The following is a 55571-nucleotide window of genomic DNA, read 5'->3' as shown; positions in this document are numbered from 1 at the left end:
GACAGGACCCGGAAGTCGACGGCCGACGCCGCGAATCCGGAGGACTTGCGGGCGCGGGTCCGCATCTGGGCGTAGAGCCGCGCGTGCGAGGTGAGCATGGCGGCGACCTCCTGGACCGTCCAGTACTCGACGTCCACCCCGAGCAGGCTGTGGGGCAGGTAGTCGAAGCTCGCCTTCACCCGGTCGCCGCTGGTGTAGTACCGCATGTGCTGCTCGCGGGGGAAGGTGTCGCGGTGGAACCTCTCGTCCTTCGTCCGGGCGATGACGCAGAAGTCGAAGTCCGAGGACGGGGTGCCGGAGCCGTCCACGAGCGAACCGGACAGCATCAGGATGTCGTCGGCGGCGAGGTGGATCTTCGCGAGGACGGCCTCCTCGTCGAAGTCGTCCATGCCGGGGACCGCGGCGACGTGTGTACGGAAGGAGAGCACGGCTGCCCTGCCCCTCTCTGTCGGGGTGCGATGGCCCGGCCGGTGGCCGGCCGGGTGGAAACGGGGCGCGTCCCGGCCCTCACCCCTGCGGGGAGCGTGCCGGGGCCGGCACCCGGGCGCGGAGGTGGTCGGTGAGCCGTGCCACCTCCCGGCTCACGTCCTCGAACGCGTACCGGAAGCGGAAGGTGGGCAGCGCCGCGAGGGCGTCACGGGTCCGGTGGGCGGTGGCGTCGTCCGGTGCGTGGCCGAAGATGTTGAGGTGTTTGTTGGGCACGCCCAGGACGTGTCGTTCCAGCAGTCCGGCGCGCTCGGCCCGCGGTACGTCCGACACGCCGGTCTCCGACGGATCGTCGGCGAGGCTGAGGTGGACGATCGCGTCGACGGCGGCCGACCGGCCGATGCGGGTGTCCAGCAGGGTCGCGTACTCCCAGGGGTAGATCAGGGCCGTTCCGTGCTCCTCGACGCCCGACTCGCGCAGGCTCCCCAGCGTCTGGTTGGCGGGGTGCGTCAGGGAGGACCGTGCCGCCCGCGCCGCCTGCCGCCCGAACAACAGGTCCAGGGTGTCCAGTCGTACCGAGACGGACCGCGGCCATCCGACGCCGAGGACCCCGCTCCCGTCCGGTTCCGCCGTGAGGCTCACGTCGTCGTTGCACACCATGACGCCCGCGCCGTGCAGCACGCTCGCCATGACGAAGGTGGTCTTGCCGGCGCGGCTGCCGCCGACGAGGGCGACGCCCAGCCCGTCCAGTTCCACGAGGCCGGCGTGCAGGAAGAGCATGCCCTGCCGGCTCGCCGCCGAGCGGTGGATCGCCCGGGTCGCCCGCAGGAGGGACTGGGTCACCCAGGCCTCGCCCCGGGGGGCCAGGTGGTGGAGGATCCGCCGCGGGCCGTCGACGGCGTAGTGGATGCTCGTCTCACCCTGCGCGGTGACCGTTTCCGGTCGGGCGCCCGCCGGTGGCTCGGTGTCGGCGACGACCTCCCAGGCCCCGGGCGGGCAGGGGCCCGGTTCGAGGGACAGGTAGGGACGTGCGAGGCGGTCGATGTGTCGCGCCACGGACGGGGAGCACGTCAGGCCGGTGCTCTCGACGTGGGAACGGACGGTGTACCGGTGCGTGGGTGCGCTCGATGTCATGCCGCTTGTCACCCCCGTGTCTGGGTGGGGGCCCGCGTCGTGCCGGGTCCCGGTCTTCACGGCCGATCATGACAAGGACGGCCGGGCCTGTCCCGGGCGATTCCGCAGAGCGGAACGGACATGGGATTCAGTCGGGTTCCGACACCATGGGCCCGCGGGTGTCCCAGCCCAGTTCGTCGAGCCCCCGGAAGAACCTGCCGTTGGACCGTGCGGCGGGCTCGCCCAGCAGTCGCACCAGGTCGTCGGCGGCCGGAGCGGGCTCGTTCGGGGCGTCGGGCGTCCCCATGTCGGTACGGATCCAGCCCGGGCAGTACGCGAAGGAGGCCAGGTCACCGGGGGCCGCGGCGAAGTGCCGGGCCACCGAGAGGACCAGGGAGTTGGCCGCCAGCTTGGACGACCGGTAGGCGAAGGAGGCGCCGTCCGCGTCCTGGAGGCGTCCCATGCCCGAGGAGACGCAGACGATCCGGCCCGAGCCCCGCGCGAGCATCCGGGGGGCGTAGCGCAGGACCAGTCGCGCGGTGCCGAACAGGTTGACCTCGAAGGTGTCCCGCAGGTCGTCGAGGGTGAGCGAGAGGAGGTCGCCGTACCCGATCCGGGGGTCGTCCAGGTAGACGCCCGCGTTGGCGACCAGCACGTCCACGTCCTCGGCGGCGAAGAGGTCGTCGGCGAGCGGCTCGCGCAGGTCGAGGACCCGGTAGTCGTCGACGTGGTCGCCACCCGGCGAGGGCGACAGGCCCACGCCCAGGACGCGGTAGCCGGCCGCCCGCAGTGCGCGGCACAGGTGGACCCCCAGGCCCCGGGAGACACCGGACACGAGTGCATTCGGCATGGCGGCGAGCGTAGCCGCCGCGCGGGGTCTTGTCCGCACCGCGCGGCGCGGGTCCGCGCCGGCGCGACGGGGACGCGTCTTCCCGTGCGCCGTGTCGCGGGGCGGGTCGGCCGGTTAGTCTGGTGCGCCCGGTCAGGGGACACCCGAGGGAAGGGGGAGGCGTCGGATGCACACGCACCGACTGCTCGTCACGGGGCCGAGCGGGGCGGGCAGTACCACTCTCGGCCGCGCGCTCGCGACCCTGTGGGCGGCGGCTCACGCGGACGTGGACGACTACCTGTGGCTGCCGACCAATCCGCCCTACACCCACAAGCGACCCGTCGAGGAACGTCTGGCGCTGATGGACGCGCTGTTCGTGCCGCGCGCCGCCTGGGTGCTGTCGGGGACGCTGCGGGGCTGGGGTGACGGCGTCATCGCGCGGGCCGACGGCGTGGTGTTCCTGACCATCGACCCACAGGTCCGGATGGACCGGCTGATGCGCCGCGAGGTCGTCCGGTACGGGGACGAGATCGGCACCGGCGGGGCGCTGGAGACGGCCCACCACGACTTCATGGACTGGGCGAGGGGCTACGAGGACACCGACGTGCCGGGCCGCCGGTCCAGGGACGAGCGCTGGCTGGCGGGACTCACCTGCCCGGTGCTGCGGCTGGACAGCACCCTGCCGCTGGACAAGCTGGTCGCTGCGGTGACCGACTGGTTCGAGGGCGGTGCGGCGGGCCGGCCCTCGTGAGGGGAGCCGGGCCGCCCACCGTCGCCGGGGTCGTGGAACTCGTCACCGCGGGGCGGGCCGAGCCCCTCGACGGCCGGGGCCTCAACTCCTCCTACCGGGTGGCCTGGGGCCGCCGGGCGCTGTCGGTGAAGGTGCACTGCGCGGAGCGCTCCTCCGTCGCGGAGTTCCGGCGCATCGGCCGCGTCGATTCCGCCCTGCGGGGCACGCCCTGGTACCCGCCGATCCTCGATCTGGGTTTCCACGAGGGGGCGGAGCGGCCCCGGCTGGTGGTGGTGCGTCCGTACGCGCCCGGAACGCCGGCGGACGACGCGCGGCGGCACATCACGGGGGTCGTCGACGTCCTCGCCGACCTGGCCGCGCGCGGGGACGGAGTGCGGGCCGAGGACGCGCTGGTCGGGGACTACGCCTCACCGTGGCTGGACGGGGCCCGGTCGGAGCGGTCGCTCGTGGACCCGCTCCTGACCGGGCAGTGGCGGGCCCTGGGCCGCGCCATGGACGCGCACCTCGACGAACTGCGGTGCGGCGCGGCGCGGTTGACGGGCGTGGACGACCTGCTGGTGCACCACGGCGACCTGCACGGCCGCAACCTGATAGCGGACGGTCCCGGCCGCCTGACGGTGATCGACTGGGACGAGGCGGGCTTCTCCCGTCGGCCCGCCGACGCGGGCAAGGCGCTGTGGCTCTCCTGCCGCCTCGGGCGGGGTGACTTCGCGCTGGACCCGGACGCGACGGGCCTCTTCCTCGGCCGGCTGCACGCCCGTCTGGGCATGCCGTACTCGGGCGCCCTCGACCTGGCTCGCCTCGGCGCGCTGTGGTTCCTGCCCAGGCACGGCCACGTCACCCTGCTGGGGCGGCGTGACGCGAGTCTGGGCCCTTGGTACCTGGGCTGGGTCCAGCGCTTCTGGACGCGCTTTCGCCGGAATCTGGACCTGGTCGCCGAGGCCGCCGCGAAGCTGGAGGCGGCCGCGCCCCCGGGCGGCCCGTGATCCGTGGTCCGGCGGGCGCGCGCTCATCTGCGTACGCGGTCCTCGAAGTCGGCCGCGAGCCTCGCCACGTCGGCCGCGCTGCCCACGGAGCAGCGCAACACGGGCAGTTTCGCCAGGTGTTCCAGGAAGGCGTCGATCGAGGGGGGCGCCGCCCGTCGTCGGACGGGGACGTCCAGCCAGTCCTCGCCGTACAGGTTGTCGTCGAGGGAGAAGCAGTTCCGGGTGATCACCTCGGCGGCGTGGGCGGCACTCGCGGGGGCGAGGGAGTAGCCCGCCTCGCGGTCCACGCGGGGCAGGATCACGCCCGCCAGCGGTGCGTTCGGCACGACCCGGACGCCGAGGTACCGGCCGACTTCCCGCGAGCTCAGCTTCAGCTTGTCCTCGCCCTGGAACCGGTCCCAGTCCGATCCGGCCGGCGGGAAGCCCGCCCGCACGGACCAGGATTCGAAGTCGGTGACGCCCATGACGTCGAGCGAGCCCTTGTTGACGGCGAGCGGCAGCGGACAGGCCGTCACCTGGTAGCCCGGTCCGCGCAGGTCGAGGTGCATGCGGTCGTTGCCCATCCAGCCGGCCGAGGGCAGCAGCCGGGCCAGTGCGATGGCCGTCGTCGACTTGCCGGCCCCGGAGTCACCGATCACCAGGTAGGCGCCGTCCTCGTGCGCGAAGGCGGAGGAGTGAAGGACCAGGGAGCCCTCGGCCTTGGCGATCCTGGTGGCCACGTCGCGGATGATCCGGGTGAGCCACCGGTCCCCCAGCCCGGACCGGGGGCGCACGAGCGTCATGCGTCCCTCGGTGCGGATCAGGGCGGCCACCTCGTCGGAGTTCTGGTCGCGGAGCACGAAGACGGTGTGGCCCTCGCCGTCGAAGCGCGGCTGCCGGTAGTGGCGCGTGAGTTCGTACTCGCCCCGTACGGCCGTCTCGCCCGACCACTGGAGCAACTCGGCCACCGCGGAGGGATCCCGGGCCACGTCGGCGATCACGAGGTCCGGTTCCTCCCGCCGGTCGCTCTCGACGACGCCGAGCATGCCCGGCGGGCAGAAGGTCTCCGAGACCAGGCCGTCGGCCTCGGGCGAATTGGTGACGATCTTCAACGTCTGGTCCCGGACGCGCAGGAACCGGGTGGTCGCCCCGTCCGGGTCACGGGATACGAGGTCACTGACGAGCATGGGGACTCCACGGGGAACGGTCGGGGACTTCCTGCGGGGTGTCGCGGTGGCGGCCGGAGCGGACGCCGGTCGGCAGCCGCGGCGGTCAGAACAGCGGGCGGGTCACGGGGGCGCCGCGGCGGAACACGGTCCAGGTCCGGAAACCGATCTCCCCGAGCACCTTGGCCACCTCCGGGTACTGGTCGGCCACCCGTTCGGGGACGTGCGCGTCGGAGCCGAAGGTGATCGGGACCCGGAAGTGGTGGGCCCGTTCGAGCAGGTCGAACTCGGGGTACCAGCCGCCGCACATCTTGGTGCCGCCGGAGGTGTTGACCTCCATCACGGCGCCGGAGTCCCGGATCGCGCGGAGCATCTCGTCGGAGGCGGCGGGCGCGGGAGCGGCGCCCAGCCGCGGGTGGTTGCCCTTCAGCGCGTCCACGTGGCCCATGACGTGGAACAGGCCGGACCGGGCGCAGGCGGCGATCTCCCGGAAGTAGCGCGCTTTGACGGCGCCGAGGTCGTCCTCCTCGACGGTCTCCCAGCGGGTGACGTCGAAGATGTCCCGGCCCTCGAACATGTGGACCGAACCGATGACGTAGTCCAGGGGGTACGCGTTCAGCGCCTTCGTGTAGGCGTCCATCCGGCCGCGGAAGAAGTCGGCTTCGGTGGAGACGAGGATCTCGATGCTGCCCGCGAACTCCTCCTTCAGGGCGAGCGCCTCGGCGATGTAGGAGGGGAACCGTGACTTCGGCATCGCCACGCGGGGCAGCGCCTGGTCCTCCTCCTCCGCGAACATCGGGGTGTGGTCGGAGAGTCCGAGGACCTTGACGCCCCGGTCGAGCGCCGCCGTGACGTAGTCCCGCAGCGATCCCGTGGCGTGACCGCAGCGCTCGTGGTGGGTGTGCAGATCGATCACCGTTCACACCGCCAGGTATCCGCCGTCGACCGGCAGGTCGGTGCCGGTGATGAAGCCGGCCTCGGCGGACAGCAGGAACGCGATCGGCGCCGCGATCTCCTGCGGGTCGGCGAACCGTCCCAGCAGGAACTTCCCGCCGTGTTCCGGGGCGGCCTCCGCCGATGCCCGGTCGAGACCGAGGGCCTCGCGGTGGTAGCGCTCGTTGTTGGCGTTCCACACCGTCCCGGGACTCACCGAGTTGACCCGGACGCCGCGGGGGGCCAGCTCCTGGGCCGCGCAGCGGGTGAATCCCAGCACCGCCGACTTGCCGGTGTTGTAGGTCAGGTATCCGCTCTGCGCGATGTGCGCCGAGATGGAGGCCATGTTCACGATCGCGGCGCCGGCAGCGTCCCGCGGCAGTCCGGCGACGAACTCCCGGGTGACCAGGGACAGTCCGACGATGGTGGGGTCGAGTGCGGCGCGCCACTCCTGCGGGGTGGCGTCCAGGCCCTTGAAGACGAAGCCCGCGGCGAGGTTCACCAGCAGGGTGGGCGCCGCCCAGCCGGCCGGGAGACCGGAGAAGGCCGCCCGTACCGCCTCCTCGTCGACCACGTCGGCCACCGCCAGGCTGACCTCGTGACCGTGCTCGCGCCACTCCTTCACGGCGGCGCGGCCGTGCTCGGCGCTCTTGTCGAGGACCAGGACACGGCATCCCTCCGCGCACAGTCTGGCGACCACCGCGGCGCCGATGCCCTGCGCGCCGCCGGTCACCACCGCGGTGCGCCCCGCGAGCCCCCGTTCGAGGGTGTTCATGTCGTCCCCAGCCCCTTTCCGGTGGCCCATGCGCGTACCCGGTCGAGCGCGTCCTCGCGGCGCAGTCCTTCGGTGGCGCCGTGTGGCGAGATGGTCTCCCCGGAGTCCTCGGTGAGGTTGCGGTCGGCGGCGAGCTCCGCCACCGACGTCACCGGTACGCCCCGCTCGGCCAGGCTCGCGCCGAAGGCGGTGCTTTCGATGCCCCGTCCGTCGGCCGCCGCGAAGTACCGCCAGGCCTGGAACATGCCCTCCAGGTGGCCCGCCGACAGGTGGACGGCGTTGCGGCCTTCGGAGACCGCGATGCCCCGACTCCGTGCCAGGGCTCCCAGAGCGCCCCGCAGGGAACCCGGGGCCGCCCGCGCCGGATGGAGCGCTCCCAGGACCTCCCCGCGCAAGGCGTCGATCTCGCGGTGGCTGTGGCATTCCAGGAGTCCGACGGACGCTGCGGCACCGCCCCCGGTGTAGCCCTCGGCGAGGGCCGGCAGGAAGCCGTTCAGGACGATCACCGGGCCGCCGGCCGGCTCGGTCACCGAGGCGTACGAACCGGAGTCCAGCTTGTGGATGCCCGCGTCCCGGCAGCGCTCGTCCAGGGCCTGCGGGGTGAGGCCGGCCTCCCGGGTCATCGCCGCGTAGGCCCCGAGGACGTCGCCGGTCCCCGTCGAGGCCGTCAGCGAGCGCAGTTCCCGCCGGGCACCGGAGGTGAGTACCGCGGGCCCGTCCGCTGCCAGCCGGTGCAGGCGCGGGTAGTGCAGGAGCAGGTACCCGCGCCGCGCGAACTCCCCCGCCGGGACGACGGCCGCCCGGCGCACGTCCACCTCCGCCTCGCCGAGCACCCGTACCGCTTCCGCCACCGCCTCGGGCGCCGCGGACGGGGTCATGACCTCCGGCTTGACCAGGACCACGAAGTGGCTGCCGGTCGCGGGCGGGGCGGCCGGGGACGGGCCGGTGTCCGAGCGCGGCCCGCCGGCGCGCGCCCGCGTGACGAGATCGCGCGCCTGCCGGGCGGTCACCACAGCGTGATGCCCTTCTCTATCAGCTCGACCGTCAGGTCGGCGGAGCTCGCGACGGTGGTCTCCACCAGGGCCCGCAGGGCCGGTTCGTCCGCGTCGGGGGTGGTCACGACGACCTCGTCGGGGTGCTCCAGCGGGGCTTCCTTGGAGGTGAAGATGTGGACCTGCGCCGGCCCGCCGAACTCCTCGTGGACCTGCCGGGCCAGCCGCATGGCCATGACGTTGTAGATCTTCCCGGTGTGGTCGAGGGGGTTCTTGCCGGCGGGCGCCTCGATGCTCATGGGGCGCATGGGGGTGATGAGGCCGTTGACCCGGTTGCCCCGGCCGACGACGCCCACGTCGCCCGTGTCGGCCACGGACCCGAGCGCGGTGAGGTAGGGGCGGCCGTTGCGGTCGGTGGCGTTCACCAGGAGCCGGACGTCGTGGATGCCCAGGGAGGCGATGTACTTCTCCAACTCCTCCCGTACGACGGCCTTGCGGGCCAGGTAGTCGTCCATCGATTCGATGTGGGCCGCCAGGAAGGGCATGTTGACCACGAGGCTGAAGGCGTCCCGGCGCCTGCTGCCGAACACCTTGACGTCCCAGCCGGAGTCCGGGTGCCGCTGTTTGAAGGAGGCGCCGTTGACGAGGTGTTCCAGCCCGAGCACCACGCTCTCCAGTCGGGACAGCGGGGCGTACCCGTGGAGCAGGTTGGTGTCGTTGGACACCAGCCCGCCGGAGCGCAGGGGTACGAGGTCCTGCGGCGAGGCGGGCTGGTATCGGGAGCGGCCGCGGCCCGAGCCCTGGTGGTCGACGACGCCGAGTTCGACGACCAGGTGGCGGTCGGCGTCGAAGCCGGTGGTGACCTCCGCCAGGACGTCCGCCGCCGCGCGGAACACGAGCTCTTGGACGGGGATCTCGACGGCCCCCACCCGGAAGGCGGCCTTTCCGAAGACCATCACCCGGTACGGCGAGGTGAGTTCGCCCCGCCCGTAGTCGGTGTCCGCCCCGCCGCCGTAGAGCGTGACCTTGTCGAACCAGTGGTGGGCGACGCCGCCGAACTCCTTGAGGCAGTGGAGTGAGTAGTAGCGGGACATGCGCTCCGCGATGGCGTCGCACATGGTGTCCGGGTGGCCCACTCCCTTGCGCTCGACCAGTTCGTAGGGCAGGTCCTCGACCGAGCGGGAGTCCCGTTGTATGGACAGCATTGACCGTCTCTCTGTTCGGTGACCGGGGGGGCGACTCAGGAGGCGAAGTCCAGGAACGCGGTCCTGGCCGCGGATTCGGGCAGACCGTGCGGGGGGCTCTTGAAGAGCAGCGGGGAGGGGCCGTCCACCGCGCCGGACAGACCCCGGTCGCCGGCGGTCTTCGCGGCGCGTACGGCGTTGGCGATGACGCCGGCGGCATTCGGGCTGTCCTCCACCTGGAGTTTGATGTCGATGCGCACCTGCGAGCCGAGCACGGACCTCGCCGTGACGTTGGCGAAGCACAGTTTCGTGTCGGCGAGGTGCCCGATGAACCCGGAGGGGCCCGCGACCCCGTCGACGTCGGTCATTCCGGCCGCGCGCAGCGCGTTGGCCTTCGAGGTGAACTTGGAGGCGGAGCGGGTGGTGTCCGCGAGGTTCAGGAAGTCCGTGTTCCCGCCGACGTTGAGCTGGTAGGTGCTCTCCAGTTCCAGTCCGCGGCTCAGGAGCAGTTCGATGAGGGCGGTGTGCAGGCAGGTGGCTCCGAGATGGCTGCGCAGGTCGTCGCCGAGCAGGACGACCCCCGCGTCCGCGAACCTGCGGCTGACGCTCTCGTCCCGGGCCAGCTCCTCCGGGGTGCAGTTGACGACGGCGGTGCCGGCGGCGAGCGCGGCCTGGGCGAACATTCGGATGGCCTGGGAGGCGCCCGTGGGCAGGGCGATGACCAGGACGTCGACCTCGTGCTCGACGAGGGCTTTGGCCACGTCCTCGGGGGTGGCGTCCCGTGCGGCGGTGGCGATCGGGATGACCGCCCCGAGCGGGCCCGTGAGGCCGTCGAGCACGGGCGCGGGGAGGACCGGGGCGTCGCGGTCGGCGCCGAGCGCGGTGAAGCCCGTGGCGGAGATGGCGGGAGCGGTGAACGCCTGCGCGAGGGGCAGTCCGACCTTCGCCGCGTCCACGTCGAACGCAGCGACGATCCGCACGTCGGCGAGCCGGTAGCCGCCCAGGGTGTGACACATCAGTCCCGGCAGCCTGGTGTCCGGGTCGGCCTGGGCCAGGGCGACGAACTGGGCGAAGCTCCATGCGCAGTTGCCTGCGCCGGCGAGCGCGACACGTATGTTCTTCATGGCGGGTTCTTCCTTCCTGGGCGAACGGCGACACTCCGGCCCCGGTGGACCGGCCTGTACCTACGGACGGTTCCCCGCGGCGCCGTGTCCGCGGTGGGTACCGATCAGGTCCGCCACGGCCGGGGGATCCGGCGGGCGGCGCTCGCGTGGGTCTGCGCCCAGCGGCGTATGGAGCGGTGGAGCACGAGGGCGGTGTCGGGCACCCGGTGGGTGACCTCGAACGGTTCCGTGAGCGACAGGTAGCCCTGGTAGGCGCGGAAGGCGGTGACCCGGAGCAGTTGCGCCCGGTCCAGGTGTTCCTCGGCGAACGGCAGGTAGAAGCGGTTCCACTGTTCGGGCGTCATGGACGGGAGGCGCTCCAGCGGGGGAACGCCGTGCGCGGCGCGCCAGGTGTTGAGGGCGGCCCGGACCGTCTCGAAGACCTCGGCCACCGGCTGGGCCCGGTCGCCGCGGCCCAGGACCGACAGTCGCGTGCCCGCCGGGGGGCCGTCGCCGACGAGCCGTGTGACGTGTTCGGCCACGTCGTCGGTGCTGACGATGTCCAGCAGGGCCTTCTCCTCGGCCACCATCGCCGGGACGGCGCCGCTGCACAGGGACGTGGGCAGCCAGAAGAAGCCGCTGTACCGGTCCAGGAGTCCGTCGGCGCGGGCGCCCATCACCACGGGGAAGCGGACGATGTCGGCGGACTCCCGTTCGGCGTGGACCAGCCGTTCGGTCGCGGCCTTGGACCACTCGTACGAGTTGCGGTACGCCTCCGGGGAGGGCGAGGTGGTGTCCCCGGCGAGGCCGGTGGCGTAGGAGGAGGACAGGTGGACGAGGTGGGTCTTGGGGGTGGTCAGGTCCAGCACCGCCCGCAGCGGGGCGACGTTGGCCTGCTCCGCGTCTTCGGGGGGCAGGTTCCAGCGGGTGTCGGCGGCGCAGTGCACCACCGTGTCCCACGGGCCGCGCAGTGCGGGCGGCGGAGCCTCCCGGCCGGCCTGCCAGACGTGTTGGCGGGGCCCGGCTCCCCCGCGGCGGCTGACGCCGTGGGGCCGGTGACCGGCCGCGGTGAGCGCGCGCATCACGGCGCCGCCGACGGCGCCGGTGGCACCGGTCACCAGGACGCGTGCGGAGCCGGTCACGAGACCGTGATCCGCCGCTCGATGGCGCGCAGCATGTGTTCGGAGTTCTCGCGCAGCGCCTTGGCGGCGACCGGGTTCAGCATGTCGGCCAGCAGGGGTATGCCGATTTCGAAGTCGACCGAGAAGACGACCACCGAGGTGCCGTCGCCCCGGTCGTCGACGCGCCAGTATCCGGTGAACTCGTCGAGGTCGCCGGACACCTGGGAGAACGACATCACGCGGTTGGCCTCGTCGAGTTCGTCCTCCTCGACCCATTCGAGTACGGAGCCCTTCAGCAGCACCGACCACTCACTGGTGCGGGTGCCGCTGTCCGACGCGCCGAGCACGGTGACCGATTCGACGTTCTCCATGTAGTCGGCGTAGTCCTCCAGTCGGGTGACGGCACGCCAGGCGTCGACCGCCGGGGCCTTGATGGGCAGGTTGACCTCGACGTGGGGCATGGCTGCGTGTCTCCTTCGGGCAGGGGTCCGGACGGTTCAGACGGCCGGATCGAAGTTGATCTCACGTCCCGTACAGAAGGCGCCGACCACGTCGTCGCACGTCAGCAGGGACGGCGGATGGTGGTGGACGGCGAGCGAGTCGACGAGGAGGGACGCGGCCGCCTGCCCCTTTCCGTACAGGCGGCTGCCGATGACGGGTGTCACCGCGGCCAGCACCCGGTCACGGGTGTCACTGAGCGAGGCCCGCAGGCCGACGGCCGCGGCCAGCGCGGCCCGCCCCGCGACCGCGCCGCAGGCGACGTCCGCGGCGAGTTGGCGGCAGGCTCCGCCGAGGGTCAGCAGTTCCCGGGTGGCGCGGCCGAGGAGGGCGGTCCTCGGGCCGTGGGTGCGGGCCCGGACCACCTGGCGGTACGCCACGTCCAGCAGCCCGCTGAGGACGCCGTGGTACGTGGCGCTCAGCAGGACCGCGAACCAGACCATCCCGGAGATCACGTTGTCGTCGATGACGTCGGCGGGGCCCCGGTGGAAGACGAGCCGGTCGTCCAGTTCCACGTCGCGCAGGACCAGCCCGGCCGTGTCCGAGTCGGTCATGCCGAGCGAGGACCACTCCCCCTCGACGGTGAGGCCCGGGGACGAGCGGGGGCACAGGGCGAGGATCGTGTCGTCGGTCCCGGTGACCCGGGCCGTCAGGCACACGAGGGTGGCCGTGGTGGCGAGGGAGCAGGGGAACTTCGTCCCGGAGACCCGGTACCCCTTGGCGGTGGGGACCGCCTCGGAGCGGCTGCTCATGAAGTTGGGGCTGCCTCCGGGCTCGGCGAACGCGGACGCGACGAGGGCGCCGGTCCGGGCGATCCCCTCCAGCAGCATCCAGCTGGAGTCCCGGTGGCGCTGCCAGTAGTCGGCCATCAACCCGACGGTGAAGGCGTGCATGTTGAGCGCGATCGCGGCCGACGGGTCGACCATGCCCAACGCGCGTTGGGCGGCGGCCACTTCGACGAGGCTCGCGCCCGCGCCGCCGAACTCCCGGGGGATCGGAAGGGCCGCGTAGCCGTGCGCGGTGAGGTCCCGGATGCGGTCGGCGCCGCAGGCGCCCTCGCGGGGCGGGGCCGGCGTCCAGGCCGTGCTCCAACCGGCGTTCAGGAGGGACAGGTGGGGGGCTTCGGTGTGGCCGGCCCGCTCCGTCGCATCCGCGGCGGCATCGCTCATGCCTCTCCCCTCGGGTTCGGTTCCGTACGGATCGTCGATCGGTACGGGATGAACACAATCAGACGGCGGCCGTCTTATCAGCAAGTGTTTCTTTGTGCGGAACACGAACCGGGACGCGAAACAGGACACGAAACGGGACACGAGCCGGGACGCGTATTCCCCGACGGCGGAAGAATCGTTTCTCAAAGTTTCAGGAGGGCCAGGAGCGGAGCCGGATCCGGGTGTGCGGGATTCACGCGCACCGTGTCCCAGCCGAGTGCGCGGGCGGGCTCGATGTCGAGTTCCGGGGAATCACCGACCATCACGCGCCGTTCGAACACGCCTTCCCCGATGAGCCGGAATGCGCGGGGGTCCGGCTTCTTCGGACCGCCGTCCGCCGTGAACAGGGCCCGGTCGTACACCGCGGGCACCTTCAGGCCGTGCAGGAGCCTTCGCATGAGGGGGCCCGGAAGGTAGCAGTTGGACATGAGGCGGACGGTGTGGCCGGCGGCGGCGGCGCGGGACATGGCGTCCGCCATCGGCGCGCACAAGGTGTACTGGTCGGGGTCGGCGCAACCGAGCGCCTGCCACAGAGCCTCCTCCAGATCGGCGGCCTCCCGCGGTTCGCCGCGCTCCCGCAGGGCGGTGTCCAGCAGGTCCAGGGTGGGCGGCTGGGGGGCGCGGGGGTCGGTCATCGCCGTGAGGACGGCGTCGAAGACCGTCCTTACGACCGCCTCCGCCCGCCGCGGGTCCAGGGCGAGCACGTCGGCGAGGCAGGCGGTGAAGTGCTCCGCGTCCGGCAGCGGGCGGGACAGGACGACGGTGTCGAAACAGTCGAAGACCACGACGGCGGGCATGGCGTTCCTCTCGGATGGCGCGCGGGGGTGGCGGCTTCGGCGGCACGGCCTCACGACCACGAGAGCTTGCGGTGGTGGACCCGGAAGAAGAGCAGGGTCACGACGGTCAGGCCGGCCGCGAACGCGCACAGGACGCCGGCCGGGAGCAGTACGGCGCGCACGCCGCCGCCGTCGATGATGACGGTGGAGAAGCCGCGCATCGCCCAGTAGCTGGGCACGCCCGGGGCGAGCGGGCGCGCCCACTGCGGCAGCGCGGACAGCGGGGTCAGCGCGCCGCCGAGGCCGGCGAAGAGCAGGGCGAGGAGGTTGGCGAGAACGCTGAGCTGCGCGATGGTGCGGCAGAGCGCCACCAGCGCCATGCCGGCCAGGACCACGCACAGCGCGAGGGGCACCCCCACCACGACGAGTGCGCTCCAGGAGCCCCGCACCCGCAGCCCGAACAGCAGGCCGCCCGCCGCGAAGACCACGGCCAGTTGGCCGACGGCGACCGTCAGGGGTACGACGATCCGTCCCGCGACCAGCTCGAACGGTCTGGCGGGACCCGCCCGGAGCCGGTCCCAGGTGTTCCAGCCGTGCTCGCGGAACATCGCGAAGCCCATGACGGTGACGAGGAAGAAGAGGAACATCACCGCCATGCCGGGCACGGCCTGTTCGGCACCGGTGGCGTCCTTGACGTCGCCGGCCCGCAGTGCCGCGCGGAACAGCGGCTGCATGAAGCCCATGATCAGCAGTGGCATGACCGTACGGACGACGAGCGGCGTCGGGTCGCGCAGGAGGAGTCTGACGTCCTGCCGGACCAGTGCGGCGATCCGCCCCGGGGACCCGTCACCCATGGCGCCCCACCTCCACGGCCCGGCCCGCCGGCGGCTTCGGGTCGGCCCCGCCGCCCCCGCTCCCCCCGCCGGACTGAGGGCCTGGCGCGGTGGTCCCGGCCCGCTCCCCCGTCAGGGCCAGGAAGACGGTCTCCAGGCTGGGCCGGAGCACCCGCAGGTTGACCAGCCGGGGAAGCGAGTCGCCGAGCGCCGCGAGCACTTCGGGGGCCGCGAGGTGCGGCTCCCGGGCGTGCACGCGCACCATGTCGTCGGTGCGGGTCACCGGCCAGGGGACGCGCAGGGGCGGCGGGGTGCCGGAGAAGGTGAGTTCCACCGCCCCGTCGCCGTGGTCGCGCACCAGGTCGGTGAGGGTTCCGCGGGCGACCAGCCGGCCGTGGTCGAGCACGGCCACACTCGCCTGGAGGTCCTCGACCTCCCCGAGGTAGTGGGTGGAGTAACAGACGGCGGTACCGGCGGCGGCCAACTCGCGTACGTACGCGATGAGTCGGGCCCGCGTCTCCACGTCCACCCCGGCCGTCGGTTCGTCGAGCAGGAGCAGTTTGGGCCGGTGCAGCAGGGCCATCGCGGTGTGCACGCGCCGCTGTTCGCCTCCCGAGAGCCCGCCGACGCGGCGTTCGAGCAGGCCGGCGAGGCCCAGTGGTTCGGCGGCCTCCTCGATGCGGAGATCCGCCTCCCGGCGGCGCAGCCCCGCGAGTTCCGCGAAGAAGCGGAGGTTCTGCTCCACGGTCAGCGGCGGGTACACGCCGAGTTCCTGGGGGGCCAGGCCGAGCCGCAGGCGCGCCCGGCGCGGTTCGCGGGCCGTGGAGACGCCCAGTACCTCGATCTCCCCCGCGTCGGGCCGCAGCAGCCCGGCCACCAGGGACATCAGTGTGGTCTTGCCCGCGCCGTTGTGTCCGAGCAGGCCGACGATCTCGCCTTCGGCGATGTCCAGGCGGACGTCGTCCAGGGCGGTCACGGAGCCGTACCGCTTGCAGACGCCGCGCAGGGCCAGCGGCGGGGGCGCGCCGCCCGGGGCGGTCGCGGGCGGCGGATCAGTCGACACGGCGCGTCCACGCTTCCGGCAGGAGGTCGGGCAGGCCGACGCGCTGGAGGTGGGGCTGCCAGGTACGGGCCAGCTTGAAGCCCTTCATGAGGCCGCTGCCGGAGCGGACGTCGGGCAGCGGTTCGCGGTACCCGAGCAGGGCCTCGGTGTCCCTCAGGTGGTCCCGGAGCCGGTCCAGCCATTCCTCGCCCCGCACGGGGTCGCCGGTCGCGGCCTCCCGGCCCCGCGCGGCGAGCAGCAGCCCCTCCTCGACCTCGTCGGCCGGGACGCCGGCGAAGGGGTCGGAGGCGGCCTCGTCGCGTCCGTGGCTCAGTTCGCCCTCGGTGCGCAGGCCCCGTACGGACAGCGACAGTTGTACGAGTTCGTAGGCCATGAGCACGGCGACCTCGGTCTGGCCGGCGGCGGTGGCGCCCTCGATGTCCTCCATGCGGGCACGACAGCCGAGCAGCAGCCGGGCGGCGCCGTGGGCCCGGAACGCGAGGAGCCGGCGCAGGTCGGTCGGGACGGTTTCGCCCGGCTGCGGGCCGGACGGGACGGTGGTGCCGGGGGGTGTCACGCGGGTACCTCCGGGCCGGGGTGGGCCACTCCCAGCCACAGCATGTCGCCTGCGAACAGGGGCAGCAGGTCGTCGGGGAGCGCGGAGCCGACGGGGCCCGACCAGAGCACCGCGTCGCTCCCCTCGGGCGGCAGGTCCGACCGGAGCACCTCCAGCGCGCGCAACTGCCATCGGTCCACGACCGTACGGTCGTCCAGGACGGTCGTTCCGACGCCGGTGGACCAGCGCAGTACCGCGTGGAGCGGGGCGGGTTCGCCGGCCAGGCGGTCGACGAGGCCGAGGCAGTGCGGGATCCGCTCGCGGGGGTCGAGGGGCGGGGCCAGCGCATCGCCGAGGACGGCCAGGCCCTCGGTGTCGTCGAGCGCCTTGAGCTTCTCCCCCACCCATTTGGCGGGGAAGTAGACCTGCCCGCCGGCCGCCGCCCGCGCGTTGAGCGCGGCGACCACCGACTCCCGCGCGCGGGCGGCCGCCGCCATGGGCTTGGCGCGGCGCAGCCAGCGGGCGGCCTGGGCGAGCCGGTGCGCCTCCACCGTCCACCACTGTTCCACCACGTCGGCGAGCCAGGGGTCGCGCAGGGCGGCGTGCCAGGCGTCCCAGGGCGGCGTGGCGACGAGCGGCAGCCCGAGGCCGAGCCGGTTCGCGGTGTTGATGGCGCGCCGCCGGTGGTTCCAGCCGGATTCCCCGACCGAGGCGAACCGCGGCCAGGGCCGGGCCCGCAGGTCGGCCGTCGTCTCCCGGACGGCGCCGGCCCGGCGGATGTTGACGTCGATCAGCGTGCCGTGCTCGTGGGACTGGATGGGGAAGCGGGTGAGTCGGTCGTTCTCCACCAGGACGAAGAGGTCGAGGTCGCTGCGGTGGTTGCCGAAGCCCGCCAGTACGGATCCGGCGGCGACCGCGAGCGCCGGGCTGCCCATGCCCTGGTCCGTCTCCCGTCGTACCGCGTCGCGGGTGATTCCGCGCTCGTCCAAGAAGGCGGCCAGGCGTTTCTCCAGCATTCCCGGATCGGGAAATGCGTCGGCACGTGCCGAAGTGGTCTCCATGGAGTTCGGTGCACCTTTCCGATGCGGCTGCCGGCGGGGCGTCGGGATGTCTCCAGGACTTCCCCCCGGAAGCAATTCGGAGGGTGTCACCGGATTTCCGGGTCACGTCGGGTACGGAATCGGAACTCCCTCGGCCGCCCCCAGCCTTTCAGGGGCCCGCGGTCCCGGCAACGAACGTTCCGGCAGCCGGAACGCGACTTCTCAGCGGCGGGGCGGAGCGATAGAACCGTCCCTGGACGGATTCCCATCACGCCCGCGTCGGATCGCCGGGGCCGGGCGAGGAGAGGACGGAACCGATGACCGCGAGCGACGGACACGGGACCGCCCGGGGGGCGCTGGACTCGACGCGCAGCCACCAATCCCCCCAACTGGCCCTGATGTACGGGATGAACGGCTCCGGGGCGATCGAGATGCGCGGCGAAGGTGCCCGCCTGCTGCTCTCCGACGGCCGCGGGGCCCTGGACTTCGGGAGCTACGCCGTGACCCTGCTCGGGCAGCGCCACCCGGCCGTCCTGGCCGCCGTGCGCCGCGAGCTGGACGCGATGCCGGTGTCGACCCGAGTCCTGGCCAACCGGACGACCGCCGAACTGGCCCGCCGGCTGGCGGCCTGGGGCGATCCGGGACGACTGACCAAGGTGTGGCTGGGGCTCAACGGCTGCGACGCGGTCGAGGCGGCCCTCAAGCTGGCCCGTCTCGCCACGGGCCGTACCCGGGTGATCGCGATCGAGGGCGCCTACCACGGCAAGTCCCTCGGGGCGCTCGCCGCGACCTGGAACGCACGCTACCGGCGTGATCTGGAACCCCTGCTGGGCGGCGTGACCCACATCGCGGCCGATCCGGAGGCGATACCGGCGGCCTTCGCGGAGGGCGGGGTGGCGGCCGTCCTCGTCGAACCGGTCCAGGGCGAGGGCGGGGTACGGCCGTTGGAGCCCGGTTTCCTGCGGGCGCTCGCCGACGCCGCGCACGCGCACGGCGCCTTCGTGATCGCCGATGAGATCCAGACGGGGCTGCGGAGGTGCGGACCGCGGCTGGTCAGTACCGAGGCCGGGGTGCGTCCCGACGCGGTGCTCCTGGGCAAGGCCCTCGGCGGCGGCGTGCAGCCGCTGTCCGCCGTGCTGGCCACCCCGGAGCTGTACGCCCCGCTGACGGCCGACCCGTTCGCCCACACCACGACCTTCTCCGGCCATCCGCTCGGTGCGGCCGCCGGCCTCGCGGCCCTCACGGCCGTCGAAGAACTCGCCCCGCGCGGAGCCGTCCTGGAGCGTCTGCTGGCCGACGGCTTGGCGCGGATCGCCGATCGACACCCCGGACTGGTGACGCGGGTACGGGGCCGGGGGCTCATGTGGGGCGTGGAGTTCGCCACTCCCGCGGCGGCCGGGGACGTGCTGATGGAGCTCGGCCGCAAAGGGCTCGTGGTCTCGCCGTGCCTGGGCCGTCCGGAGGTGCTCCGGCTGCTGCCGCCGCTGGTCGCCTCGGACGACGAGGCCGAGGAGGCGCTGGCGATCCTGGACTCCGTCTGCGCCGCCGTACCCGCCGAGTTCCGGCCCCCGGAGCAGCACGGGTAGGCCCTGTGCCCGTGGGCCCGACAAGCCACGAAGGAGACGGCCCGGGCGCAGTGCCGCGCCGTGCCGGAAAGCCGGTGCCCGCCGGCCGGACCGCGGCCGGGAACGCATCCCCGTCGCCCCGCGCGGCGAGCACCGTACGAACCCACAGAGGAGCGTCACCATGGCGGACACCGGCCCGCACACCGCGGGGCCCGACACCGGACCGGGGCCCGGCCCCGCCCCGGGAGCGACGGCCGGAGCCGGCTCGCCGGCCGGACAGCGGGGGGCCCAGCTCCGCTACCACCGGGAGTTGTTCCCCGCGCTGCACGACTGGGAGCGCACCGAACGTTCCATCGTCGAGTTCAGCGGCGAGGAGGGCCCCGCAGGACTGCTGGGCCTCGATCAGATGGGCCACTTCGGGCCGCAGGGCTGCGACTTGGTCGCCGAAGCGGTGATCGCCCACGGTGGAGCGGGCCCGCTGGACGTGTGCGAGCTGGGCAGTGGCTTCGGCGGAGCGCTCCGGTACACCGTGGACAAGATCACCGCCGGCGGGCTGTCCGTACGGCGCGCCCACGGCGTGGACCTGGTTCCCGAGCACTGCGCGGTCAGCCGGAGCATCAACCGCGCGCAGGGGCGCGCCGGGGTGATGGACATCTGCGCGTCCGCCACCGCCGTCCCCCTTCCCGAGTCCTCCCTGGACGTGGTGTGGGTCACGGGATCGATGCCGCACTTCCCGGCGCCCGGTGAGATGCTGCGCGAGGCCGGGCGGCTGCTGCGTCCCGGCGGCCTGCTCGTCCTGACCGAGGAGGTGAGCCTGACGCCCGGGGGTGAGGAGCCCTCCGAGGCGTTCCGTGTCACTCACCCGCGCGGGGTGTTCTTCACGACCCCGCTCGACGGCCGGTTGCGGGACCTGGCGGGCGCGGGCTTCGTGGACGTGGTCCACGGCGACCTGACGCGGTGGGCGGTGGCGCTGCTCACCGACCGCCTGAAGGTCGTGCGCATCTTCCGGGGCAGCGTGGCCGGGATCTACGGGGCCGGTTCGGCCGATCTCATCCGCGACACCCTGGAGGCGGCCCGCGCGGAGTTCCTGGCGGCCCGTCTGACGCCGGCGCTGATCACGGCCCGGCGGGCCTGACGTGACCTCCCGACGCCCGCCACGGTGTCCGGGGCGATGCGGTGGCGACTTTCCGGTGGCGACTTTCCGGCGGCGGTGCGGGGCGTGCGTGCGAGGGCGGCGGTCCGGGACGGCGGTCCGGCGGTCCGGGGCGGCCACCGCGCCGGCCTCCCGTACCCGTGCGACGAGGGGGCCCGCACGGGTACGACAGGGCTCGCCTCGGCGGGCCTCCGGTGGCCTTCAGTGGGCGGGCGCCATGTCGGGGGTCCGTTGGAGCGCGCGGGAGACGGCCGCGCACGCCGCCCTCAAGTGCGAGACCGCGCCGACGACTTGGAGTCGCCCCTGCGGACCCGTGACGGCCAGGGCGCCCACCGCCGTACTCGACGCCGTGAGCACGGGAGCCGCGATGCCGACGGCGCCGCCCGCTCCCCGCACGGCCACGAACCCCTGGTGCCGCACCCTTCCGGCCTCCCCTTCCGCCTCCTCCCACCCGGCCGACACCCGCAGGGGCGGACCGGCCGCGAACGCCTGGAAGATCCGGGTCGCGGCCTGCACCGACGCCCGGGCCTCGTCCTCGACTCCGATCTCGGCGCCCACACCGTGGGCGCGGCGTACCGCGTCCACCAGCGCCGCGTCCGAGCCGGACGCGTCGGAAATGAAAATGAAAGCGCTCCCACGAGTGACATGATGAAGCTGTTCCGCATACGGAAAAGCCAGACTGCGGAGCGTGAGCTGCCGGGGAACCCGCGCGCCCAGAGCAAAAAGGGCGACACCCAGCCGTAAACCCCTCTCGCCTCGCTCCAGCATTCCCTCCTCCACGAGTTCCGAGATGATCCGATGGGCCGTCGCCTTGGGCATTTCGGCTCTGCGCGCTATTTCAGACAGCTGAAGTTCCGGTTCGCCCGGCCGAAAGCAACGCAGAACGCTCAGGCCGCGCGCGAGCATCGAACGATTGTGCTGAACGGACAAGGACACCTCCCGTGAGGGCCTGGCAGAAGGGGCGAAAGACGCGCCGGCTCGTGCGCCGGCGGGCGCGCGAACTCCCCGGTCTCACCTATTGCGCGTACAGGGACATCGAATAAGGAAGCCGCTCCCCGGCGATGGAAGTGCCACACGGCACGCGAAAGCCGACCCGCCCCCGGAAACACGGCCCCCTTTCGCCACCTTCCGTATCATCACGAGCAGCGCCCGAGCCGGGAGCCGAAAGATGTACGGGAAGAAAACTGTAGCAGTGCGGGAATAGTCACCATGACTTTGCCGCAACGATCCGGTCATTCTGCACGCGTTTATGGGGAGGGGTTTGGGGGTGCGGCGCGCACTGTTGACGCAGGGAAAGGCACGTGGGGTCCATGCGGCGGGGACGGACTTCCCGGGCCGCCCACAGCGGACAAATGACGGGAACCAGTCATCCCGTCGCACATCACCGCGCACCTCGCCGCGCGGTGCGGTCGGCGTTTCCCGAGCGGCGCGGCGACCCGGTGCGTCAGGGGCGCCGGCGGTGCGGTGACGTTCCTCCGGCGAACGCCGCACCCTTGCGACCGTCGGCCGCAGCGATGGAGCCCGGGCCTGGCCCTGCCGATCGACGCCGCACCGGCTACCGCCGTACAGGGAGCGCCTGGACGGGGACACACGGACGGGGCCGTCACCCCTCCCCCGGGATGACGACCCCGACCCTTCCACCTCAGGCGGCGGAAGTGACCTGTTCGGCAACGGACTTGGCCGTCGCCACCGCTTCCGTGAGCGCCTTCGCGCGCGAGGCCTGTGCGAGGGGGATCAGTTCCGCCATCGCCGGGTTGGAGGCCGCCAGGGTCAGTTCGGGCACGATGAAAGTGACCTCGGCGCCGAACATGGCGGTCAGCAGGGCCTCCAGGTAGTTCTGTACGTACTCGAAGCCCTCACGCGGCGTGCCCGGCGCGTACGAGCCGCCCCGGCTGGCGACGACGGTGATGGGAAGGCCCTTGAGAGGCAGTTCGGGGCCGGCGGTGCGGCCCATGAGGATCACTTGATCCAGCCACGCCTTCAGGGTCGAGGGGATGGAGAAGTTGTACATCGGGGCGCCGATCAGCACGGCGTCCGCCTGCTCCAGCTCGGTGACCAACCGCAGCCGTGCGGCGAAGGCCGCGGCCTGCTCGGGGCTGTGGGTCGACGGATCGGCGAAACCTGCGGACGCGGCGAGGCCGTCGAGGTGGGGCACGGGGTCGGCCGACAGGTCTCGGTAGATGACCGTGCCCTGCGGGTGCTGCTCCTCCCAGGCCGCGCGGAAGGCCTCCGTCACGGCGCGGGAAGCAGACGCGGAAGCAGGGAGCAGCGACGAGTCGAGGTGCAGAAGAGTGGCCATGAGGACCTCCATCACGGGGTGCATTTTCGTACGTCACTATTGATAACACAGGAGCTTACTTTTTTTCATCCCCGTACGGAATGGCGGGTACCCTGAGGGCATGGCGGACGAGGGAACACACGTGAGCACCGAGGCGTGCAGCCGGGTGGGCGACGGCATCACGCAGGTCTTCGGACTGCTGGGGAAGCGCTGGACGGGCATGATCGTGGCCGCCCTGTTGCAGCACCCGGTGTACTTCGCCGACCTGCGCCGGGCCGTCCCCGGCATCAGTGAGCGGATGCTTTCGGACCGGCTCACCGAACTCGCCGAAGCGGGCCTCGTCGTCCGCGAAGTGGACGAGGGGCCTCCGCTGCGGGTGTCGTACCGGCTGACGGAATCGGGCGCCGCACTGGAGCCGGCGCTCAACGCACTGGGCAGGTGGGCCGAGAAGTATCTGCTGCCGGGCAACGGCCGCTGCTGAGGCTGGGGGCCTGACGGCACGGAGACACCGGACCGGCATGCGCCGGGCGGCGCCGCCCCTGTCAGCGGACGGCTGCCCATGTCGCGACCGGTCCTGGCGGTGAGTCAGGGCCGCCGACGCCTGTCCCCGCCAGCGTCAGGCTGCACGGTCCCGACGCGACCCGTACTCGGGTCCATGAACGGAACAGCGCGACTCGGGGGTCTCCTGCGGCCGCGGCGCTTCCCGCTGCGGCCCGAGCACCTCGGAGCGCCCGCCCACGGGGCGCGGCGGCATGTGCCGGCGCGCGGGGTTGGCGCAGCCGGCGGCTGTGAGCGCCCGTGTCTGGCGGCGGCCGGAACCGGACGACACCGCCCCGCACGCGCCGGTGTCTGAACCGAGCGCGAAGACGCACGGACTTCGCCGTCGCGGTGGCCCACTCCCCCGGGCGAGCTGTCCAACACCGTCGTGTCAGCAGCCGTACTGGCTGCGGCCGCCGTCACCACGGCCGGCCCCGCCGTGGCGTCGACCGTCTCCGCCCGGCTGAGCTGCGCGCACATCACCGCGCACTTCGACCGCGCCCGGCGCCGGACGCCCGAGAACATCGCCCTGGCGCCCGACGGCAGCGCGGACGTCACCTTCGCCGCCGCCCGTCAGCTCGCCCGTACCACCGCTGAAGGGGCCGCCCGGACCCTGGCCACGCTGCCGCCCCCCGCCGACGGCGGCGTACACACACCGGTGCCGGGCTTCACCCTGACCACCGGCATCGTGCGCGCGCACGACGGCGCCCTGCACTTCCTGTACGCCACCGGCACCGGCACCCCCGACCTGACCTGCCTGTGGCGCCTGCGCCCCGGCGGCGAACCACAGCGCACCGCCGCGCTGCCCGCAGCCGGCCTGCCCGACGGCCTGGCCCTGGATCCGCGCACCCACACCCGCTACGCCACCGACTCCGTCCTCGGCACCATCGTGAACGTGCCCACCACCGGCGGTACCCCCGCGTCTGCCACGGCGCCGTGCGCCACCAACCTCGCCCGGGGCACCGTCCTGCGCCATCCCCATCCGGTGGGACGGGCGCGCGGACGAGGCTCAGACTCGGGCCACGGTATGGCCGGGACGGGTCGTCCCCCCTGACGCGGGCGGGACGACCGCGGCCCCCGCGGCCGAGCCTCAGCTCTTGGGGTCGGTCGGTTTGTGGCCCGGGTAGACGTGGTCCGGGGCCACGATCGAGGTGACCGCCTCGCCGAAGAGGGTGCTCGGTTCCTGGCCGCCGACCGAAGCGTCCGTGTTCAGCTCGATGACCATCGTGGCGTCGGCGTCGGGCAGGTAGACCGTCAGCGTCTCGTACCCGGGGATCGAACCGTTGTGGCCGATCCAGCCCTGGACGTCGAAGATGCCCAGGCCGTAGGCGGCTCCCGGGATGAGCCCGGTGGGCTGGGTCTTGAGGCGTTCGGCCTGGGTCGCGGGCTTCAACAGGGTTCCCGTGGCGACGGTCTTCGCCCAACTGCGCAGGTCCTGGAGGTCGGAGATCATCGCCCCGGCGGCCCAGGCCCAGGACGGGTCCCAGTTGGTGGAGTTCACGACCTTTCCCGACAGGCTCTGGTTCGTGTAGCCCTGCGGGTGCGGGTCGGGGAACTCCGCTCCGGTCGGGAAGAGGGTGCCGCCCAGGTTGGCCGGCACGAGCACGTCCTGGTTGATGACGTCGCGCAGCGGGCGGCCGGTGATCTTCTCGATGACCAGGCCGAGCAGGATCAGGTTGGTGTTGGAGTACTCGAACTTGGCGTTCGGCGCGAAGTTCACCGGGTGCTTGAAGGAGTACGCCAGCAACTCCTCGGGGGTGAAAATGCGGTTGGGGTTCGTCAGGAGCGCCTTGTCGAAGCCGGGGTCCTCGCTGTAGTTGAAGAGCCCGCTGCGCATGCCCGCCAGCTCGCGCAAGGTGATCTTGTCGCCGTTCGGGACGCCGGAGATGTGCGTGCCGATGGGGTCGTCCAGGCCGATCTTCCCCTGGTCGACGAGCTGGAGCAGGGCGGTGACCGTGAAGGTCTTCGTCTCGCTGCCGATGCGGAAGTTCATGTCGGTCTTCATCGGGGCGCCGGTCGCCTTGTCGGCCACGCCGAAGGTCTTCACGTAGCTGCCCTTGCCGGGAGCCCACAGGCCCACGATCGCGCCCGGGACCTTCGTCTCGCGCAGGGTCTTGGCGATGGCCGCGTCCAGTTTCGCCTTGACGGCCGGGGTCAGGGCGACGAAGGCGTCATCCGCGGACGGTGAGGGGGCAGCCGCACCGTGCGCGGAGGTGGTCGCGCCCAGCGGGGCGATGAGGAGTGTGGTCGCCGCGCCGGCCACACAGGCCCGGCGCAGCCGTATGAGGGTTGGGTTCACCGCACAGCCTCCTGTCGTCCGGGGGAGCCGGAAGGCAATCTCAGGCTAGGGCCGAGCGGGTGAGCGCGCGCGGCGGGCGACCGCGGCCGGGGACAGCCCCCGCCAGGCCCCGGCGATCGACCCGTGACCTGGCGTTTCGCTGTGCGATGAATCGAATGCACAGGGTGACGAAGGACGCCCGCAGGAGGTACACCAAGGAAGCACCCCCTGCGGAGGAAGTTTCAGAACGTCACAGGATCTCGATGGAGTTGACCTTGGGCGGGCGGTTCGGGAAGGTGATCTCCGTCCAGCGGTTGATCCTCACGGAGTCGCCGTTGTCGTCGTAGTAGATCAAGTCGTTGTTGCCGGTGGAGATCTTGTCGACCCACCAGCCTCCGAACCCGGTCCGCCCCTTGTTCGCGTAGCAGTCCACGCTCTGCCGGCCGCCGTCGTGGGACCAGATCTTCAGGAAGTTCTCGCCGCCTCGGCACTCGACGTGATCGATGGCGAACGCGTTGCCGGGGATGGTCAAGGTCAGTGCCGCCGCCGCGGCGAACGCCACGGCAGCCGATCGAAGCAACCTCTTCGGCTTCATGAGCACGATCTCTCCTTCACGGGAATCGAGCGAAAAGGGCGCCCCGCGCCCATGGGCACGTCGGTCACCCGCACCGCGACAGGCCGACAAACGACCTTCGCGGTTGCACATCAAGGCTCTCCTGTGGTCTGTGCCCATTGCAATCAACTCGGCTGTGCACGGCTGAAATTCGCACCGGACTGTCCCAATTGAGACCTCTGGTGCGTAGTTGAAACGTTTGAGCACCTTGACGCCCTCGCTCGCACGTCCCGGCGGGGGTGGAGAAGATCGGCCGGTCTCCGCCGGCACGGCCGGCGTCCCGGACTCCCACGAACGACTCCGGGGCTCCTCGGCGGCCCCTTACGCTGCCAACAGGGTCGCTACGGCCGACTCGTCGGCGGCGAGCGCCCGGGCTCCCGGCGGCGCGGGCAGGTCGGCTGGGCCGGGGCCCGCTGCGGGGCTGACGCCGATGACGGCGAGTGGAAACCGGCCGGGCAGGGCTACCGCGCCCACGAGACTTCCCGGTCACCAGGGCCGAGGGCGGGCCGGTGTGGATACGTTCCGGCCATCGCGAAGGCGAAGCCTGGGATCACCTGCGTGGCGCCGGCTGCGCACGTCGCCCCGTCCAGACCTGATGCCGGGACGGAGCGACGGGGCTTACGGACGGGGCTTACAGGGCTGGGCGTACGGGGGCGGGGCTCAGCGGGTGCTTGCGCGCCGGCGCCGGAGGAGGAGGGCGGCTCCGCCCGCGAGGGCGAGTGCCGTGCTGGAACCGCCGGCGAGGAGCAGGGTGGAGGGCGAGGCGTCGCCCTCCGTGGGTTCGAGGCTGTAGCCGCTGGAGTAGCCCTGGGTGTCGTACTCCGAACCGGGCAGCTTGTCGGCGTACCGGGCCTTGACCAGCTTCTGGTAGTCGCTGAGCGATACCGACGCCTGGCCGCCCAGTCCTTGCCGGGCCTGCTCGTTGAGTGGTTCGACGGTGAGCAGCCTCAGCTGGTACCAGCCGCGGATCTGCGGCTCGGTGAAGACCAGCGTGCCCGCGGTTGCCCTGCCGGCGTACGAGGCGTCGCCGTCGCCGTCGCGCACTGCCGCCAAATGCCAGCCGCCGCCTTGGGTGGGGGCGAGCATGACGGTGGCATTGCGGCCGTTGACGGTGGCGCTCAGCGAGGAGACCAACTGCGTCATCTTGACCGCCTTGGCGGGCAGCGGCTGGTCGGTGCCCGCGACGAACCCGGGGGTGATCTCGTTCAGTGCCACCGGGTCCTTGATCGTGAAGACCGGGAGGCCCTGGCACGGCTCGGCCGTGTCGGGGATCGGTTGTACCGGCCCGTCGGCGGCGCCGGTGGGTACCGGAGTGCGCAGGAAGCGGCAGACGGTGTCGCGCACGTCGGTGGACCTCACCGCGTCGAGAGCCGCCTGGTAGTCGGGGATGTCGGCCGGGAGCGGGTCCTTGGCCGGGGCCGCGTGGGCCGGGCCGACGACGGACAGCAGTGCGGACGCGCTCAGTGCGATGACGATGGACAGTCGGGAGGAGCGAGGGTTCGCCCGCTTGTTGGACATTACGGTGCCGCTGGTGTCGCGCATGTCGCCTGCCTTAGCGGGAGATACCGATGCGGGAGTGGGTCCACTTGGACGTGCTGTTGCTCACGTAGTCGTTGTAGTTCCACCACGTGTACGTGGTGGTGTCCGGCCACGGGTCGGCCACGGCGATGGTGGTGTTCGACGTGTCGAAGCCGTAGACCACGTTCATGTGGCCGCCACCGGACGTCCATCCGATGCGGGCGCCGATCGGACGGGCCGCCTTGACGTCGGTGTACACCTGGTTGAACGTGGCGGCGCTGTTCAGGCCCGAGCCGGTGTGGGTCATGCCGAGGCTGTTCCAGCCCTTCGCCATGTCGTCGAGCGTGGCGGGCTGGTTGTTGCAACCGTAGTAGGGCTGGGCCCGGTTGCAGAAGTCCGTCTGTGTGGAGCCGAAGCCCTGGAACTTGGCGATGGTCAGCCCGGAGGCGACCCAGCACCACTGGGACTTCTCCTGTTTCAGCATGCCGATGTTGTCCTGACCGGCTTCCGCGTGGGCCGTGCCTCCCGCTGCCGCGAGCGATCCCAAGGCGGCCAGCGCGATGGCCGCCGCCGTGGATCCGTACCTGAACCTGCCCATTTTCCTGCCTTCCCCTGATGGGTACAACGAGATGAACGGGGCAATCTGGCAGGAATATGACAGCGCATCATGACGAGGGCACATAGGGGCCAGGCGGGAAGTTCCCCCCTACTGATGATTTGTCGGGTCATCATGCGGGGCGTTGTGCCAGGCCGGATGGCGGTGGTGCCCCACCGACGGTGCTACTCAGGTCCAGGGTCGGTCGAGCGGCCGTCCGTGCTCCCGGGCGCGGGCGACGTCGGCGGCCGGCGCAGGGTGACCATCAGGTACGCCGCGGCCGTGAGGAGCGGCCCCACGAAGGTAGCCGCCAGACCCAGCGCTTTGACGCTCCGCCATGTCGTATTCACGGTGGGGCGGCAGACCCGGTCGCAGTGCCACTCGGTCGCCCAACCCGTCCTCGCGGCAGCCAGAACGGCGCACCCGATGAGGAAGAGCGCGATCCCCGACCAGAACATCCTGCGAGCGGCGCTCTCATAGCCGCGCGAGTGGCTGTCCACCATGTCAACACAGTGCCACCGATGACGCTTCGCCGGCAACGCCCACGGCGACGGCACCGCGCCCCCGCCGGCCTCGCTCAATCCCCGTCCACCAGGGACCATGAAGTGCCCGGGTGCCCGCGCCGTGGAGATTGTCACGCTGCAGTATCGTTTGCCGCCCTGCCGCCCCGTCGCCTTGCCGCCTTGCCGATGCGCGTCGCAGTCCCGCCCGGTTCGCGCGTGTCCGCCGCTGGGGGGCGCGCACCACCGCAGTCCCCCACGACGTCGTTCCGCTGGACCGGCCGGCCCAACTGGCCGAGGGGTACGCGCTGTCGCCGACCTCCACCGTGACGTGATCCACGTCCACGCGCAGGGCGTCGGCGGCGATCCGGGCCAGGACCGTGCGCGCACCGGTACCGATGTCGACCGCCGCGGTGCGCACGGTGTAGTGGCCGGGGCCGTCGGTACGCGCGCTCGCCCGAGAGGGGAACCGGTACTGCGGAATGTTCCAGGGCGGCGGCCCCGGCCCGCGCCTGCGGGCGGACTCTCGCCTGTCTCCGCGGTTCCACGCTACGCCCCTACTGGATCGTTCGCCCGACGAGCCGAACCGTCCCGCGAGGCCATGGACCGATCCGCGCGCCAGTGGTCGGGGCCGCGCGTCTCACGAGGATGTCCGATTCCTCACGTGGCCGCAGAATGGGAGCCATACGCCCTTCATCCCGGATTGGAATGAAGCATGACGGATCTCAAGTTCGAGCAGAAGCGCTCACTGTCACGCCTCGAGGCGGCTGACCAGCTCACGGCGCTCGCGGCCATGCTGAGGAAAGGCGGGGATGCCGAATTGGAACTCGGCCCCGGCACGCTGAGCCTGCGGATCCCCGACGATCTCCGCAGCGAGATCGAGGTCGAGGTCGGCGACGGGCAGATCGAGCTGGAGATCGAGTTCAAATGGCCGACCTCGACGAGCCGCCCCGCCACCGCGCAGCCGGCCGCGGGCACGGAGAAGGCTCCGAGGCGGAAGACCGTTCCTGCCGCCAAGCCCGGCCGGGGCAACGCGAGCTCCGGCAGGAGCAAGGGCGTCAAGCCATCCGCCGCGGAGACACCCTGAGCGAGCCGACACGATGACCCGCCTGCTCCGCGACTACGCGCGCGCACTGGCGGCGTGAGCAGCACGTCCGCCTTCAAGGTCGCCGCCGGGGCCGCCACCGCCGAGGACCTCCCCCTGCTCTGGGCCGCCCACCGGATCGGGCGTCCGGCTGTCGCTGGGGCGCGGGGCGGCCGTGGTCCTGCCCGATCCGACTCCCTCGACGTACGTGGTGGCCGGCATCACCCTCCCGCCGCTCCGCGCAGGTCAGGGCGCAGCCGGGTCCGTACGATCAGGACGATCGCGGAGGCGATGAACAGGGCGGCGGTGATGAGGAGCCAGCGGGCGAGGAAGCCGTCGGCGGACAGGGCGGTGTAGGCCGTGTAGTGCCCGCCCTGCTGCAGGATCAGCGGCCACCAGACGAGGAACAGGACCCCGGCGATGAAGAGGGGGACGCGGAGGTGGTTCACGCTCGGACGCGGCCCGGGCCCGGACTCGGCGGTCCGGCCACGGAAGAGGCGCTGGACGGCGCGGTCGGTGAGCGAGTAGGCGGGGAGCAGGACCAGGTCGTGGAGGAGTGCGGCGCCGACGAACCAGATCGCGACGCCGACGGTGTCGCCTTCGAGGAGGCGGATGCCGGCGTAGAGGGCGAGGGCGAAGCAGGCCAGGGTGAGCAGGAGATGGAGCGGGGAGGCGCCGTAGCGGGCTCGGAACGTGCTCCGGTTCATGCGGGTTCTCCGAAGGTGAGGCGGGTGACCCATTTCGTGTTGTGGACGCCCGGGGCGGCCGGGATGATCACACGGGCCGGGTAGCCGTGGTCCGGCGACAGATCCGCCCCGTTCACGCGCAGGGCGAGGAGCGAACGGTCGTCGCGGGCCTGGTTGGGGGCCAGGACGACCGAGGAGAACGACCCGCCGCGTTGGACGGACTCCACCAGGACCTGCGGGGTGGCCGTGCCGAGTCCGACGAGCGCCGCGAGGTCGGTGAGGCGTACCCCGGCCCACTGCTGGTCGGGGGTCGACCAGCCCTCCACGCACGCGATCGGCAGCGCCGCCTCGCGCTGGGGCATCGCGAGCAGCGCCTCCCGGGTCAACACCTCCTCGCGGCCCGCGCCGCGTACCGTGAGCCGCCAGGCGGGTCCGATGTCGCCGGGCCGGATCCCGCTGGAGGCCGCCGTCTTGTTGATCTGGAAGCCGTTCGGGCCCGTACCGGGGTCGCGGCCGTGCGGAGCCAGCAGCGCGGTCTTGCGCCACCGGCCTCCGATGCTCTGGCCGGCCGTGACCGCCAGCAGGGCCAGCGAGCCGGCGCCCACCATCGCGACCGCTCCCCGCCGGGAGATCGTCGGCGCCGCCGGACGGGGCGAGACCAGCCCGGCCGCTTCCGCCGAGCCCGCCGCGGGCTGCCACCCCCGGCCTGCCCGTACCGCTCGCACGGCGCGTGGCAGCCGGAAGGCGACGTGGACGACGAACGCGGCCATGAACACCCAAGCGCCGTAGAAGTGCAGGGTGTAGAAGGAGCCGGGGAAGACGTAGTCCAGTTGGATGTTCAGGATCCCGGTGACGAACGTGAACCCTGCCCCGCCCACGAGCAGCAGGAGCGAGATCCGTTCGAGGGCGTGGGCGGCCGAGCGCAGCGGCGGCCACTCGAACAGCTTGGGGATGACCGACCACAGCTTGGCCAGGAGCACCGGGACGAGGACCACGCCGAGCACGGTGTGCACGCCCTGGGTCAGCCGGTACAGCCAGGACGGCGAGGTGGGCCAGGTGAACAGGTAGAAGCCGAGCACGCCCTTGTCCGGCGTCTGGTCGTTGCGCGGGGCGAGATCGGGGTTGTAGGCCGCGTACGACAGAAGACCCGTCACGAACAGCACCACGACCCCGACCAGCAGCACCAGACCGAACACGCCCGTCAGCCACGGCCCCCGCAACGGGCTGTGCCAGAACCCCGCACGGGACGGGCCCGGCGGCGGACCCGCCGCCCTCGCCCGATCGATGGCGCCCCGCACCCGCTCGGCGACCGGCGTGTGCGGGGGGCCGGTGGGCGTCCCGGAGGCGGGCGGCCGGCCAGGCACGCCGTCCGGCCGGTCACTCTCGTTGCCACTTCCATCCACCCGGAGCATCTCCCTGCGTATCCGGCTCATCGGGCATGAGCGTCCGGGAGAACATCCCGCACGCGAACCCTTCCCGGACACGTGACACGCGGCGCCAACCGGTCGAGGAGGCGTCAACCGGTCGAGGAAAAGATCCGCCCCTCTCGCGCGCGGGTAATCCCGCGTGCTCGGGCGCCCGGCCCGGACCTCACCAGCTGTCGGGCCCGTGTCGGCGGATCCACCGTTGGTGGTCGTTGAAGGACAGGTGCGCCGTCGAGACGCCGGTGCTGCGGTAGAACTTCAGTCCGGCGTCCCAGATCGCGCCGTACGCCGCGCCGTTCTCGTCGTGCGTGCCCAGTTCCCGCAGGCAGCGGGACGCCCCGTACACCGACCAGCCACCCAGCGGGAGCACGGCTTCGGCCAGGTCCTCGGGTGACACGTTCAGGTAGGGCTGGAGGCAGACCGTCCAGATGTGCGTCGTGTCCAGCGTGCTGTCGGGGCCCTTGGCGGTGTGCCGCCCGAGGATCTCCATCCGCAGGGGGGTCTCCGGCGGCGTGCCCCGCGTGGGCCGGGCGGCGTCGAGGCCGGCGAGGCGTGCCAGTTCACGTGTGGCGCCCTCGTCCGGGTCGGACCGGCCGGCCATCGTGTGGTGCAGGCGCTTCCACGAGCGGTCGATGTCCGCGGTGGTGACGCTCTGCACGACCGGGACGAACTCCCGCAGCACCTCCCATACGGCCTGCCGCTCCGAGGCGAAGGACGCGGGCGCCTCTTCGAGGTGGTGGATCAGGGAGGAGGCGAGCATGCGGGCCTCGGTGCGCTGGTCGTTGTCCTCCAGGTCGTCGTGCCGGACCGAGCGCCGCCACCTGTGCAGGACGTCGGCGGCGAGCGTCCACTCACCGGCCGCCCCCAGGATCCGTACGAGGTGGAACAACTGCTCGTACCCGTGGGCGCGTCCCGTGGCGCGGCCGGCGTCGAGCCGGTCGGCGAGCCGGGCCGCGATCGCCGGGACCCGCTGCGCGTGCCCCGTCCTCAGGGCGTCGTCGGCGGCCCACACCAGGTTCTCGGCGTGGGCCCGGTCCGGGTCGCCGTAGGCCGGGGAGCCGTTCAGCCGGGCGTCGAGTTCCACCCGCCTGGCCTCGTGCTGCCAGGGTTCGGCCAGCCGGGTCGTGACGACGGGGGTACCGCACTCCGGGCAGGTGCGCGGCCGGCGGTCGGACGGGTGGTCGGGACCGCCCCGCCCGCACCCGTCGAAGGGACAGATCCAGCCCAGGCCCGCGGCGCCTCGGGGCGGTTGGTAGCCGTGGCGCGTCGGCGGCAGGGTCGTGCGCCTTGTGAACAGTCCCATCGGTGCCTCTCGTGCGGTCGGGTCCGCCGTGCGGGCGGCGGGTTCCGCGTCGTGTGTCAGGTCCTCACGCCGGTGCGGGCGCCGGGGGCGTCGCCCTCCGCGGCTACCGGCGCGCCGGCGCCTCCTCGTCCGTCTCCCGGCGTCCTCGGACGATCCGGCCGCTGCGGCTGTCGCGCGGGACGCCCCAGCGGGAGGCGGGCTTGCCGGTGGCCAGCCAGTACACCAGGACCGCTTCCCACACGAGGGCCTTCACGGCGGTCGTGGCGAACCATTCGGGGCTGATCAGGATGATCTTCAGCGGCAGTCCGCTCCACCCGGAGTAGCCGGTCCGATGGGTGAGGACCCAGATCGACACCATGACGCCCAACACGTGGAGCAGTCCGATCACACCGCCGAAACCCATGCCCGGCTCCCTTCGCTCGGTTCCGAACTCGCTTGCCTACTCGCCTCATTGCAGATCACGAGTGCCCCCAAGGATGAGGGAACGGGCATCTCGGAGGTCACCATTTCTGTAGGCTTTCGCCATCAGATCTGTTCGGCCCGGGGGGCGCGTTGACCTACGCACTCGGCGAGCTCAAAACCGCCGCGGACACGATGCGCGTCCTGCGCGGACAGGTGGAGGAACGTCTGGGGCCGATCAGCGACGAAGCGCTGGCGAAGCGGCTGGACATCAGCGCCGGCGCGCTGCGCAGCTACGCCATGGGCAGGACGATGATCAAGCCGGCGGTGCTGAGGGCGCTCGCCGAGCTCGCCGGCGTCCAGGTCTCCCGGGTGTACGCCGAGATGGGTTGGCTGCCCCGCCACGAGGTCTCGGCCCTACGGCAGTCGGATCTGCCGGAGCAGTTGCGGGCGGCGACGACCGCGGTGGCGCGGCTGAGCGAGAGCCTGGACGGCCTGGTCTCGCAGGACACGGGGCGCGCCGCGCTGCTGGCGGCCGGGGCCGTGCTGGGCGACGAACGGGCCGCGACGCGTTTCGAGGTGCGGCTGCGTGCCCTGCGGTCGGGCGCCCGCTGCCCCGCGCCGACGACTCTCGTGGCCGAGTTCACGCCCGACGACAACGCCCGGCCCCTGACGGCAGACACCCTGACGGACCGCGCTCTGGCGGTGGGCTTGCAGCCGGTGTCCGAGACGCCGCGGGATACCGACGGGTCCGACACGACGAACTCTCGACACCGGCTCTTCCAGGCGGAGTTGGAGGTGGTGACCGCCGAGGCGCTCTCCCGGGCCGGCGACTGCAGTTGGCAGGGGGAGCCGGGGACGACGCTGTGGCAGCCGGTGTGTCGACGCTGGCCGACCCATCTGCTGGTCCAGCACGTGCTGACCGGCCAGCCCTTCGCCGACCGGCTGCCCTGGCTCTCGAACGACGGACTGCCGGTCGTGGTGATCGGCGCCGACTACTCGATCGGCCCCACGGCCGCATTGCTGGCCAGAGCGCTGGGGTGGCGCTTCGTACCGGTCTCCTCGGCCACCGCGTTCGACTCCGGTCGTCTCGTCCGATCGCAGTCCCTCGCCCAGGCGACCCGGCGCCGGCAGGGCTGGAGCGCCGCCGCGCGCCGGGCGGGCGCCTTGGCCGAGCCGGCCGCGCCCTGGCCGGTGGTGATGCTCGTCCGGCCGTACGTCTTCGGCGATCAGGACGCCCATGACACGGCGACCCGTCACCTGCTGCGGGACGTCCGGGCGCGCATCGTGTACGCCCGACCCTCGCCCGTGCACCTGGACTGGTGGGCACGCCGGCGGCGGCTCACCGCGCGCGGCACCCAGCCGGCGGAGGCCTGGAAGGCGGACATCCTCGGGGCTCTGACGCGGGTCGAGGAGGTGCTGGCGGAGCGGAGCGCGGCCTTGGGGCCCGATCACGACCTGCGTCTGCGGCTCGCCCCACCGTCCCCGTCACCCGACGCGGCGGACCCGCTGCTTCCCGACGCCCTGACGGACAGCCACTTCGACGCGGCCGCCCTGTGTCTCCGGTGGCTCGACCGGGTGGCGAACACGGGCCGCCCATCGCTGCTGCGGGAGCTCCGGCCGTCCGCCCTGCGCGACCATCTGCCGCGTACGGACGCCTCCGGCGGGACGGTGACGCGCTGGTGAGGCGGTGCGGTGGCGTCCGCCCGGTCAACCGGCCCGTCATCCCGTCAGGCGGGTCGGCGCCGCTCCAGCAGCTCTGTCAGACGGGGGCTCACCTGCCCGGCGGCGGCGAAGTACCCGGCGGTGACGCGGTTCTTCGCCGCCATGAACGACTCGCTGTCCAGGTAGGGCGTGTCCTCCAACCGCTCTGCCCAGGGCCACGGTTGGACGTCCTCGATCACCGCCATCGGGCGCCCGTCGGCGCTCCGCGCCCCGGCCAGGATCTCCCGCAGCCGGAAGAGGGTGTGCCGGGGGTCGACCGGTTCGGTGCCCCACAGCTCGCGGTGGCGGGCCACGATCCGTGGGAGCGTCCAGCCGTCCGCCGTCGGCCGCGGCACGTTGGTGACCAGCGGCCAGGCCAGTGCCGCGGCCATGGGCAGCAGCCGGTCACCGCTCACCCGCAGCACGGGGAGGCAGGTCGTGCCACTGGCGGGGGGCGCCTCCAGCGCCGGGGCCGCGGCGAACAGCCGCACGGCCAGGGTGCGCGGGACGCCGACCGGGTCGACGACGACTTCGTGCGCCGGTCCCGCGAGCCGCAGACCTCCGGGAGGGGGAACGGCGCCGTCCACGAGCAGGTCCATCGCGCCGCGCCCGGCTCGGAGGTGCACGGCGCTGCGGGCGACGGCCAGCACGAGGGCGACCGCCGGCACACTGCGTCGTACCCCCGGGCCGAGGGACAGGAACACGCCGGGGCCGGCCGGTGGCGTTCGCAGCCGGGACGGGCGGCCGATGAGGTAGCGGTCGCCCTCCTGCAGGGGCACGTCCCGCGGGCCGGACGCGCCGGCCGGCACCACACCGGACAGCACCCCGACCGCGTCGTCCGGGTTCACGGGTACCGTCTGCGCAGCCCCGGCTCCGGCCCCGATCGTGGTTCCGGTTCCGGTTCCGGCCTCGGCCCCGGCGCGGTCATCCCGCATGCCCGTCACGTCCCTCCCTGCGCACGACCTGGATCATGACCTCGATACCGAGGGTGTTGACGCCCGGGAAGCAGAACCGCCCCTCGTCGTCGACCATCTTGAACCGCTGCCGGTAGACGGCCGGCCAGCCGGGGGCGCGCACCGGGATCAGCACGGTGGCGACGGAGCCCGGCGGGGTCTCGGGCACGTCGAAGCGTTCGCCGCGCAGCCGCACGGTCTCGGTCCCCGTGGCGGGCGCCATGGCCTGCAGCCGCCTGCCGCGCCAGGCGACCGTTCCGCAGTTGCGGATGTGCAGCGGGAACTCCCCCTGCTCCCAGGGGGCGAGTTCGATCAACGAAGGGGTGTCCTCGTGCTGTTCGCTGCGGTCCCCCGGCAGGGGGTGGCGGGAGCCGCGGGGAAGGCCGTCCAGGCCGAGCATGTCGCTGCCGCGGGCGCAGAGGTGAAGGTAGCGCAGGTACCCCTGGGCACCGGTGATCCGGTCGACGACGGAGACGATGTCGAAGGGCGGTTCGCGCCAGCCCATCTCGTACGCCCACAGTCCGAGGGGGCTGGTGCGGCCCAGCAGTTCCCGCTGGCTCGCCAGCCGGCGGCGGGTCATCGGCCAGTTGCCGTGCCGCCGGTGGTGGCGCATCTGGGCGCCCAGCTCGTGCCAGGGCGTGGGGCCGGCCTTGCGCGGGTCGATCCTGCCGAGCTTCAGCGTCCGGGCGGGTGCGTGGCTGAACGCGTCCTCCACGGCTCCCAGCAGGGCCCGGGTGTCACAGGTGGGGCGGGTCACCTCGCCCGGGACGGGAGCGATGTGCAGGGGCCAGCGCAGCGCCGGGTCGCGGTGCCAACAGCCGATGAGGATCTCCCAGAGCCGGGACCCCGCGGCGCCCGTGGCCGCCCGGAACGGCGCGGGGTCGGGCAGCGCGTCCCGGTCCCGGATGGCGGCGACGGCGGCCGCCGGGTCGGATCCGAAGGGGTGTACTCCCGTGAGCAGGAAGTACACCGTGGAGGCCCAGGAGAATACGTCCGAGGGCGTGTAGGCGGTATCGAGCCGCAGTTGCTCGGGCGAGGCGAACGCGACGCTGTAGCCGGTGAGGCGGGTGTGCGTGGCCTCCGCGGAGCGGGCGATGCCGAAGTCGATCAGCACGGGGGCCGGGCCGCCGGTGTCGTTGCGCAGGACGACGTTGTGCGGCTTGACGTCGAGGTGCGCCACGGGAGCCGCGTGGACCTCGCTCAGGGCTCGCAGCAGGCCGAGGACCGTCTCCCGGGCGAGTTCCCCGGTCAGCGGGCCCCGCCGGGTCACGTACCGGTCCAGGGTGGTGCCGTCGATGTACTCGAACGCCAGGTAGGGAGGGTCGCCGTCGGGGTTCCCGGCGAGCAGGCGCACCACGCCGGGATGTTCGATGCGCCGTACCAGGGCGGCTTCCCGGGCGATCCGGCGTCGTGCCTCGGCGGGCGCGGCGCCCAGGCCGTGCCATGCCTTGAGGGCGACGCAGGTGCCGTCGGGTCCCGTGGCCCGGTACACCGAGGCCTGCCCGCCGTGGCCGAGTTCGGCTTCGAGCCGGTACCCGTCGATGGTGCGCTCCACTGGCGTCACTCCCCCGTCCGCGGGCCGCGCGGCCGGCGCCGGGCCCCAGTATGGCCGGATCGGGGCGGGCCGGGAGGGCGGTTCGCTCCGGAAATGCCGCTGCCGCACCGGTCGACGGTGCGGCAGCGACGAACGGGGCGGGTGGGATCAGAGGTTCCACGCGAGAGTGGAGGGAGCGTTTCCGGGGGCGAAGGGGTCGTTCCCGGGGGCGAAGGGGTCGTCCACGTCCTCGGGGCCGTGCCCGACACGGTGAGTGGGCGGGGCGGGTGCGAGCGGTGGCGCCGGGGAGGATGTCCTGCGGCAGATGTCCATGGGTGCGTGTCTCCGGTTCGGTCGGACGGTGGGACAGCGGCGCGCCCGCCCGAACAACATCCCGTATGCCGAAACGGCCTTCCATCAACGGCCGTTGAGGCCGCGACCGCCCTTGGACTCCGTCGACACGATTACGACGATCGTCCGCTTGACGGGACGGGTCGGCGAGGACGACCGTATGAACTCGCCACCGCCCGTACGCGGGCGATCACCGACTGAAGGGGGTACCGCCATGGCGTGTGCTTGCACGAACGCGGGTCGGACGAAGTGCGCCTGGTGCAAGGAGGCCGAGCACCTGCGCAGACCGCCGTCGGGACACAACTGCCAGTGGGGCAAGTGCTCCTGACCCGAGAGGGGGCGTGACCAGGTACTGGCGGCCCTCGGTGTGTCATCGGGTTCCCGGGGCGCGCTCTACTGTGTGGGCGTGAAGAGACTGATCGAGATGGAGATCGCCCGGCACGACTGGGGGGCCATGCTGTGCGGGTGCGGCGGCTCGGCGGAGCACCTGGCCGAGGATCTCCTGCGGCTCGCGGGCAGGGGCCCGTCACGGGAGCCGAGCCACGTCAGCTTCGAGGAACACGTCTGGTGTCCGGTGATCCTTTGGGAGCCGGCTCCCGCGGTGACCTCCGTCGCCCTGGCGGCCCTCGCCGACGATGTGGCACCGAAGGCTCGCGGATGGTTCCTCGATCTCCTTCAGTGCACGGTGGCCGGCGAGGGCACGGATTGGGGGTCCGCCGGACGAGGACTCGATCTTCCGGAGCTGTGCCGAGGCCTCGCCGTGCAAGGCATCTGGCTGCTCTACGAGGAGGTGATGGCGAACCGGTCACCCGGGGACGCCGGCGTCGCCTTCGAGATCCTCACGGTGGTGGAGCCGGACCGGGTTCGCCTGCAAGGTGTTCGGGAGGTCGCGGCCGACTGGTTGCCGGTGTGTTGCCGGACGGGTCTGTGCGATGACGACCTGCTGTCGCAGAGCACTGACCTTGCCTGACGCGCGTTCCGGGGCCCGTTCGGGGCGCACGCCGGCCGGGGCGCCGTCGACGCTCATGCCAGGGGTGCGGGGGTGTGGGTTCCGGTGGCGCCCCGGACGAGCGCCTGTTCCGCCCGGGCGAGCCTGCGGATCGCCTGGGCGATCCGGCTCGGAGGGAGCGTGTACGGCAGCCGGATGTTGCGTTCGAACGCGCCTCCCACACCGAACCGTGGTCCCGCCGCGATGGTCACTCCGTGATCGGGCGCGATGGCGGCCAGCCGTGAGCTGACGGGCTCGGGGAAGGTCGCCCACAGCGTCACGCCGCCGGCCGGTTGCGGGGCGTTGACGTCCGGCAGGTGTTCGGCGAGTGCTTGCCTCAACGTGTCGCGTTGCGCTCCGAGTTGCCGCAGCGCGTCGGGCCGCCGGGTTTGGTCGTCGTTCAACAGGACTGCTGTCGCGAGCTGTTCGACGACGGGAGTGCCGAGGTCCAGGGCGGGGCGGGCTTGTTCGACGCGTTCCAGGATCGAGGGCAGCGCGCGAATCCAACCTGTGCGCAGGCCTCCCCAGACGCTTTTGGACACCGAGCCGATGCTGATGGCCGCCGGCATGTGCAGTGCGAGGGGTTCGGGACTCGGGACGTCGAGAGCCAGGTCGGCCATGGTCTCGTCGACGACCGTGGGGCATGCGAGCCTGAGTTGTCGGCGCGTGCTCGTGGGCATGCACATCCCGGTCGGGTTGTGGAAGTCGGGTATCAGGTAGGCCAGGTTCGCGACCCGTCCCGCCGCCCGGAGTTGCTCGGTGTCCCAGCCGGACGGGGTCACCGCGACGGGCAGGAGCCGTGCGCGCGCGTCGACGAAGGCCTTGATCGCGTGTGGGTAGGTCGGATGGTCGATGAGGACCCGGTCGCGCGGCGACAGGAGTACGCGCGCCAGCAGCGCGAGCGCGTGCTGGGCGCCGCTGGTGATCAGGATGTGATCCGCCGAGGTGGGCAGCCCTCGCCGTTGGTACCACCGCGCCACCGCTTCGCGCAGCTCCGCGGTGCCGTGGCGGTCGTAGCCGTGCCGCTCGAAATGTCGTGGCAGCTGTTCGAGAGCGGTCGCGAACGCGGCGTGGAGGATTTCGACGGGCGCGGCCGGCGCGGCGACGGACAGGTCGATGGTGTCCTTGTCCGTGCCGGCCGGGTAGGCGGGCCTGATGTCGTCGGGCAGCCGTACCGTCGCCCTCGTGCGTGCCTGGGTGGCGAGGTATCCGTGCTCGACCAGCGTACGGAACGCGGTGCCCACCGTGGTTCGGCTGCTGTCGAGCGCCGCGGCCAGGTCCCGCTCGCCGGGCAGCGCCGCGCCAAGGGAGAGGCGGCCGTCCAGGATCAGCAGCCGCAGTCGGTCGGAGAGGCGCTGGTGCGCCGGCCCCGGCCCTTCCCGCCACGACCCCAACATCCGTGCCACCGCGTGCGAGCTGATCTTCACCAGACCAGCTTAGTCAATCTGGCCATGGAACCCAGGTCCAGATGGCACGGAGGATCGCCCCATGACATCTCCCGCCTCAGTGGCACGCCCCTGCGTCCCGGCTCCTCACGATCCGCCGGTGATAGCGCGCATGAACGCGTTCGCCCAGGTCCGGGCGCCCCGGAAGGCGCGTCGGATCCCCCAGCTCCTGTTCGGTCTGGTGGGGTACGGGGCCGCCGTCATGCTGCTCGTCCAGTCCGGGCTCGGCGCGGCCGGCTGGAGCGTACTCGCCGAGGGTGTCGCCACGTCCCTCGGGATCTCCTTCGGTTGCGCGACCAACTCGATCTCGTTGCTCGTGCTGCTTGCCTGGATACCGTTGCGAGAGCTGCCCGGACTCGGCACGCTCCTCAACGTCGCGATCGTCGGGTTCGCCGCCGATGCCACCGCGGCGGTGCTCCCCCACCCGCAGGGGGCATCGGCAGAGTTCGGCTGTCTCGCCCTCGGCCTCGTCGCGCTGGCCTTCTTCGACGCGCTCTACCTCGGCGCACAGTTCGGGGCGGGGCCACGCGACGGCATCATGACCGGCCTCGTTCGGCGCACTCGGCTGCCGATCGCCGTCGTGCGGACCGGCATCGAGGTGGTCGTCGTCGGCGTCGGCTGGCTTCTGGGTGGAACCGTCGGGATCGGAACCGTGCTGATCGCCCTGTGCGTGGGTCCGCTCGTAGGACGCTTCCTGCCGCTCGTGGCGGTTCGCCTTCCCGCGGTTGTCACACACGGCGCAGCCGATGACCGCGCGTAGGCCCTCGGCCGTCGCTTCACCGCGGCGCCCGACCCCCTCCGGTACGGCGCGCCGCCCGGCGGACAGCAGCGACCCGGCCGGCACGACCCCCGCGCCCGTGCGCCTCCTCCACGTGACGGCACGGGGGAGGGGGCCACCCAGCGGGTGCGCGCGACAGGGGGCTGTTCTAGCGTCGAAGGAGGGGAGGAACCCCATCCCGCAGTTGTCGGTGCGGCCACCGGGGTCCGGTCCCCGCACCCCGCTCCGCCCGACGCGCTCCCACACGAGTCCGGCGACCACGCGCCGGCCTCGTGGCGACCCGGAAAGCAGATGTGCCCCCCATGCCTACCTCAACCCGCGCCGCCAGTGTCCTCACCGCCCTGACCCTCGCCCTCGGTGGCGCAGCCCTCCCCCTGACCGCCCATGCCGACATCCCCGCCTGCACCGGGATGGTGGAGCGGACCGGTGTCGAGGTGACCGATGCCGTCACCAAGGCGTGCCACCGCGGCGTCGTCAACGACCTGCAGAGCTGCGTGTCGGGCCTGACCGGGGCAGGCGTGCCCGCAGGTGCGGCGAACGGAGCCTGCCGAGCGGCGCCCCACGAGCCGCGCTGAGGCCGCGTTCGGGCGGGCCGACGCGCCTCGCCGACGCTCGACCATGCCCGCCGTGCTCGCCGCACTCGGAACGCGGGCTCGCACCGCTTCCGCAGGTGGCGGCTCCGAGACGGACGGCGGCCGCCGGGCGCGTCAACGTGCCACCCGCGAATAACCCACACGAGCGAGGACAGTTCGCGTCGCTCGTCAACCTCCCCATGCGACTCCACCCCCGGTCGGCGGGGGTGGCCGCTGCCGTAAACACCCCCTTAAGGACAAAAAGTCTGATCACTCTTCAAATCCGCTTACGAGGCGAATCGTTCCACTTGGGGAGCTTCCTCAGGCAGCATCCCAAGTCGAGAGGAGCCGTCATCGTGGCCGACTGGAAGCAGACCAGCGGAACCCTGGTACGCATCGCCGCAGGGTCCAGGACCAACGTGTGGGGTGTCAACGCGGCCGGAAACATCTACCGCTACACCAACAACGACGCCAGCCCCTGGCTACAGATCCCCGGGGCCCTCACCGACATCGGCGCGGGCGCCGACGGAACCGTCTGGGGCGTCAACTCCGCCGGAAACATCTACCGCTACACCGGCGACCGGGAAGCCGCCCACTGGAAGCAGATCAGCGGGGCGTTGGTACGGATCGCGGTGGGCTCCAGGACCAGCGTGTGGGGTGTCAACGCGGCCGGGAACATCTACCGCTACACCAACAACGACGCCAGCCCCTGGCTACAGATCCCCGGAGCGCTCACCGACATCGGCGCGGGCGCCGACGGAACCGTCTGGGGCGTCAACTCCGCCGGCAACATCTACCGCTACACCGGCGACCGGGAAGCCGCCCACTGGAAGCAGATCAGCGGCGGCCTGAAGGCGATCTCGGTCGGCTCCCGCACCTCGGTGTGGGGCGCGAACGCGGGCGGGAACGTCTACCACTACACCAACAACGACGCCAATCCCTGGGTACAGATCCCCGGGGCCCTCACCGACATCGGCGCGGGCGCCGACGGAACCGTCTGGGGCGTCAACTCCGCCGGGAACATCTACCGCTACACCGGCGACCAGCCCAGCTGATCCCCACCGCCTCACCCGGCACCGGTGCACCGCGGTACGGCCCCGCCCCGCCGCGGCGCACACCTCCTCAGTCCAGGCGGGCCGATCATTGCGCCCGGCTCCCGGAACCCCGCTCCGGGGTGAGCCACGCGCCGATGCCCGGCAACGCCTCGGGGCCGTTGTCGCGTTCCATCGAGGCGACCAGGTCGCCGATGGTGACACCCCGCAGCGACTCTCGCCAGGCGGCCTCGGCCTCCCCCATCACGCGGGCGATCCCGCACGGCTTCGCGCACTTCTCCGGCGGGGCCCCGAGCGGTCCGCGCTGCCGGATCTCCGTGCACACGAACGCCGGGTCCGCCCCGTCGACCGCCAGCACCACGTCCAGGACGGTGATCTCGGAGGCCGGCCTGGTCAGCGCGTACCCGCCGGTCTTGCCCTGGAGGGACGCCACCAGGCCCGCCCGGGACAGGGCCTGCATCTGCTTGGCCAGATAGCTGGGCGAAACGTCGTGCAGCAGCGCCAGTCGGGCGGCCGGTACGGGCTCGGACGCCGCGGTCAGCACCACGCAGCAGTGCAGCGCCCACTCCACGCCACCGGACAGTTTCATGCGCCCTCCATTTGACTCGGACACATCCTATCCGAGTATAATCTCGGACACGTCTTATCCGAGTTTGAACGAAGGGGCATGGTCATGAAGATCACGGTCATCGGCGGCACCGGACTGATCGGTTCCCGGCTCGTCTCCACCCTCCGCGACGCCGGACACGAGGTGGTTCCCGCCTCCCTGTCGACCGGGGTCGACCTGCTCACGGGCGCAGGACTGGACGAGGCGCTCGACGGTGCGGAGGCGGTCGTCAACGTGACGAACTCGCCCACCTTCGACGAGGCGTCCCCGGAGTTCTTCCGCACGACGATGGGGAACCTGCTGGCCGCCGGAGAGCGCGCCGGGGTCCGCCACCAGGTCGTCCTGTCCATCGTCGGCGTCGACCGGGTGCCGCAGCTGGACTACTACCGGGCGAAGACGCTCCAGGAAGACCTGCTGAAGCAGGGGCCCGCCCCGTACTCGATCGTGCGCGCCACCCAGTTCTTCGAGTTCATGGACGCGGTCCTCTCCTGGACCGCCGACGACAGTGCGGTTCGGCTGCCCTCCACTCCCCTGCGCCCGATCGCGGCGGACGACGTCGTCGCCTCCCTGGCCGAGGTCGCCACCGGCCGCCCCCTGAACGGCACGCTCGACGTCGCCGGCCCCGACGTCCTCCCCCTGACCGAGATCGGACGTCTCACCCTGTCGGCCCGCCGGGACCCGCGTGAGGTCGTCACCGACGAGCAGGCGGGCATGTTCGCGGCCGTCGAGGGCGACGTACTGGCGGGCGGCCCCGACGCACGCCTGGCGCCCACCGCCTACAAGGCGTGGCTCGACGCCCACTGAAGCCGGTGTCCGGGGCGAGGCCGTGCTCGCGCGGATCGAACCGGCACCCGCGTGCGGGGCGGTTGGCCCGCGTGATGTTCATCGGCGCGGTGCGGCGACGGGCCGGCGCCGTGTCGGCGGGACGTCGGCGGGGCGTCGGACCTCGGCGGGGTCTGTCGGTGGTCGACGGGTGATGTGTCGGTGGCCGCTGGAACCGTGGGTGTCCGGTTGCCCAAGGGGCGGCCACAGCCGCCCTCACCAACAAGGGAGTTCCGTCACCATGTCGCCCGTATCCGCCACCCCGCCCTGGAACGTCCACCGCCTGCCCGGGGCCGACGGCCGCGTCGTCCTGGTCACCGGCGGCAACGCCGGCATCGGGTACTTCGTCGCGGAACAGCTGTCGGCGACCGGAGCCACCGTCGTACTCGGCAGCCGCGATCCCGCCAAGGCCGAGATCGCCACGGCCTCGATCCGTGCGCGTGTCCCCGGCGCGCGGGTGCGGAGCGTACGGCTGGACCTCGCCGACCTCTCGTCGCTCGAAACAGCGGTGGGTTCGCTGGAGGTGGAACGACTCGACGCGGTGGTCCACAACGCCGGTGTCGCGCTCGACGACCCGCCGCGCGAGGAGACCGCGGACGGTCACGAGCTCATGTTCGGCACGAACCACCTCGGGCACTTCGCCTTGACCTGGTGGCTGATGCCGCTGCTGTCGGCCGCCCCGGCGGCCCGCGTCGTCACCATGGGCAGCTTCGCGGCGAAGTCCGAGCGACTCGACCTGGACGACCTCCAGTCCCGGAAGGAGTACCGGCCCAAGCGCGCCTACGGACGCTCCAAGTTGGCGCAGATGTACTTCGGCCTGGAACTCGACCGCCGTCTGCGCGCTGCCGGCGGTTCGGTGGCGAGCGTGGTGGTGCATCCCGGCGGCGCGCTGGACTCCCTCACCCCGTCGCGGCCGCCGGTCCACGTACGAACCACCGGCGCACGGCTGGGCGCGGCGCCCGCGGCCCTCCTCCTCCAGGGCAAGCACGCCGGCGCGTGGCCCGCGGTCCGTGCGCTGCTCGACCCGGCCGTGCGTGGGGGCCAACTGTGGGGACCGCGCGTCTTCGGCCTGCGCGGCGAGCCCCGACGCGAACCGGTGTGGAACCACCTCGCCGACCCCTCCGTCGCGGAGCGGTTGTGGGACGCGAGCCGTGACCTGACCGGCGTAGACCCCGGTGGGCTCGGGAGGTCCGGGCTCGGGTGACGGGGGGCGGCTGCCCGGCCGGGGTTTCAGGCGTCCGTCGAGAAGGTGGTGTCGAGCCAGTCGTGGATGCGGGCGAGGGCCAGGCGCATGGCGCCGGGGTGGCAGTGAGCGCCGGCGCCTTCCTCGGCGGTGCCGTGGGTGCTCATGTCGTAGGGGTGCCCACCCGGACCCGGTTGCCGTCGGGATCACGCAGTTCGATCTCGCGTGCCCATGGAGCTTCCTGCGCTTGGACGCCGAACTCCTGCGCGATGACGTCGACTTCGCGGACACGGAGGTAGACCAGCGTGTCGGGGCGGGCGTCTCCCGCATGTTCCGACAGGAACAACCTGACCCTGCCGCGGGCCACCTCGACGAACGCGGGAAACCCGGGTTCGAAGCGATGCTCCCACTGCCGGCTGAAGCCCAGGCGCTCGTACCACGCGACCGCCGCGGCAGCGTCCTCGACGTGAAGAATGGGAATGACTTCCTCGTCCATCGGCCCATCGTCCCAGACGGCGGGGATCGGACGAGCCCGCCGTCCGGCCACCGGGGGCGACGGTTCGCCGGGTCCCCGGGCCCGTCGGCAGGGCGGGCCGCCCTTCTATGTCCAACCCGCGTTGTTCCTAGAATGGCCGGGTGGAGGACATCGACGCGATCGCAATGTTGCAGGATCCGGTGCGGCGCCGCCTGTACGAGTACGTGGCGGCACAGGGCCGTGAGGTCGGCCGCAACGAGGCCGCCGAGGCGGTCGGAGTGGCACGCACCCTCGCCGCGCACCATCTGGACAAGCTGGCCGAGGTCGGGCTGCTGGAGAGCGGGAGCCGGCGCCTGACGGGCCGCTCGGGCCCGGGGGCGGGCCGACCCGCCAAGGTGTACACGCGGGCGCGGGCCGAGCGGTCGGTGTCGCTACCCGCCCGCGACTACCGCACCGTCGCCGAACTGCTGGCCGAGGCCGCCGAGCGGGCCGGGCTGGACGCCGAACTCTGCGCGGCCGCGCGCCGCCGGGGCGAGGCCCTGCGCGGCTCGGCGGCGCCTTGCGGCGGCCTCGAAGACGCCGTGCGGGTGCTGGCCGATCGCGGCTACGAACCCCACCTCGAAGACGCCGGGAGCCGCGAGGGCGTCCAGGCGCCCGAAGGCGCCGAAGGGACGGCCGAAGCGGCGTCACGGGTCGTCCGTATGCGCAACTGCCCTTTCCACGCCGTTTCGGAGCGCTTCCCGCCCCTGGTCTGCGGCATGAACCTCGCACTGCTGGAAGGACTGCTCGGCGCGGGCGACGGTCCCGTCCGCGCGCGCATGGACGCCCGCCCGGGAGAGTGCTGCGTGGTGGTCGAAGATTCTAAAAACAATGATGATTGACATAGAAATGCATGCCGTGTTGGGATGAGGCCATGACCGCATCCCCGCGCGCCGCCCACCTCGCCCAACTCAACGTCGCCACCCTCCTCCACCCCTTCGACGACCCGCGCATGGCGCCGTTCGTCGAGATGCTCGATCCGGTCAACGCGGCCGCCGACGGCGCACCCGGCTTCGTGTGGCGGCTCGTGGAGGACGGGGCGCCCGACGCCACGGGCCTGCGACCGGCGGGCGAGGACGTCATCGTCACCCTGTCGGTGTGGGAGACCCGGGAAGCCCTGTGGGACTTCGCCTACCGCAGCGGCCACTTGGAAATGATGCGGCGACGCCGCGAATGGTTCGAACGGCACGTCGAGGCACACCTCGTGCTCTGGTGGGTCCCTGCCGGTCACCTTCCGACCGTCGGCGAGGCACTGGAGCGACTGGCGGATCTACAGGCGCACGGGCCGTCCCCGAGGGCGTTCACCTTCGCCTCCTCCCACACCGCCGACGAGGCCGCCCGGCACGTTCAGGCCGCGCGGCCAACACTCCACCGATCGCCGTGACCGCGGCGTTCAGCGCCGTCACCTCGCCGTGGACTGCGGGATCAAGCCATCGTTCCCGCACCTGATCGGCCGATCAGGACCTAGAGTGTGCGCGTGACCGAGCAGAACCCCGAACTCATCGCCGGCAGGTACCAGCTTCTCGAACGCATTGGCCAGGGCGGCATGGGCCGGGTCTGGCGGGGCGTCGACCAGCAGCTTTTCGGGCGCGAGGTCGCCGTCAAGGAGATCCTCTTCCCTCCGGGCCTGGACGACCGCGATCGGGCCACGCTGGTGGGGCGCTTCACCGGCGAGGCCCGCGCGGCGGTCACTCTCAGCCATCCCGGGATCATCACCATCCACGACGTGGTGGAGCACCACGGCGCCCCCGTGATCATCATGGAGTTCATCCGGGGGCAGTCCCTCGCCGGGGCCATCCGCGAGGAGGGCCGACTGCCGGTGCAGCGCGTGGCGGAGATCGGCTCGGCCATGCTCGACGCGCTCGCCGAGGCGCACCACGCGCGGATCATCCACCGCGACATCAAGCCGGACAACGTGCTCCTGACCAAGGACCGGGTCGTCCTCACCGATTTCGGCATCGCCCACCTCGCGGACGCGACGACCAGGCTCAGCCACAGCGGCATCGTCATCGGCACCCCGCAGTACATGTCGCCCGAGCAGTTGGAGGGCAAGCGCCCGACTCCCGCCAATGACTTGTGGGCGCTCGGAGCCACCCTCTACCACGCCGTCGAGGGACGTCCGCCGTTCGAGGCCGAGGGGCTGCACGCCCTCGCGGTGGCCGTCTTCACCCGCGCCCATCGGCCGCCGGTCCATGCCGGCCCGCTGGCGCCGGTACTGGACGCCCTCCTCACCAAGGACCCGACGCAACGCGTCGGCGCGGCCGAGGCCGCCGAGTTGCTCGCGTCGGCACTGGAATCCTTTCCGTCCCGGACGGGTTCGGCCGCCGCGGCCACCAAGCCCGGGCCCGTACGGGACGTGAGCGCCGAGGCGACCCCCACCCCGACGGCGCGGGAAGCAGAGCCCTCCCCCGTCTCCCCCGTTCCGACACCCACCGCCAGGGACCACGCGTCGACAGCCCGGGAGGCCGAGCCTCCGGGCGCGGAGCCCGAGCCCCCGGTCCGGGAGGACGCGCCCCGGGCCGAGGAGGCCGTGGCAGGCGCCGGCCGCGATCCCGTACCGGGCCGGGCCGGCAGCACGCCCACGCTCGTCCCCCCGACCGAGGCCCTGGTGGCACTCGGCGGCGCGGGTGGCAAGGGCCACGGTGACGAGGCGTCCGCCCGACGGCGCGTCCTCACCCGGCGCTCGGTCGTCCTGGGAACGGCCTTGGCCACGCTCGCCGTCGGATCGGCCCTCACCTGGACCCTCACAGGGGACGACTCGCACCGCGGTGGGGCATCCGGCAATGGCCCGGTGGCCTCCCCCGTCACCGTGGTGATCGGTGTGGACGCACCCCTCAGCGGCGGCCTGTCGTCCTGGGGCGTCGGCATCAAGAACTCCGCCGACCTCGCGGCCAGGAACGCCAACCGGACCGCGCACGTGCCCGGCGTGACCTTCGAGATCAAGGCCCTGGACGACGAGGCCGGCCCCGCGAAGGGCCGGCCGAACGCGAGTCGGTTCGTCGCCGACACGGCGGTGCTGGGCGTCGTCGGTCCACTCAACTCCGGTGTCGCCCAGACCATGGTGGAACCGCTCGGGCAGGCGAACCTCGTCACCGTGTCGCCGGGGAACACCAACCCCGCGCTGACCCTTGGCCCCGACTGGGGCAAGGGCACGAAGTCCCGCCCGTACAAGACCTACTTCCGCACCGTCGCCACGGACGTCGACCAGGGTCCCTTCGCCGCCCGGTACCTGCACGACGAGGCCGGGAAATCGAAGCTCTACGTCATCGACGACAACGGCGCCTACGGCACCGGCCTCACGTCAGGGTTCAGTACCGAGTTCCGCAAGCTCGGCGGGAGCGTCGTCGGTTCGGACCGAGTGGATCCCGCGGCAAGCGACTTCTCGGGGCTCGTCGCGAAGGTCCGCGCGTCGGGCGCCGACGCGGTGTACTTCGGCGGCTACCACACCACCGCCGCGCCGCTCTCCCGACAACTCAAGCAGGCGGGCGTGAACCTGCCCCTGATGGGTGGTGACGGCATCTTCGACCAGCAGTTCGTCGCGACCAACGCGAGGGCTGAGGGCGACCTGGCCACGAACATCGGGGTGCCCGCCGAGGACTTGCCGGCGGGGGCGACCTTCATCGAGCAGTATCGGAAGGCGGGGTACCCCGAGCCGGCCGGTTCGTACGGCCCCTACGCGTACGACGCTGCCTGGGCCGTGATCGAGGGCGTGAAGGCGGTCGTCGCGGCCAATGGCGGGACCCTGCCGGCGGATGCCCGTACGAAGATGCCGCAGGCCGTGGCAGAGCTGTCGTTCGACGGCGTCACCGGCCCTGTCGCCTTCGACGGCTTCGGTGACACGGTCAACCGCCGGCTGACGGTGTACGCGGTGAAGGGCGGTGGCTGGACCGCCGTGAAGAGCGGCTCCCGCACCCCCTGACCCGTACGGCAGAACGGACCCCCGGCCTGTCCGGCCGGGGGTCCGTGGACGCGGCGCACCTCGTGGGTCAACCGCGGCTGGTCTTGCGCCAGCCGAAGGGGCCGGGCAGGTCCACCGAGGTGGTACGGCGTCCGGTACTGCTGTGCGTGCGGCGGGGGCCGTGCTTGCCACCACCGGTGGTGATCGACCACGACTTGCGGTTGATGTTGAGCCGGACACCGGGCAGGATCCTGAAGCTCTTGCGGAATGTCAGCGGCATGACGTCTCGCTTCCTCGGTGCGCGTAGGGACGGGCGGCCCGACTGCTGCTGCGTGCGGGCCAGTTGGCATACGTGTGTCCGGCGCCGCCCGTTCCATGCGCCCGCGGCCGGCTCGGTCGCGCTCACGGCGCTTTCACCGGATCAGCCGCCGATCCGATCCACCGATCGGCGGTCAGGACAGGATCTCGATGTACCCGTCGGTTCCGTGCACGCGGATCCGCTGGCCGTCCCGGATCAGTCGGGTGGCCCCCTCCACGCCCACGACGGCCGGCAATCCGTACTCCCGGGCGATGACCGCGCCATGGGTCATCAGGCCGCCCACCTCCGTGACCAGGCCCGCGATGGCGACGAACAGCGGCGACCAGCTGGGGTCCGTGAAGGTCGTGACCAGGATGTCGCCCGCTTCGAGATCGGCCTCGCCGATGTCAAGGATGACGCGGGCCCTGCCCTCGACGGTCCCCGTGGAGACCGGCAGACCGACCAGGGCGCCGGCCGGCGCGTCGTCACGCCGGTACGCCCCGGTGAGAGCCTCACCGTCCGAGGTGAGCACCCGGGGTGCCGTGAGCGCGTGGTACGACCGGAACGCGTCCTTGCGCTCCTGGATGAGCCGCTCGTCCGCCCGGTTCGTGCGCACGACATCGTGGAGTTCCTGGAACGTGAGGTAGAAGATGTCCTCCTTCTCGGGAAGCACACCGGCCTGCACGAGGCGCTCGGCCTCCGCCAGCAGGGCCTGCTTGTAGACGAAGGTGCGGCTGACGATGCCGTACTTCGGGTACTCCCGGTATCCGATGAAGGTTCTGACCCGGTCGATCATCCGCTTCGTCTCGTCGGCTTTCCGGTCCCCGTCCGGCAGCGCCCGCAAGCGTGACAGCACCTCCTGCTCCTTCGCCCGCGCCTTCCGTCGCCCCTGTTCGAAGCGCCGCTCGGCGGCGCCCGGTTCGAAGTTCCTGACGTTGTCGAGGACCACGGGTACGAGCGTGGTGGGACGCTCGCGCCAACGGGGCCTCGTGATGTCGATCTCGCCGACGCAGCGCATGCCGTACCGGTCGAGATAGGCCTCGATGGCCTCGCGCGCCTCGGTTCCGCCCGGGAGCTTCGCCAGCCGGTCCAGGAAGTCCTCGTCCTCGACGGCTTGCAGGAACTCCACGACCTCCGGGTGCGGACGGATCACGTCCGCGACGTCGAGCAGCGCCAGGCCCATCTCCGACGTGATGTTGTCGGGGGCGGACAGGGTGAGCGTGTCGGCCGCGTTCTTCTCGCCCAGCCACTCCCCCAGTTGGTCGTTGAGCCACCACGTGGCCTCCATCCCCGCCATGATCGCCTGAAGGCTCAGTGGGTCGGCGAGGACTCGTTTGTGCTCCTCGAAGGCCTCCCGCAGGAAGTCGAACAGCGCCGGGCCGCTCTTCGTCCGGATGTCGCGCTCCAGGGCGGCGATGGACGTCCGGCTGCGCTCGATCAGCTCGGTGACGACGCCCGGATCGGTCTCGATCGGGGCGGGCGCACCGCCGGCCGGCGGTCCGCCCGGAGCCGTGTCGGGGAGCGAGGGGATGAAGTCGTCGCGGTCGAGAACGGTCTCCAGCGCGTCCCTGACCAGCGGGTCGCCCTTTCCCATGAGGTCCAGGAGGCCGGCGCGACTCGCGGGCGAGGCCAGCCGCCGGGTGACGTCGACGAACAGCCTCCCGCCGGCCTCGTGCATCGCCACCATGGCCGTCAACCGCCACATGGAGAGCCCGAGGGGCTTCATGGGGTCGGTCATCATCTGCTGATGGCCGACGGAGACGTAGACGTGGTTCTCCCGGTCGTCGGTCTCGGGGACCGGGATGGGGAACAGCGTCGTGATCGGCCGGCTCTGCACGATGTGGAAGGCGTCGTCGGCCAGGCACCACTCGATGTCCTGCGGGCGGCCGAAGTGCCCTTCGATCCGCCGCCCGAGTTCCACGAGTCGTACGACCTGCGCATCCGTCAGGGCCGGCTGTTCCCGGCGCTGCGAGTCGATGGCCACTTCCCGCGTACCGCCGGCCGGCAGGGCGTGTACGGCGCGCTGTTTGGCGGCGATCGCCTTGGCGACGACTTCGCCGTCGCGCACCGTGAAGACATCCGGGTTCACCAGGCCGGAGACCAGGGCCTCGCCGAGGCCGAAGCCGGCGTCCACGGTGGCGACCTTCCGGTTGCCCGTGACGGGGTCGGCCGTGAACAGGATGCCGGACGCCTGCGGGAGGACCATGCGCTGCACGACCACGGCCATGTGGACCGTATGGTGGTCGATGCCGTTCCGCCGCCGGTAGATCACGGCCCGCTCGGTGAACAGCGAGGCCCAACACCGGCTGATGTGCCGGAGGATCTCCGCCGGCCCCACGACGTTCAGGTACGTGTCCTGCTGACCGGCGAAGGAGGCCGTCGGCAGGTCCTCCGCCGTCGCGCTGGAGCGGACGGCGTAGGCGACGTGCTCACCGTGCCCGCCGAGCGCGTGGGTGATCGCCGCCGCGACATCGTCCGGGATGGTGATCCCTTCGATGGTCCGGCGGATCCGCGCACTGAGCGTGCGGATCGCCTCCCGGTCGTCCGGGTCCAGGAGCGACAGCTGATCCAGCCGATCGGCGATCGACGGCGCTTCCGCCATGATCCGCCGGAAGGCGTCCGTCGTCACGCAGAAGCCACCCGGCACCCGGATGCCCTCGATCCGCGACAGCCCGCCAAGGTGCGCGCCCTTGCCGCCGACGACCGCGACGCGGGTCTGGTCCACCTCTTGAAGATCCAACACGTACGGCCCGATCACTGCGACACCTCCGACGAGTCGACCGGGCCGCTCCGCCGGTCGGACGGCTCACACTTCCGCACTTGCGCGCCGGCAACCCGCACCCGCGATCGCATCCACGCCCGCACCCGCACGGCCGGTTCCATCCCTGGATCGACGTCACCGCGTTCCTCGTACGTCGACAACAACACCCGCACCTCGCGGCCCCATTTCCGCAGGTTGTGGCATCAGACGGACGATTCTGCGCCATGCCCCGGGCCTTGCGGCAAGCCCCCCCACGCGCTATAAATTGAGAGTGGCAAGGAGAGAGTTCTCCTTGCCTTTGTCGTGTGCCGTCCCATCAACCGGGCCTCGACCTCTCGCGAAGCGGTGGACGCCGCACGCAGTTCATCCCACCCAAGCGCGCCGCACCGTGCCCTCCTCGACCTCGAAGTTCAGCCGGCCCGGGCGATATTCCATGGTCAACATCGTGCCCGGCGGGACCGTACGCACAGTCGACCAGCCCCGCCGGTGTGCCCGGCGCTCGGCCTCGCCGTTGTCGAGACCCACATAGCGCGTCGGGTCGTCGTCCGGTGTGGGAGAAGAGTCGGGTGTGGGAGAAGAAGCGGAAGCAGTCATGGTCCGCGTCTGCCCCATCGGCGCGCCGGCGATGCCCGTCCGCCGTCGCGGACGCCCTGCCCGCCACACGTGCCGTCAGGCGACCAGCTCGTAGATGCCCCGCGCTGCCAGCCACAGGCCGACGAGCAGGGACAGCGTGACGATCAGTTGCTCCTGGTGCTGCTCAGGCCAGTTCCGCAGGGCGTTCAACTTGGCGCCCGCGGCCGTCGGTGCCCAGACCGTGTACATCTCCATGACGATGAGGCCGAGCGTGGCCAGCAGGCAGTAGCCGGTCAGGGCGAGCCAGTCGGCGAGGGAGGAGAGGTCCGCGGCGACGACCGTCGCGGCGCCGGCGCCGACCAGCGCCCACGGCTGCAGCAACCACGCCAGCCCGGCGGCCGTGGCCAGGGAGGCGTTGTCCACCCGGGCGGTCCAGCGCGGTGGGCCGTGCGGGCGGGGCGGGCGACGGCGTCGGTGCGCGCCGTAGAGCACCAGCCCCAGTCCGATGGCGAGTTTCACACCCGCGACGGCGGTCGACGGGGCGCTGTGCCGGGCCGGGGGCTCGCCACCGGTCAGGAGCAGCACGCAGGCGATCACCACCACCAGGTTGGCGAGCCACGACAACAGGAACGCCAGGCCCTTGCGGGCGCCACGCCTCGAGGAGAGCAGCAGGATGAAGGCACTGTTGTGCAGAGGTCCCAGAGTGATGGCCGCACCGATCACGACCAGGTCGAGGACCATCCGCGCAGTCACTCCCGTAGGTCGAGACCCTCTCCCGCCTTGGACACAAGGGCTGGGCGGGCAGGGCGAGCAGGGTCGGGCTGTGATGTCACGGCGCCGCATCCCGAACTCTGCGCGCGGCGGTTCGACCGGTCAAGGAGGCCACGCCCACGTCCCCGAACGCCACGCGCCGCGCTCCGTCAGCACTCTGGCGGGCGCCGCCCCACCGCCCGTCGTGTCCCGGACCGCGACGGCGATCAGGGACACGGGACACGACGGTCGGGGCGCACTGGTGGTTCAGGGTTACTCGGGGACCGAGGCGGTGATCACCGAGAAGGCTCCGCCCTGCGGGTCGGCGAGGACGGCCATCCGGCCGGCCGCCATCTCGAAGGCGGGGGCGAGGACGCTGCCGCCGGCGCGGACCGCCGCGGCCTGGACCTCGTCGACGCTGTCCACGTGGAAGTACGGCTGCCAGTGCGGGGGAACGCCCGGCGGGAGCTTGGACAGGTCCATCATCCCGCCGACCGCGCGGCCGTCGACCTTGAACTCGATGTACTCCTCGGCGCCCGGCATCTCGGAGCGGGCCGTGCTGACGGGCAGGACGGAGGAGTAGAACGCGGACGCGGCCGGGAGGTCGGCGGTGGTCAGTTCGTTCCAGATGAGCGCGCCGTGTTCGTTGACGATGCCCGCGCCGTCGAAGCTGCCCGGCTGCCACAGCCCGACGACCGCACCCGTCGGGTCGGCGATCACGGCCATCCGGCCGAGGTCCATGACGCCCATCGGGCCCATCATGACCGTGCCGCCCGCGTCCCGGACGGACTTGAGCGTGCCGTCGATGTCGTCGGTGGACAGGTAGGTGGTCCACACCGTCGGCGGCAGCGGGTCGGGGACGCTGCCGTCCGGGTTCATGGCCTTCATGATCCCGGCGACCGGCTTGCCCTTGAGGGTGCAGACGGCGTACCCGCCCTGTTCGGCGGGCCCGACCTCGCCCTGCCAACCGAAGAGGTCGCGGTAGAAGTCGAGGGCCGCCTGCTGGTCGGGAACCATCAGGTCGATCCAGCACGGGGTGCCGGGCTTGTAGGGGCCGCTCATGTCGGGCACGGATGCCTCCGTCTGTGACGCTGGGGGGAAGGACGGGCCGACCCCTACCCGGCCCCCACGCCCCGAACCGGGCCGAACGGGTGACGTCGCGCCGCGCGCCGGCCGCGGGTGGTGCGGGGCCCACCTGTCCCACCCGCCGCGTGCGCAGGCCGACGCCGTTCACGGCGGGGGGCGGGCCGAGTTGTTGCAGGGACCTTTCTGTGATGAACGTGCTACGCCGTTGGCGTGAGGCGCCCGGCGCAGTAACCACTCCCCCGCAAATGGTCAGGAAATGATCTGGTTTGGGTAAAGCGCCGCCGTGTCGCGGCGACTGCCCACTCATCGATGCGCCCAGCCCCTGAAGGAGCCTGACCATGACGTACGGCAGTGAACTGCGGCAAGAGATCGCCAAGCCGGGCACCACACCCTTGATCGGGGTGTACGACATGTACTCCGCGTCGGTGGCGGCCGGGCACTACGACGGCATGTTCGTG

The 55571-nt window shown here is 72.1% G+C and carries 56 protein-coding genes and 2 pseudogenes (1 of these 58 running past the window's edge); 18 read left to right on the top strand and 40 right to left on the bottom strand.

Features of this window, described 5'->3' with window-relative positions; all coding sequences use genetic code 11:
* The 3 genes from ACIRO3_RS26205 to ACIRO3_RS26195 form a co-directional block, all read right to left on the bottom strand.
* Window positions 1–428, bottom strand: partial view of a hypothetical protein gene (locus tag ACIRO3_RS26205; protein WP_404140900.1) — the start only. It extends 673 nt beyond the left edge of the window; the window shows 428 of its 1101 coding nt (coding positions 1–428); the start codon lies at window positions 426–428; its stop codon lies off the left edge, out of view.
* 79 nt (window positions 429–507) lie between these two features.
* Window positions 508–1560, bottom strand: coding sequence for a hypothetical protein (locus ACIRO3_RS26200; protein WP_404140898.1), 1053 nt, complete (start codon window positions 1558–1560; stop codon window positions 508–510).
* Window positions 1561–1687: 127 nt separating this feature from the next.
* The gene (locus tag ACIRO3_RS26195; RefSeq protein ID WP_404140897.1) at window positions 1688–2389 is read right to left on the bottom strand and encodes an SDR family NAD(P)-dependent oxidoreductase; all 702 of its coding nucleotides are present in this window, start codon (window positions 2387–2389) and stop codon (window positions 1688–1690) included.
* 166 nt (window positions 2390–2555) lie between these two features.
* Between ACIRO3_RS26195 and ACIRO3_RS26190 the strand changes: the two genes are divergently transcribed.
* Both ACIRO3_RS26190 and ACIRO3_RS26185 read left to right on the top strand, forming a co-directional pair.
* Complete coding sequence (locus ACIRO3_RS26190; RefSeq protein WP_404140895.1) at window positions 2556–3119, top strand: AAA family ATPase; 564 nt, start codon at window positions 2556–2558, stop codon at window positions 3117–3119.
* Window positions 3120–3151: 32 nt separating this feature from the next.
* The gene (locus tag ACIRO3_RS26185; protein ID WP_361782136.1) at window positions 3152–4105 is read left to right on the top strand and encodes an aminoglycoside phosphotransferase family protein; all 954 of its coding nucleotides are present in this window, start codon (window positions 3152–3154) and stop codon (window positions 4103–4105) included.
* 23 nt (window positions 4106–4128) lie between these two features.
* Here the strand turns inward: ACIRO3_RS26185 and ACIRO3_RS26180 are convergent, their stop codons facing one another.
* From ACIRO3_RS26180 to ACIRO3_RS26115, 14 genes are all read right to left on the bottom strand, one after another.
* On the bottom strand, window positions 4129–5271 hold the full coding sequence (locus ACIRO3_RS26180; protein WP_404140893.1) for a hypothetical protein: 1143 nt from the start codon (window positions 5269–5271) through the stop codon (window positions 4129–4131).
* A gap of 85 nt (window positions 5272–5356) precedes the next feature.
* A complete protein-coding gene (locus ACIRO3_RS26175) occupies window positions 5357–6166 on the bottom strand; it encodes a histidinol-phosphatase (RefSeq protein WP_404140891.1) in 810 nt (269 codons plus the stop codon).
* 3 nt (window positions 6167–6169) lie between these two features.
* On the bottom strand, window positions 6170–6958 hold the full coding sequence (locus ACIRO3_RS26170) for an SDR family NAD(P)-dependent oxidoreductase (RefSeq protein ID WP_404140889.1): 789 nt from the start codon (window positions 6956–6958) through the stop codon (window positions 6170–6172).
* Window positions 6955–7968 carry a hypothetical protein gene (locus tag ACIRO3_RS26165; RefSeq protein WP_404140887.1) on the bottom strand — a complete coding sequence of 338 codons (1014 nt, stop codon included), beginning with the start codon at window positions 7966–7968 and terminating at the stop codon, window positions 6955–6957. Before ACIRO3_RS26165 ends, ACIRO3_RS26170 begins: the two co-directional genes overlap by 4 nt.
* Complete coding sequence (locus ACIRO3_RS26160; protein ID WP_404140885.1) at window positions 7965–9155, bottom strand: methionine adenosyltransferase; 1191 nt, start codon at window positions 9153–9155, stop codon at window positions 7965–7967. The genes ACIRO3_RS26165 and ACIRO3_RS26160 overlap by 4 nt, the downstream gene beginning before the upstream one ends.
* A gap of 35 nt (window positions 9156–9190) precedes the next feature.
* Window positions 9191–10258 carry an inositol-3-phosphate synthase gene (locus ACIRO3_RS26155; protein ID WP_404140883.1) on the bottom strand — a complete coding sequence of 356 codons (1068 nt, stop codon included), beginning with the start codon at window positions 10256–10258 and terminating at the stop codon, window positions 9191–9193.
* Between the two features lie 104 nt (window positions 10259–10362).
* Entirely contained in the window at window positions 10363–11379 is a 1017-nt protein-coding gene (locus ACIRO3_RS26150; protein ID WP_404140881.1) for an NAD-dependent epimerase/dehydratase family protein, read from the bottom strand.
* The gene (locus ACIRO3_RS26145) at window positions 11376–11819 is read right to left on the bottom strand and encodes an SRPBCC family protein (RefSeq protein ID WP_361782159.1); all 444 of its coding nucleotides are present in this window, start codon (window positions 11817–11819) and stop codon (window positions 11376–11378) included. The genes ACIRO3_RS26150 and ACIRO3_RS26145 overlap by 4 nt, the downstream gene beginning before the upstream one ends.
* A 36-nt stretch (window positions 11820–11855) precedes the next feature.
* The gene (locus ACIRO3_RS26140) at window positions 11856–13025 is read right to left on the bottom strand and encodes an acyl-CoA dehydrogenase family protein (RefSeq protein ID WP_404140878.1); all 1170 of its coding nucleotides are present in this window, start codon (window positions 13023–13025) and stop codon (window positions 11856–11858) included.
* 182 nt (window positions 13026–13207) lie between these two features.
* Window positions 13208–13861, bottom strand: a complete 654-nt coding sequence (locus ACIRO3_RS26135; RefSeq protein ID WP_404140876.1) for an HAD family hydrolase — start codon at window positions 13859–13861, stop codon at window positions 13208–13210.
* 50 nt (window positions 13862–13911) lie between these two features.
* Window positions 13912–14694, bottom strand: coding sequence for an ABC transporter permease (locus ACIRO3_RS26130; RefSeq protein ID WP_404140874.1), 783 nt, complete (start codon window positions 14692–14694; stop codon window positions 13912–13914).
* On the bottom strand, window positions 14687–15736 hold the full coding sequence (locus tag ACIRO3_RS26125) for an ABC transporter ATP-binding protein (protein WP_404140873.1): 1050 nt from the start codon (window positions 15734–15736) through the stop codon (window positions 14687–14689). Before ACIRO3_RS26125 ends, ACIRO3_RS26130 begins: the two co-directional genes overlap by 8 nt.
* Window positions 15726–16292, bottom strand: coding sequence for a hypothetical protein (locus ACIRO3_RS26120; RefSeq protein ID WP_404140871.1), 567 nt, complete (start codon window positions 16290–16292; stop codon window positions 15726–15728). Before ACIRO3_RS26120 ends, ACIRO3_RS26125 begins: the two co-directional genes overlap by 11 nt.
* A complete protein-coding gene (locus ACIRO3_RS26115; protein ID WP_404140869.1) occupies window positions 16289–17332 on the bottom strand; it encodes a hypothetical protein in 1044 nt (347 codons plus the stop codon). Before ACIRO3_RS26115 ends, ACIRO3_RS26120 begins: the two co-directional genes overlap by 4 nt.
* 296 nt (window positions 17333–17628) lie before the next feature.
* On the opposite strand from ACIRO3_RS26115, the gene ACIRO3_RS26110 reads away from it, so the two are divergent.
* Together ACIRO3_RS26110 and ACIRO3_RS26105 are read left to right on the top strand one after the other, a co-directional pair.
* The gene (locus tag ACIRO3_RS26110) at window positions 17629–18897 is read left to right on the top strand and encodes an aspartate aminotransferase family protein (RefSeq protein ID WP_404140867.1); all 1269 of its coding nucleotides are present in this window, start codon (window positions 17629–17631) and stop codon (window positions 18895–18897) included.
* Between the two features lie 160 nt (window positions 18898–19057).
* On the top strand, window positions 19058–20011 hold the full coding sequence (locus tag ACIRO3_RS26105) for a class I SAM-dependent methyltransferase (protein WP_404140865.1): 954 nt from the start codon (window positions 19058–19060) through the stop codon (window positions 20009–20011).
* A 219-nt stretch (window positions 20012–20230) separates the two neighbouring features.
* Here ACIRO3_RS26105 and ACIRO3_RS26100 read toward each other — a convergent pair whose 3' ends face one another.
* From ACIRO3_RS26100 to ACIRO3_RS26090, 3 genes and pseudogenes are all read right to left on the bottom strand, one after another.
* Window positions 20231–20614, bottom strand: a complete 384-nt coding sequence (locus ACIRO3_RS26100; protein WP_404141202.1) for an IclR family transcriptional regulator — start codon at window positions 20612–20614, stop codon at window positions 20231–20233.
* A 183-nt stretch (window positions 20615–20797) separates the two neighbouring features.
* Window positions 20798–20935: pseudogene (locus tag ACIRO3_RS26095) on the bottom strand (helix-turn-helix domain-containing protein); the annotation flags it as partial.
* Window positions 20936–21671: 736 nt separating this feature from the next.
* A complete protein-coding gene (locus tag ACIRO3_RS26090) occupies window positions 21672–22328 on the bottom strand; it encodes an FMN-dependent NADH-azoreductase (protein WP_404140863.1) in 657 nt (218 codons plus the stop codon).
* Window positions 22329–22428: 100 nt separating this feature from the next.
* Here ACIRO3_RS26090 and ACIRO3_RS26085 point away from each other — a divergent pair, with 100 nt between their 5' ends.
* Both ACIRO3_RS26085 and ACIRO3_RS26080 read left to right on the top strand, forming a co-directional pair.
* Window positions 22429–22788 carry a winged helix-turn-helix transcriptional regulator gene (locus ACIRO3_RS26085; RefSeq protein WP_404140861.1) on the top strand — a complete coding sequence of 120 codons (360 nt, stop codon included), beginning with the start codon at window positions 22429–22431 and terminating at the stop codon, window positions 22786–22788.
* Window positions 22789–23232: 444 nt separating this feature from the next.
* Window positions 23233–23898, top strand: coding sequence for a hypothetical protein (locus ACIRO3_RS26080; RefSeq protein WP_404140859.1), 666 nt, complete (start codon window positions 23233–23235; stop codon window positions 23896–23898).
* A 36-nt stretch (window positions 23899–23934) separates the two neighbouring features.
* Here the strand turns inward: ACIRO3_RS26080 and ACIRO3_RS26075 are convergent, their stop codons facing one another.
* From ACIRO3_RS26075 to ACIRO3_RS26050, 6 genes are all read right to left on the bottom strand, one after another.
* Window positions 23935–25143, bottom strand: a complete 1209-nt coding sequence (locus ACIRO3_RS26075; RefSeq protein WP_404140857.1) for a serine hydrolase domain-containing protein — start codon at window positions 25141–25143, stop codon at window positions 23935–23937.
* Between the two features lie 229 nt (window positions 25144–25372).
* Window positions 25373–25717, bottom strand: a complete 345-nt coding sequence (locus ACIRO3_RS26070) for a beta/gamma crystallin domain-containing protein (RefSeq protein WP_404141192.1) — start codon at window positions 25715–25717, stop codon at window positions 25373–25375.
* A gap of 678 nt (window positions 25718–26395) precedes the next feature.
* Window positions 26396–27277, bottom strand: coding sequence for a hypothetical protein (locus ACIRO3_RS26065; RefSeq protein ID WP_404140855.1), 882 nt, complete (start codon window positions 27275–27277; stop codon window positions 26396–26398).
* Window positions 27278–27287: 10 nt separating this feature from the next.
* Window positions 27288–27851 (bottom strand): papain-like cysteine protease family protein, encoded by a 564-nt coding sequence (locus ACIRO3_RS26060; RefSeq protein ID WP_404140853.1) that lies wholly within the window; start codon window positions 27849–27851, stop codon window positions 27288–27290.
* A 182-nt stretch (window positions 27852–28033) separates the two neighbouring features.
* A complete protein-coding gene (locus ACIRO3_RS26055; RefSeq protein WP_404140852.1) occupies window positions 28034–28351 on the bottom strand; it encodes a hypothetical protein in 318 nt (105 codons plus the stop codon).
* Window position 28352: 1 nt separating this feature from the next.
* On the bottom strand, window positions 28353–28832 hold the full coding sequence (locus ACIRO3_RS26050; protein ID WP_404141190.1) for a molybdopterin cofactor-binding domain-containing protein: 480 nt from the start codon (window positions 28830–28832) through the stop codon (window positions 28353–28355).
* Window positions 28833–29063: 231 nt separating this feature from the next.
* On the opposite strand from ACIRO3_RS26050, the gene ACIRO3_RS26045 reads away from it, so the two are divergent.
* Window positions 29064–29435, top strand: coding sequence for an amphi-Trp domain-containing protein (locus ACIRO3_RS26045; protein WP_404140850.1), 372 nt, complete (start codon window positions 29064–29066; stop codon window positions 29433–29435).
* Window positions 29436–29653: 218 nt separating this feature from the next.
* Here ACIRO3_RS26045 and ACIRO3_RS26040 read toward each other — a convergent pair whose 3' ends face one another.
* From ACIRO3_RS26040 to ACIRO3_RS26025, 4 genes are all read right to left on the bottom strand, one after another.
* Window positions 29654–30139 (bottom strand): hypothetical protein, encoded by a 486-nt coding sequence (locus tag ACIRO3_RS26040; protein WP_361782204.1) that lies wholly within the window; start codon window positions 30137–30139, stop codon window positions 29654–29656.
* Window positions 30136–31314: a molybdopterin-dependent oxidoreductase gene (locus ACIRO3_RS26035; protein ID WP_404140848.1), complete on the bottom strand. Its 1179-nt coding sequence runs from the start codon at window positions 31312–31314 to the stop codon at window positions 30136–30138. Before ACIRO3_RS26035 ends, ACIRO3_RS26040 begins: the two co-directional genes overlap by 4 nt.
* 394 nt (window positions 31315–31708) lie before the next feature.
* Complete coding sequence (locus ACIRO3_RS26030) at window positions 31709–32845, bottom strand: hypothetical protein (RefSeq protein WP_404140846.1); 1137 nt, start codon at window positions 32843–32845, stop codon at window positions 31709–31711.
* Window positions 32846–32948: 103 nt separating this feature from the next.
* Entirely contained in the window at window positions 32949–33248 is a 300-nt protein-coding gene (locus ACIRO3_RS26025; RefSeq protein ID WP_365997116.1) for a hypothetical protein, read from the bottom strand.
* A 149-nt stretch (window positions 33249–33397) separates the two neighbouring features.
* On the opposite strand from ACIRO3_RS26025, the gene ACIRO3_RS26020 reads away from it, so the two are divergent.
* The gene (locus ACIRO3_RS26020; RefSeq protein ID WP_404140844.1) at window positions 33398–34930 is read left to right on the top strand and encodes a helix-turn-helix domain-containing protein; all 1533 of its coding nucleotides are present in this window, start codon (window positions 33398–33400) and stop codon (window positions 34928–34930) included.
* Between the two features lie 44 nt (window positions 34931–34974).
* On the opposite strand, the gene ACIRO3_RS26015 is transcribed toward ACIRO3_RS26020, so the two are convergent.
* Window positions 34975–35883 carry a hypothetical protein gene (locus ACIRO3_RS26015; RefSeq protein ID WP_404140842.1) on the bottom strand — a complete coding sequence of 303 codons (909 nt, stop codon included), beginning with the start codon at window positions 35881–35883 and terminating at the stop codon, window positions 34975–34977.
* Window positions 35873–37456 (bottom strand): protein kinase domain-containing protein, encoded by a 1584-nt coding sequence (locus ACIRO3_RS26010; protein ID WP_366146987.1) that lies wholly within the window; start codon window positions 37454–37456, stop codon window positions 35873–35875. The genes ACIRO3_RS26015 and ACIRO3_RS26010 overlap by 11 nt, the downstream gene beginning before the upstream one ends.
* A gap of 736 nt (window positions 37457–38192) precedes the next feature.
* On the opposite strand from ACIRO3_RS26010, the gene ACIRO3_RS26005 reads away from it, so the two are divergent.
* Window positions 38193–38756, top strand: coding sequence for a hypothetical protein (locus ACIRO3_RS26005; RefSeq protein WP_404140839.1), 564 nt, complete (start codon window positions 38193–38195; stop codon window positions 38754–38756).
* Between the two features lie 53 nt (window positions 38757–38809).
* Here the strand turns inward: ACIRO3_RS26005 and ACIRO3_RS26000 are convergent, their stop codons facing one another.
* Window positions 38810–40201: a PLP-dependent aminotransferase family protein gene (locus ACIRO3_RS26000; protein ID WP_404140838.1), complete on the bottom strand. Its 1392-nt coding sequence runs from the start codon at window positions 40199–40201 to the stop codon at window positions 38810–38812.
* Window positions 40202–40319: 118 nt separating this feature from the next.
* Here ACIRO3_RS26000 and ACIRO3_RS25995 point away from each other — a divergent pair, with 118 nt between their 5' ends.
* From ACIRO3_RS25995 to ACIRO3_RS25985, 3 genes are all read left to right on the top strand, one after another.
* Entirely contained in the window at window positions 40320–40979 is a 660-nt protein-coding gene (locus ACIRO3_RS25995; protein ID WP_404140836.1) for a YitT family protein, read from the top strand.
* Between the two features lie 320 nt (window positions 40980–41299).
* Window positions 41300–41572 (top strand): hypothetical protein, encoded by a 273-nt coding sequence (locus tag ACIRO3_RS25990; RefSeq protein ID WP_404140834.1) that lies wholly within the window; start codon window positions 41300–41302, stop codon window positions 41570–41572.
* A 353-nt stretch (window positions 41573–41925) separates the two neighbouring features.
* Window positions 41926–42624: a tectonin domain-containing protein gene (locus tag ACIRO3_RS25985; RefSeq protein ID WP_404140832.1), complete on the top strand. Its 699-nt coding sequence runs from the start codon at window positions 41926–41928 to the stop codon at window positions 42622–42624.
* A gap of 85 nt (window positions 42625–42709) precedes the next feature.
* Here the strand turns inward: ACIRO3_RS25985 and ACIRO3_RS25980 are convergent, their stop codons facing one another.
* Window positions 42710–43210 carry an RrF2 family transcriptional regulator gene (locus ACIRO3_RS25980; protein ID WP_404140830.1) on the bottom strand — a complete coding sequence of 167 codons (501 nt, stop codon included), beginning with the start codon at window positions 43208–43210 and terminating at the stop codon, window positions 42710–42712.
* Between the two features lie 84 nt (window positions 43211–43294).
* On the opposite strand from ACIRO3_RS25980, the gene ACIRO3_RS25975 reads away from it, so the two are divergent.
* Together ACIRO3_RS25975 and ACIRO3_RS25970 are read left to right on the top strand one after the other, a co-directional pair.
* Entirely contained in the window at window positions 43295–44032 is a 738-nt protein-coding gene (locus ACIRO3_RS25975) for an NAD(P)H-binding protein (protein ID WP_365997104.1), read from the top strand.
* 259 nt (window positions 44033–44291) lie between these two features.
* Complete coding sequence (locus ACIRO3_RS25970; protein ID WP_404140828.1) at window positions 44292–45254, top strand: SDR family NAD(P)-dependent oxidoreductase; 963 nt, start codon at window positions 44292–44294, stop codon at window positions 45252–45254.
* 142 nt (window positions 45255–45396) lie between these two features.
* Here ACIRO3_RS25970 and ACIRO3_RS25965 read toward each other — a convergent pair whose 3' ends face one another.
* The gene (locus tag ACIRO3_RS25965) at window positions 45397–45729 is read right to left on the bottom strand and encodes a glyoxalase superfamily protein (protein WP_404140826.1); all 333 of its coding nucleotides are present in this window, start codon (window positions 45727–45729) and stop codon (window positions 45397–45399) included.
* 140 nt (window positions 45730–45869) lie between these two features.
* Here ACIRO3_RS25965 and ACIRO3_RS25960 point away from each other — a divergent pair, with 140 nt between their 5' ends.
* The 3 genes from ACIRO3_RS25960 to ACIRO3_RS25950 all read left to right on the top strand — a co-directional run bounded on the left by ACIRO3_RS25960 (window position 45870) and on the right by ACIRO3_RS25950 (window position 49666).
* Window positions 45870–46589, top strand: coding sequence for a helix-turn-helix transcriptional regulator (locus ACIRO3_RS25960; RefSeq protein WP_404140824.1), 720 nt, complete (start codon window positions 45870–45872; stop codon window positions 46587–46589).
* A gap of 32 nt (window positions 46590–46621) precedes the next feature.
* Complete coding sequence (locus tag ACIRO3_RS25955; RefSeq protein WP_404140822.1) at window positions 46622–47131, top strand: DUF3291 domain-containing protein; 510 nt, start codon at window positions 46622–46624, stop codon at window positions 47129–47131.
* Window positions 47132–47224: 93 nt separating this feature from the next.
* A complete protein-coding gene (locus ACIRO3_RS25950) occupies window positions 47225–49666 on the top strand; it encodes a bifunctional serine/threonine-protein kinase/ABC transporter substrate-binding protein (protein ID WP_404140820.1) in 2442 nt (813 codons plus the stop codon).
* Between the two features lie 67 nt (window positions 49667–49733).
* Here the strand turns inward: ACIRO3_RS25950 and ACIRO3_RS25945 are convergent, their stop codons facing one another.
* The 5 genes from ACIRO3_RS25945 to ACIRO3_RS25925 form a co-directional block, all read right to left on the bottom strand.
* Entirely contained in the window at window positions 49734–49925 is a 192-nt protein-coding gene (locus tag ACIRO3_RS25945) for a DUF4236 domain-containing protein (protein WP_361781469.1), read from the bottom strand.
* 172 nt (window positions 49926–50097) lie between these two features.
* Window positions 50098–52701 carry a rifamycin-inactivating phosphotransferase gene (gene rph, locus ACIRO3_RS25940; RefSeq protein ID WP_404140818.1) on the bottom strand — a complete coding sequence of 868 codons (2604 nt, stop codon included), beginning with the start codon at window positions 52699–52701 and terminating at the stop codon, window positions 50098–50100.
* A gap of 366 nt (window positions 52702–53067) precedes the next feature.
* Window positions 53068–53298 (bottom strand): I78 family peptidase inhibitor, encoded by a 231-nt coding sequence (locus tag ACIRO3_RS25935; protein WP_404140816.1) that lies wholly within the window; start codon window positions 53296–53298, stop codon window positions 53068–53070.
* 75 nt (window positions 53299–53373) lie between these two features.
* A complete protein-coding gene (locus ACIRO3_RS25930) occupies window positions 53374–54018 on the bottom strand; it encodes a GAP family protein (protein ID WP_404141189.1) in 645 nt (214 codons plus the stop codon).
* 282 nt (window positions 54019–54300) lie between these two features.
* On the bottom strand, window positions 54301–55089 hold the full coding sequence (locus ACIRO3_RS25925; protein ID WP_361781676.1) for a VOC family protein: 789 nt from the start codon (window positions 55087–55089) through the stop codon (window positions 54301–54303).
* Window positions 55090–55451: 362 nt separating this feature from the next.
* Here ACIRO3_RS25925 and ACIRO3_RS25920 point away from each other — a divergent pair.
* Window positions 55452–55571: pseudogene (locus ACIRO3_RS25920) on the top strand (carboxyvinyl-carboxyphosphonate phosphorylmutase); the annotation flags it as partial.

Origin of the sequence: Streptomyces sp. NPDC102278, assembly GCF_044766345.1 — a bacterium.
Classification (GTDB): domain Bacteria; phylum Actinomycetota; class Actinomycetes; order Streptomycetales; family Streptomycetaceae; genus Streptomyces.
The sequence above is the reverse complement of the archived record's forward strand: the minus strand, read 5'-3'. Positions and strand labels throughout refer to the sequence as shown.

Coding starts and splice junctions, on each gene's coding strand:
- ACIRO3_RS26200 (WP_404140898.1), bottom strand. CDS start 1,560: ATGACATCGAGCGCACCCACGCACCGGTACACCGTCCGTTCCCACGTC.
- ACIRO3_RS26170 (WP_404140889.1), bottom strand. CDS start 6,958: ATGAACACCCTCGAACGGGGGCTCGCGGGGCGCACCGCGGTGGTGACC.
- ACIRO3_RS25930 (WP_404141189.1), bottom strand. CDS start 54,018: ATGGTCCTCGACCTGGTCGTGATCGGTGCGGCCATCACTCTGGGACCT.
- ACIRO3_RS25945 (WP_361781469.1), bottom strand. CDS start 49,925: ATGCCGCTGACATTCCGCAAGAGCTTCAGGATCCTGCCCGGTGTCCGG.
- ACIRO3_RS26190 (WP_404140895.1), top strand. CDS start 2,556: ATGCACACGCACCGACTGCTCGTCACGGGGCCGAGCGGGGCGGGCAGT.
- ACIRO3_RS26140 (WP_404140878.1), bottom strand. CDS start 13,025: ATGAGCGATGCCGCCGCGGATGCGACGGAGCGGGCCGGCCACACCGAA.
- ACIRO3_RS25980 (WP_404140830.1), bottom strand. CDS start 43,210: ATGAAACTGTCCGGTGGCGTGGAGTGGGCGCTGCACTGCTGCGTGGTG.
- ACIRO3_RS26195 (WP_404140897.1), bottom strand. CDS start 2,389: ATGCCGAATGCACTCGTGTCCGGTGTCTCCCGGGGCCTGGGGGTCCAC.
- ACIRO3_RS25925 (WP_361781676.1), bottom strand. CDS start 55,089: ATGAGCGGCCCCTACAAGCCCGGCACCCCGTGCTGGATCGACCTGATG.
- ACIRO3_RS25975 (WP_365997104.1), top strand. CDS start 43,295: ATGAAGATCACGGTCATCGGCGGCACCGGACTGATCGGTTCCCGGCTC.
- ACIRO3_RS26155 (WP_404140883.1), bottom strand. CDS start 10,258: ATGAAGAACATACGTGTCGCGCTCGCCGGCGCAGGCAACTGCGCATGG.
- ACIRO3_RS26135 (WP_404140876.1), bottom strand. CDS start 13,861: ATGCCCGCCGTCGTGGTCTTCGACTGTTTCGACACCGTCGTCCTGTCC.
- ACIRO3_RS26160 (WP_404140885.1), bottom strand. CDS start 9,155: ATGCTGTCCATACAACGGGACTCCCGCTCGGTCGAGGACCTGCCCTAC.
- ACIRO3_RS25990 (WP_404140834.1), top strand. CDS start 41,300: ATGCCTACCTCAACCCGCGCCGCCAGTGTCCTCACCGCCCTGACCCTC.
- ACIRO3_RS26065 (WP_404140855.1), bottom strand. CDS start 27,277: ATGCGCGACACCAGCGGCACCGTAATGTCCAACAAGCGGGCGAACCCT.
- ACIRO3_RS26090 (WP_404140863.1), bottom strand. CDS start 22,328: ATGGCCACTCTTCTGCACCTCGACTCGTCGCTGCTCCCTGCTTCCGCG.
- ACIRO3_RS26025 (WP_365997116.1), bottom strand. CDS start 33,248: ATGGGTTTCGGCGGTGTGATCGGACTGCTCCACGTGTTGGGCGTCATG.
- ACIRO3_RS26105 (WP_404140865.1), top strand. CDS start 19,058: ATGGCGGACACCGGCCCGCACACCGCGGGGCCCGACACCGGACCGGGG.
- ACIRO3_RS26040 (WP_361782204.1), bottom strand. CDS start 30,139: ATGAACCGGAGCACGTTCCGAGCCCGCTACGGCGCCTCCCCGCTCCAT.
- ACIRO3_RS25955 (WP_404140822.1), top strand. CDS start 46,622: ATGACCGCATCCCCGCGCGCCGCCCACCTCGCCCAACTCAACGTCGCC.
- ACIRO3_RS26055 (WP_404140852.1), bottom strand. CDS start 28,351: ATGGTGGACAGCCACTCGCGCGGCTATGAGAGCGCCGCTCGCAGGATG.
- ACIRO3_RS25965 (WP_404140826.1), bottom strand. CDS start 45,729: ATGGACGAGGAAGTCATTCCCATTCTTCACGTCGAGGACGCTGCCGCG.
- ACIRO3_RS26145 (WP_361782159.1), bottom strand. CDS start 11,819: ATGCCCCACGTCGAGGTCAACCTGCCCATCAAGGCCCCGGCGGTCGAC.
- ACIRO3_RS26045 (WP_404140850.1), top strand. CDS start 29,064: ATGACGGATCTCAAGTTCGAGCAGAAGCGCTCACTGTCACGCCTCGAG.
- ACIRO3_RS26015 (WP_404140842.1), bottom strand. CDS start 35,883: ATGCGGGATGACCGCGCCGGGGCCGAGGCCGGAACCGGAACCGGAACC.
- ACIRO3_RS26085 (WP_404140861.1), top strand. CDS start 22,429: ATGGCGGACGAGGGAACACACGTGAGCACCGAGGCGTGCAGCCGGGTG.
- ACIRO3_RS25970 (WP_404140828.1), top strand. CDS start 44,292: ATGTCGCCCGTATCCGCCACCCCGCCCTGGAACGTCCACCGCCTGCCC.
- ACIRO3_RS26180 (WP_404140893.1), bottom strand. CDS start 5,271: ATGCTCGTCAGTGACCTCGTATCCCGTGACCCGGACGGGGCGACCACC.
- ACIRO3_RS26030 (WP_404140846.1), bottom strand. CDS start 32,845: ATGGGACTGTTCACAAGGCGCACGACCCTGCCGCCGACGCGCCACGGC.
- ACIRO3_RS26130 (WP_404140874.1), bottom strand. CDS start 14,694: ATGGGTGACGGGTCCCCGGGGCGGATCGCCGCACTGGTCCGGCAGGAC.
- ACIRO3_RS25935 (WP_404140816.1), bottom strand. CDS start 53,298: ATGACTGCTTCCGCTTCTTCTCCCACACCCGACTCTTCTCCCACACCG.
- ACIRO3_RS26060 (WP_404140853.1), bottom strand. CDS start 27,851: ATGGGCAGGTTCAGGTACGGATCCACGGCGGCGGCCATCGCGCTGGCC.
- ACIRO3_RS26070 (WP_404141192.1), bottom strand. CDS start 25,717: ATGAAGCCGAAGAGGTTGCTTCGATCGGCTGCCGTGGCGTTCGCCGCG.
- ACIRO3_RS26115 (WP_404140869.1), bottom strand. CDS start 17,332: ATGGAGACCACTTCGGCACGTGCCGACGCATTTCCCGATCCGGGAATG.
- ACIRO3_RS26110 (WP_404140867.1), top strand. CDS start 17,629: ATGACCGCGAGCGACGGACACGGGACCGCCCGGGGGGCGCTGGACTCG.